The sequence below is a fragment of the Frateuria sp. genome (assembly GCF_035943815.1).
GTDB lineage: Bacteria > Pseudomonadota > Gammaproteobacteria > Xanthomonadales > Rhodanobacteraceae > Frateuria_A.
In genome coordinates this window covers 1-57,671 of sequence record NZ_DASZBU010000017.1, presented here as the reverse complement: position 1 = coordinate 57,671, position 57,671 = coordinate 1, and the positions used below count along the sequence as shown (strand labels likewise).

Below are 57,671 nucleotides of genomic sequence, written 5' to 3'. Positions count from 1 at the left end.
GGCGATGGCAAGGGCAGCTACAAATTGCCGCCGATGGATGCCGTCGGCACCGGCACGCCGCAGGACAAGCAACGCGCCCTGCTGGCCGAGATCATCGAGAAGGTCAACGGACTGTTCGAAGGTCAGCTCACCGAGGGTGATCACCTGCAGTACGTCAACGGCGCACTCAAGGGCAAGATGCTGGAGAACGAGACCCTGATCCAGCAGTCGGCACGCAACAGCAAGGAACAGTTTGGCAATTCGCCCGATCTGCGCGAGGCGCTGACGAACGCCATCATGGATGCGCTGGATGCGCACACCACCATGAGCACGCAGGCGCTGGGCTCGGAGCGCGTGCGTGATGGCTTGTTGCACATCCTGCTTGGGCCTGCGCAGCTATACGAAGCGCTACGGGCGAAAGCAGAAGCAAGGGTCGGGGGTGGCTGAAGGCGCCGAGGCGCCTATGTACAGCCCCCATGACTTCCGGCCGTGTCCCCCCACGGCCCACTCAGGCAACACTCGCGCGGCCCTGTGCCGCTCGTCACCTTTCTGGTGCCGCCCGCACGGCTCGTCGTTCCGTTCACCCCACAAGGACCCCTATGCGCCGTCATCTCTCCACCGCAATCTGCCTGGCTCTGGCCGGGCTTTCCATGGCTCCGCTTGGCGTGGCTTCGGCCGCGGAGGCGCGGCTGGTCACGACGCAGTTGCCGCGGGGGGTGGTGCCTTCGCACTACGACGTGGCGGTGGTGCCGCATGCGGACAAGATGACGTTCGACGGGCAGGTGACGATCACGCTGACGGTGACCAAGCCGACCAGCTCGATCACGCTCAATGCGGCGGACCTCTCCTTCTCCAAGGTGTCGCTGACGCCGGAGAAGCTGAAGATCGCGATCCCCGAGCCGAAGGTGTCGGTCGACGCGAAGGCGCAGACCGCCACGTTCACCTTCGACCACCCGATTCCCGCCGGCACCTACCGCCTGGCGATGACCTACACCGGCAAGATCGGCACGCAGGCCAACGGCATCTTCGCGCTGGACTACGACACCAAGGCCGGCAAGAAGCGCGCGCTGTACACGCAGTTCGAGAACTCCGACGCGCGCCGCTTCATCCCTTCGTGGGACGAGCCCAACTACAAGGCGACCTTCACGCTGACGGCCACGGTGCCCAGCGACGAGATGGCGGTGAGCAACATGCCGATCGCCTCGAAGAAGGATCTGGGCAACGGCCTGACCGAAGTGCACTTCGGGCAGTCGCCGAAGATGTCCACCTACCTGCTGTTCTTCGGCCTGGGCGACTTCGAGCGCGCCACGCTGAAGGCCGAGGGCGGTACCGAGATCGGCGTGATCACGCAGAAGGGCATGGTCGACCAGGCCAAGTTCGCGCTGGATTCCTCCAAGCAGGTGCTGAAGGAATACAACGACTACTTCGGCGTGCCGTATCCGCTGCCCAAGCTGGACAACATCGCCGCGCCGGGCCAGAGCCAGTTCTTCTCGGCGATGGAGAACTGGGGCGCGATCTTCACCTTCGAGTATTCGCTGCTGCTCAACCCGCAGATCTCCACGCAGCTGGACAAGCAGCGCGCGTTCAACGTCGCGGCGCACGAGATGGCGCACCAGTGGTTCGGCGACCTGGTGACCATGAGCTGGTGGGACGACCTGTGGCTCAACGAGGGCTTCGCCTCGTGGATGGCCGCGCGCACCACCCAGAGGCTGCACCCCGAGTGGCACACCGACCTCGACGCCGTCGGCGTGCGCGAAGGCGCCATGTCGCAGGACTCGGTCGTCACCACGCACCCGATCGTGCAGCACGTGGAAACGGTGGAGCAGGCCAGCCAGGCGTTCGACGCGATCACCTACTCCAAGGGCGAGGCGGTGATCCACATGCTGGAAGGCTACGTGGGCGAGGACGCCTGGCGTACCGGCGTGCGCAACTACATCAAGGCGCACGAGCACGGCAACACGGTGTCGGACGACCTGTGGAAGTCGGTGCAGGCCGCGGCCGGCAAACCGATTACTCAGATCGCGCACGACTTCACGCTGCAGCCGGGCATCCCGCTGATCGAGGTGCGCGCGGCCGCCTGCTCCAACGGCAAGACCGAGATCGCGCTGCGCCAGGGCGAGTTCACCCGCGACCGGCCGAACAAGACGCCGCTGCGCTGGCACGTGCCGGTGATCGCCAAGACGGTGGACGGCAAGGAAGTACGCACGGTGGTCGACGGCAAGGCCACGCTGAGCGTGCCGGGCTGCGGCCCCGTGCTGGTCAACGCCGGCCAGACGGGCTACTACCGCACGCTTTACGCACAGAACAACTTCGATGCCCTGAAGGGGCAGTTCGCGAAGCTTGCCCCGATCGACCAGCTCGGCCTGCTGGGCGACACCTGGGCGCTGGGCATGGCCGGCAACGAGCCGGTGTCCAACGTGCTGGCGCTGATCACGGCCACCCCGGCCGACGCTGATCCGCAGGTGTGGGCGGAAGTGGCCGGCTACCTGTCGGCGCTGGACAACTACTACCGCGGCGACCAGGCCCGCCAGCAGCGCCTGCGCACGTTCGCGCTGGCCCAGCTGCACCCGGTGTTCGCCAAGATCGGCTGGGAGGCCAAGGCCGGCGAGAGCGTGCCGACCGCCAACCTGCGCACGCAGCTGATCGGCGTGATGGCCAACCTGGGCGACCAGCAAGTGATCGGCGAGGCCCGCCGCCGCTTCGCCGCGCAGAATACCGATCCGGCCGCCTTGCCGGTGGCGTTGCGCAAGACCGTCACCGCGATCGTCGCCGAGCACGCGGACGAGGCCACCTGGGATCACCTGCACGCGCAGGCCAAGGCCGAGACCACGCCGCTGATCAAGGACCAGCTCTACAGCATGCTCTCGATCCCGGAGAACGATGCGCTGGCCCAGCGCGCACTGGAACTGGCGCTCACCGGCGAGCCGGGTGCGACCAACAGCGCCGGCATGATCCGCGCGGTGGGCTACCACCATCCGGAGATGGCGTTCGACTTCGCCGTGGCGCACAAGGACCAGGTGGACAAGCTGGTCGACGCCCAGTCGGCTACCCGCTACTACCCCGCAATCGGCGCCGGCTCGACCAAGCCGGAGATGATCCAGAAGATCCAGGACTATGCGCAGAAGTACATCGCGCCGACCTCCCGCCGCGTGGCCGACCAGGTCATCGCCAACATCAAGTACCGCATGATGATCCGCCAGGATCGCCTGCCGTCCATCGACGAGTGGCTGGAGAAGCACTCGGGCTGAGGCAGGACGCACGTCGCACGGAACGAGGCCCCGCATCGCGGGGCCTTTTTCTTGGGTGCCGGCAACGGAGCAGGCCGCTGGCGAGATGCGAGCTCGCGCCGGCGGCCTGCCGCCGTGATCGATCAGATCGATCCGGGTGCGACGACAGGCATCGATAGCTTTCATCGAACGGCATGACCTCTGACCCTGGCCGGTAACCGTGCAGGGCATACGCTGGATGCGCCATCTGGTGGATGGCTCTCACCGATCGGATGGCAGGGCGGCGCCGGTGCCTGGTATCAGCCAGGCGCTAGGCAGGCCGTCCAATCCCCATGGGCATCGGGCCAAACCCCTGGCTCTCCATGGTTCCCCCCAACATCGATGAGAAGCAGGTATCCCCATGAACGCATCCTTCTCGACCCACGCGGGCGCACCCCGCCGGGCAGCGTTGCGGAAGCTGGCACTGGTTGCGGCCGTAGTCGCCTGTGGAACGGCGGTCTCCGCCGCGGCCCTGGCCGATGAGCAGACGACCGGCAGGGTGTTCGGCAATGCACCAGCCGGCAGTTCGGTAGTGATCCGGAGCGATTTCGGAATCCGGCGCGAGGTGCCGGTGGACGCTGCCGGCCGCTACATGGCCAATTGGCTGCCGGTAGGCGTCTACACGGTTACGGCGATGGCGAACGGCAAGGCCCTCGTCGAGCACCAGGGCGTCCCGATCCTGGTGGACCGCGGCTCCAGGGTGGACTTCGCCTGCACGCTGGGGCGCTGTTCGGAGATGGCGCAGAGGTAAGTGGTGGCGCGTCCCGTGAGGCAAGCGTCGACGGCTTGCGACGGGGCGGCGCCCGGGTGCGCTCTGTGGTGCTTTGCCCAGAGCTCCCCATCCGCCTGGCGGCACCTTCCCCCGCGTTCGCGGGGGAGGGTGCCCGAAGGGCGGATAGGAAGGCCGTGTGAGGAGACTCACGCCCAAGCGCCTAGCCCGGCATCCGCCGGGGAGTCCACAAGCGCGATGCGGCAACACGCGCTTCATGCAAAGGGTGACTTCTGACCCATCGGCGACTGGCGTGTGTCGGATACGCTATGCAGGGTTCCGGAAGCTCTCCCCAAGCGGCCGGAACCACGGACGGTCCCTCGCCTGGCATTCAACCTGCCGGCTTGCCGGACCTCCCACTGATCCGAGGGCGCAACGCCAAACCCCTGGCGGCCCGCGGCTCTCCCACATCGAACCCAAAGAAGGTAACCCCATGAAGAAGCTCAACTCGATGGTCGCGGCGCTTGCGGTCTGCGGTCTGCTTGGCTCCGCCGCGGCGTACGCACAGGCCACGGCTGGCGATGTTTTCGGCAAGGCGCCGGCGGGCGACACGGTCTTCGCGAAGAACACGAGCAACGCCACCCAGCGCCAGGTGAAGGTCGATGACAAGGGTCGCTACTCGATCCGCTCGCTGCCGGCGGGCGTCTACGACGTCACGTTGATGGAGAACGGCAAGCCGGTCGTCAAGCATGCCAACGTGCCGGTGGTGGTGGGGCGTGGCATCAAGGTCGATCTCAACACTTCGGCTTCTGGCACGGGCCAGCAGTAAGCGCGGCTCCCCAGTTCGGACCGGGTGACGCAAAAAAAGCCCGGCGCCGTTCGGCGCCGGGCTTTTCCTTTGAGAAAGCGCGGGCGGCCCGCGCTCTGGTTCAGAGCGCTTCGAAGATGCCCGCCGCGCCCATGCCGGTGCCGATGCACATGGTCACCATGCCGTACTTCTGCTTGTGCCGGCGCAGGCCGTGCACCAGCGTGGCCACGCGGATGGCGCCGGTGGCGCCGAGCGGGTGGCCGAGCGCGATGGCGCCGCCGAGCGGGTTGACCTTGGCCGGGTCGAGCTCGAGGTCCTTCATCACGGCCAGCGCCTGCGCGGCGAAGGCTTCGTTGAGCTCGATCCAGTCGAGCTGGTCGCGGCTGATACCAGTGCGCTTGAGCGCCAGCGGGATGGCTTCCTTGGGGCCGATGCCCATGATTTCGGGCGGCACGCCGGCGACGGCGTAGCCGACGAAGCGGGCCAGCGGCTGCAGGTTGTATTCCTTCACCGCCTTCTCGCTCGCGATCAGCACGGCGCCGGCGCCGTCGGACATCTGGCTGGAGTTGCCGGCGGTCACGCTGCCGCCGAACTGGCCGTTGCGGAACACAGGCTTCAATTTGGCGAGCACATCCGGCGTGCTGCCCGGACGCGGGCCTTCGTCCTGGCTGATGACGCGGCTGTCGGTGACGACCGTGTCCCTGGCCAGGTCCGGATAGTGGTCGTCGAGCTGGAACGGGGTGATCTCGTCCTTGAACTCGCCGGCGGCCTGCGCGGCCAGGGCGCGCTCGTGGCTGCGCGCGGCGAAGGCGTCCTGTTCCTCGCGGCTGATCTTCCACTGCTTGGCGACGTTCTCGGCGGTGATGCCCATGCCGTAGGCGATGCCGATGTGCTCGTTGTCGAAGATCGCCGGGTTCATCGCGACCTTGTGGCCCATCATCGGCACCATGCTCATGCTTTCGGTCCCGCCGGCGATCATTAGGTCGGCCTCGCCCAGGCGGATCGCGTCGGCGGCGTAGGCCACGGCCTGCAGGCCCGAGGAGCAGAAGCGGTTGATGGTCACGCCCGGCACGGTATGCGGCAGGCCGGCCAGCAGCACGCCGATGCGTGCCACGTTCATGCCTTGCTCGGCCTCGGGCATGGCGCAGCCGATCACCGCGTCGCCGATGCGGTGCGGGTCGATGCCCGGCGCTTGCGCCATCACGGCACGGATCACGTGGGCGAGCATGTCGTCCGGGCGGGTGTTCTTGAAGACGCCACGCGGCGCCTTGCCGACCGGCGTGCGCGTGGCGGCGACGATGTAGGCGTCCTGGATTTGCTTGGTCATCGTTTTGCTCCGTCGCGTCGCGCCTGTCTCAGGCGGCAACGCGTTGTGGTTGCGTTCGTGGGCGTGTCGGCGCAGATGGGCGAGTGCTCAGTTGCGCAGCGGCTTGCCGGTCGTCATGGTGTGGGCGATGCGGGCCTGCGTCTTTTCGGTCTTGGCCAGCTCCACGAAATGCTTGCGCTCGAGCCCGAGCAGCCAGGCCTCGTCGACCAGCGAGCCGCGCTCGATACCGCCGCCGCAAAGGGTGTCGGCGATGCGGCTGGCGATCGCCACGTCGTGCTCCGAGGCGAAGTAGCCGGCCTGCAGGTTGACCAGCGAGGCCTTGAAGGTCGCCGTGCCGGTGTCGCCGGCGACAGGAATCGCGCGGGCGGGCAGGGGCGGGCGCCAGCCGCTCTCGGCAAGCGCCGAGGCGACCTGCTTGGCGACGTAGAGCAGCTCGTATGCATTGAATACCACCACGTCGCTCTCGCGCAGCAGGCCGAGCTGCTTCGCTTCCAGCGCGCTGCCGGACACCTTGGCCATCGCCACCGTCTCGAACACTTTCTTGAGCGATTCGAACGGATCGGCCGGGTTGGCGTTGGCGGCGCGCACGGCCAGTTCCTTCAGGCCGCCGCCGGCCGGCAACAGGCCCACGCCAGCCTCGACCAGGCCGATGTAGCTCTCCAGCGCGGCCACGGTGCGTGCCGAGTGCATCTGGAATTCGCAACCGCCGCCCAGGCACAGGCCGCGCACCGCGGCGACCACCGGCACGAGCGCGTGCTTGATGCGCATGCTGGTGCGCTGGAAGTTGGCGACCATCGCCTCGAAGGCGTCGAACCTGCCGTCCTTCAACAGGCCCAGCGCGCCCTTGAGGTCGGCGCCGGCCGAGAACGGCTCGCCGGTCTGCCAGATCACCATCGCCCTGAGCTTTTCCTCGGCGATGCCGACGGCGTGCCGGATGCCGTCAAGCACCTGGTCGTTGACCGTGTTCATCTTGGTCTTGAACGAAAGGATGCCCACGCCGTCGTCCCCCAGCGTCCACAGACGCACGCCATCGTTCTCCCACACGGTCGTGCCCTGGTCGAACTTCTCGCCCAGGATCGCGTCGGGGAAGAGCTGGCGCGCGTAGACCGCATGCGTGGAGCGCGGCTTGTCGGTGTTGGACGCGGCCGAGTACGAGCCGGCCTTGCCGTGCACGCCGTTGCGTCCGTCGGTGACCCAGGCGGGCAGCGGCGCGGCGCTCATCGCCTTGCCGGCCTGGATGTCCTGTGCGATCCAACCGGCGACCTGCTGCCAGCCGGCGGCCTGCCAGGTCTCGAACGGACCCAGCTTCCAGCCGTAGCCCCAGCGGATGGCGAAGTCGACGTCGCGCGCCGTGTCGGCGATGTCGGCCAGGTGGTAGGCGGCGTAGTGGAACAGGTCGCGGAACATCGCCCACAGGAACTGCGCCTGCGGGTCATTCGAGGCGCGCAGCTTGGCGAACTTATCGGCCGGGTCCTTGATGGCGAGGATCGCGGCCACTTCATCCGAAGCCTGCTGCGATGCAGGCTGGTAGTCGGGCTCTTGTGAGGAGTCCGGCCATGGATGGCCGGGGTTTCGCGCAGGACTGCGCAACACAAGAATGTCCTTGCCCACCTTCTTGTAGAAGCCGGCGCCGGTCTTCTGGCCGAGCGCGCCGGCGTCGATCAGGCCCTGCAGCACGCCGGGCGTCTTGAAGTACTTGTGCCAGGGATCGTCGGCCAACGTGTCGCCCATGGTCTTGATCACGTGCGCCATGGTGTCCAGGCCGACCACGTCAGCGGTGCGGTAGGTGGCGCTCTTGGGCCGGCCGATGGCGGGTCCCGTCAGCGCGTCTACCGTGTCGAAGCCGAGCTTGAACTGCTCGGTGTGGTGCATGGTGGCCAGCATCGAGAACACGCCGATGCGGTTGCCGATGAAATTCGGGGTGTCCTTGGCGATGACCACGCCCTTGCCCACCGTCGTGGCGAGGAAGGCTTCCAGGCCTTCGACCACACTTGCGTCGGTAAGCTTCGTCGGAATCAGCTCGACCAGGTGCATGTAACGCGGCGGATTGAAGAAATGCACGCCGCAGAACCGGTGGCGCATCTCTTCGGGCAGCGCCTCGGCCAGCGTGTTGATCGACAGGCCGGAGGTGTTGGAAGCGATCACCGCGGTCTTCGAGAGATGCGAGGCGATTTTCCGATAGAGATCCAGCTTCCAGTCCATCCGTTCGGCGATCGCCTCGATGACCAGGTCCACTTCCTTCAGGTGATCTAGGTCTTGGTCGTAGTTGGCAGGGATGATCGCCGCAGCCAGGTCCTTGTCCGCCAGCGGGGCGGGCGAGAGCTTCTTCAGGTTCTCGATGGCCTTGAGCGCGATGCCGCTCTTGGGCCCCTCCTTGGCGGGCAGGTCGAACAGCACGGTCTCGACGCCGGCATTGGTCAGGTGCGCGGCGATCTGCGCGCCCATGACGCCGGCGCCGAGAACCGCAGCCTTGCGGATGCGTAGGGCGGGGATGGCGGTCATTGCTCTCTCCAGGTGTACGGGAAGGTGGATAAGGGGCGAGGCGTCATTTGGCGAAAACTGGAATCCGGGCCGTTCCTGTGCCGGGAATGACGTGGAGCGGGAATCGGGATGCGGCGTCGCCAGGCGGGCTCATGGGTGGCTCAGCCCCGCTGCGGCGAAACGCACCAGGTGCGCGATGGTCTGCTCGCGGTGGCTCGACTCGCTCACGCCGCTCTTGCGCTGGATCATGCCGAAGCCGGACATGGCGTGGGTCAGTGCGCCGGTCACCAGGTCGATGCGCCAGTACAGCTCCTCGCGGCTGAGCTTGGGCAGCAAGCGGGCGAACTCGGCGGTGAACTGCCGCATCACGTGGCCGTAGTTCTCGGAGAGGAACTGGCGCAGCGTGTCGTCGTGCTCGGCGAAGGCGCGCGCCAGCACGCGCATGAAGAGCGAGCCGCTGCCGTCGCTGGAGAGCGCCAGGGCAGGGCGGATGAAGGCATCCAGCACGTCCTCCAGAGTGGTCTGCGGCTGGCCCGCGACTTCCGACAGCGCGGCCAGTCGGTGTGTGTTCAGCGTATCCAGGCGTCGGCGGAAGACCTCTTCGACCAGCTTGTCCTTGGAGCCGAAGTGGTAGTTCACGGCCGCCAGGTTGACCCCGGCGGCGGCGGTCAACTGGCGCAACGACGCCCCATCGAAGCCGCGCTGGGCGAACAGCAGCTCGGCGGCGGTAAGGATGCGTTCCTTGGTCGAGGCGGAACTGTTCACGCGTGGGCTCGCTCGTCGGCAGGGAATCAAACGATCGTTTGAGCATACGCGCGGGCGTTCCAGGCCGTCAAACGGGCGTTTGCATTCACGCCCAGCCCGCTTGCGATCAGGTTAGAATCTGTCAAACTTTCGTGAGCTAAATCCTCATTTCGTGTCGGATTTGGCTCTACATTGCTCGGCAAACGTGCCGATAGCCCACTCAGATACCAGTATTCCGGAGCAGACCGAACATGGCGCTGGAGCGCACCCTTTCCATCATCAAGCCCGATGCCGTTGCCAAGAACGTGATCGGCCAGATCTACGCCCGTTTCGAGCAGGCCGGCCTGAAGGTCATCGCAGCCAAGATGAAGCAGCTCTCGCGCAAGGAGGCAGAAGGCTTCTATGCGGTGCACAGAGAGCGCCCGTTCTTCAATGCGCTGGTCGAATTCATGATTTCCGGCCCGGTGATGATCCAGGTGCTGCAGGGCGAGGGCGCCATCGCGAAGAATCGCGAGCTGATGGGCGCGACCAACCCGAAGGACGCCGCGCCGGGCACGATCCGCGCCGATTTCGCTGATTCGATCGACGCCAACGCCGTCCACGGCTCTGACGCCGCCGAGACCGCCAAGGTCGAGATCGCCTACTTCTTCCCGGAAACGGACGTCCTTCCTCGTTGAGATAAGTTGTGAACCAGGTTGTAGCCACTTCTACCGACCCGAAAGCCGCAAGCGACAAGGTCAACCTGCTCGACTTCGATCGCCAGGGCCTGCGTGATTTCTTCGCGCAGCTCGGCGAGAAGCCGTATCGCGCCGAGCAGGTGATGAAGTGGATCTACCACCGCCTGGAAGACGACTTCGGCAAGATGACCGACGTGGGCAAGGCGCTGCGCGCCAAGCTCGAGGCCTCGTGCTACGTCGGTCCGCCCAAGACCTTGTTCGACAAGGCCGCCGCCGACGGCACGCACAAGTGGTTGCTCGGCATGGACGGCGGCAACGCCGTCGAGGCGGTCTACATCCCCGAGCCGACCCGCGGCACGCTGTGCGTGTCCTCGCAGGTCGGCTGTGGCTTGAACTGCCAGTTCTGTTCCACCGCCACGCAGGGTTTCAACCGCAACCTCGCCGCCTCCGAAGTGATCGGCCAGGTGTGGGTGGCCGCCAAGCATCTGGGCAACGTCACGCACCAGAACCGCCGCATCACCAACGTGGTGATGATGGGCATGGGCGAGCCGCTGCTGAACTTCGACAACGTGGTCGCGGCGATGAGCCTGATGCGCGACGACTTGGGCTTCGGCCTGGCGTCCAAGCGCGTGACGCTCTCCACCGCCGGCCTGGTGCCGATGATCGACAAGCTGTCCGAGGCCATCGACGTGTCGCTGGCGGTATCGCTGCACGCGGCCAACGACGAGTTGCGCACCGAGCTGGTGCCGCTCAACAAGCGCTACCCGATCGTCGAGCTGATGGGCGCCTGCCAGCGCTGGATCGAGCGCCGCCCGCGCACCTCGATCACCTTCGAGTACACCTTGATGAAGGGCGTGAACGACCAGCCCGAGCATGCGAAGCAGCTGATCAAGCTGATGCGCAAGCTGCCCACCGGCAGCGCGAAGGTGAATCTGATCCCGTTCAATCCCTTCCCGGGCACGCGCTTCGAGCGCTCGGACGCCGAGACCATCCGTGCGTTCCAGACCCAGCTTCTCAACGCCAACGTGCTGACCATGCTGCGCCGCACGCGTGGCGACGACATCGACGCAGCCTGCGGCCAATTGAAGGGGCAGGTGCTGGACCGTACCCGCCGCCAGGCCGAATTCCGCAAGCGGCTGGACCACGCACGACAGGAACAGGGAGTGGCGCATGCGCCTTGAACGTTGGGCGGGGGCCTTGTTGGCGTTGGCGCTGGCCGGGTGCGTGACCAATACCGACGGCGAGTTCGGCGGCAAGATGCCCCGTACCAGCAAGAGCCAGGAGGCCGAGGACGCCGCGCGCGTCCATACCGAATTGGGCCAGCAATACATGGCCAATGGCGACCTGCAGACCGCCATGGAAAAGCTCACCAAGGCTTTGCAGTTCGACAATGACTACGCGCCCGCGCACACCGTCATGGCCGTGCTGGACGAGCGCATCAACCGGCCCGGGGACGCCGAGCAACACTATCGCCGGGCGGTGCAACTGGAACCGGACAAGGGCGGCCCGAACAACAATCTCGGCGCCTTCCTCTGCCGCATCGGCAAGGGCGGCGAAGCCTTAGGTTTTTTCCAGAAGGCGCTGAAGGATCCGTTCTACAAGACGCCTGATGTGGCGCTGACCAACGAGGGCATCTGCCAGCTGCGCATGAACGACCGCGCCGGCGCCGAGCAGAGCCTGCGCAAGGCGCTGGAGGCCAATCCGCAGAACGGCGAGGCGCTGCTGCATGTCGCCAAGCTGCTTTATCTGAACAACGATGCTTTTCGCGCCCGTGCGTTCATCCAGCGCTTCGACGCGCTGGGCCAGCCCAGCGCGGTGGCGCTCAAGCTCGGTTATGACATTGAAACCCGTCTGGGCAACATGGATGCAGCCCAAACCTATCGCAGGCGACTGCAGGGCCAGTTCCCGGATTCGGAGCAGGCACACGCCATCGACACACCCGCTAGCCCATGACCTCCCAGCAGCCCAATCTCGGCCATCGCGCGATTGATCTGTTCGCCATTGCGGCGATCACGGATGGCCCGTCGAACTCCCTGTCTGCCAGCTTCGGCTCTCGTCTGCGCGCGGCACGCGAAGCGCGCGGCCTGGACATCGAGGCCTGCGCCCACGCTCTGAAGCTTCCTGCGCGCGTGCTGCGCCAGCTGGAAGCCGATCAGCGCGAAGGCATCGACTATGCCGTTTACCTGGCAAGCTACATTACCAAGTACGCCCGCTATCTTGGCCTGGACGAAGACGCCATCCAGGCCCAGCTGGCCGGCATCAAGCGCGTCGCGCCGACATTGGTGGCGACCGGCGGCATGTCGCATTCGCGCTACCTGCTGGAGCGTTACGCCACCGCTGCCACTTACGTGGTGCTTACTGCGGTGATCGTGGTGCCGATGGTGTGGCTGGGTGTGCGCGGCACGCTGGACCGGGACATGAGCCATCTTGCCCCGCTTGACGCCACCCCGGTGGCTCAGCAGGACGCCCCGGTCCGCACCGCCGGTACCACGGCTGCCGCGGTACCGTCCGCCACCCGGCCAGCGACCCCGCCCCAGACCGAGGAGCAGCCGCTGCTGGCATCGATGGCGCCGTTCCCCGGTCTGGAGAGCGGCAACCTGACGGCGACGCGCGCGCCGGCGGCAGCAAGCACGGCCGCATCCGCGGCGCCGGCATCCAACCCTGCGGACGGGCACAGCCTCACTCTCAGCCTGGCGCAGGCGAGCTGGGTCGAGGTGCTGGCCGCCGACGGTTCCCGTCTTGAGTACGGCCTGCTTCCGGCCGGCAGCAGCAAGACCTGGACGAACGCGCAACCGCTGGACGTGCGAATCGGCAACGCTACCGGCGCCCAGGTAACGGTCGACGGCAAGCCGCTGGCCCTGGATGCCTATCGTCGCGCCAACGTCGCGCATTTCCGCGTGCAGGACGGCAAGCCCGTACCCAGCGGCACCTGACCGCCCGGTCGGCTTGCCGCGCACAAGGCCGTCCGCCGGACGCGCGCAAGCGCGGATCCGAAGAAAACCCGTCTCTCAGGTCGAGTCGGGCGCCCGTGGCCGCGGTGCTTCGGTTATGCTTGTCCATTGACCGCCGTCGCGTGCGGTCGTGATGCTTCACCCTTAAACCCATCTGGCGAGCGCCGGTCCGGCCTGGGCCGACGCGCCGCGTGCTTCCGACGGATTACTGCATGGCATTCGACGCATACGACGATTACGAACAGGGCGAACGCGTACAGCAATGGCTGCGCCAGAACGGCCTGTCCATCGCCATCGGCATCGTCATCGGTCTGGTCGCGATCTTCGGCTGGCAGCAGTGGCGCAACCATCAGGCCACGCGCGAGCTGGAGGCTTCCAACCTCTACCAGCAACTGCAGACGGCCGCGGCCGCCGGCAAGGGCGCCCAGGTCGACCAGCTCACCGAGCGCCTGCAGAACGACTACGCGAAGTCGGCCTACGCGATCTTTGCCGCCAGCGACCGTGCGCAACGCCAGGTCGAGGCCAACCAACTGGACAAGGCCCTGGCATCCCTGCAGTGGGCGCGCGGCCATGCCGGCGACACCCCGCTCAAGCCGCTGATCGAACTGCGCATGGCCAAGGTGCAGCTGGCCGCCGGCAAGGCCAGCGATGCGCTGGCTACGCTCGACGCCGGCGCCGCCAAGGGCTACGAGGCGCTGCGCCAGGAACTACGCGGCGATGCGCTGGTCAAGCTTGGTCGCGCGGATGAAGCGCGCAGGGCCTACCAGGCGGCGTTGGCCGCGATGGGCGAAGACGCGCCACAGCGCGCTGCCTTGCAACTCAAACTCGACGATCTGGCCGTGGCCGGGAAGCAGGGCGCATGAAAGTGTTTGGCATGAACCGGGTTGGCATGAAGAAAGCCATGGCGGTGGCCTTGATCGGGCTGGTCGCACTGGCCGGCTGCCACAACGCCAAGAAGGAGAACGTCCAGCCGCCGACGCCGCTGGCGAAGGACTTCAAGCCCACCGTCCAGGTCACCCGGCTGTGGCGCGAGAGCATCGGCGACGGCGCCGGCGACACCGGCGTCCGCCTGCGTCCGACCGTGGTCGATGGCGTGCTCTATGCCGACAGCAACGATGGCAAGCTGGTCGCGCTGGATGCGGCCACCGGCAAGACGATCTGGTCCAAGAGCTCGCGCACCCACGGCTGGTTCGGCTGGGGCGACAAGAAGCGTAAGGACGCCTTTTACGCCGGCGGCCCGGCCGTCAGTGGTGAACTGCTAGCGGTCGGTACGCTGGACGGCCACGTCTACGGCATCAACGCGAAGGACGGCAGCCCGCGCTGGGAAACCATGCTCAAGTCCGAGGTGCTCGCCTCGCCGGTGATCGTGGGCGACCTGGTGGTGGTGCGCACCGGCGATGGCCGCGTCTATGGCCTCGATGCCGCCACGGGCGATCGGCGCTGGGTCTACGACCAGAGCGACGTGCCGCTGCTCAGCCTGCGCGGCAACGGCCCGCTGCTGGTGGCCAACGGCGTGGTCTTCTTCGGCAGCGACGGCGGCAAGCTGGTCGCGCTGCGCCTGGACAATGGCGAGAAGCTGTGGGAACAGAAGCTCGCCAGCGGCGAGGGCCGCACCGAGATCGAGCGTCTGGATGACTCCGACGGTACCGTCCTGCTCGATGGCCGGGTCCTCTACGGCGCGGCCTACCACGGCAATCTGGCAGCCATCGACGGCCCCAGCGGCCGGCCGATGTGGACGCATCCGTTCTCGACGTACACCTCGCTGGCGAGCAGCGGCAATGCGATCTACGGTGCCGACGACAGTTCGCAGGTGTGGGCGTTCGACAAGAGCGCCGGCGCCGAAATGTGGAAGAACGACAAGCTCAAGTACCGTTGGCTGACCGGGCCGGCCGTGCAGGGCAACTACCTGGTGGTCGGCGACATCGAGGGCTACGTGCACTGGCTGCAGACCGGCGACGGCGCGCTGGCCGCTCGCGAGCGCCTGTCAAAGCACGCCATCCGCGCCCAGCCGCTGGTGGTGGGCGATACCGTGTACGTCGAGGACGTGGAGGGCCGCATCGGCGCCTACCGCCTCGGCGGCGCGCACTGATCGCCCGCAAGGAACATGTTGAACCATGCTGCCCGTCGTCGCCCTGGTCGGTCGTCCCAACGTCGGTAAATCGACCCTCTTCAACGCGCTGACGCGCAGCCGTGACGCCCTGGTGGCCGACATGCCGGGCGTCACCCGCGACCGCCACTACGGCGTGTGCCATCTCGGTGCGCGCCCGTTCGTGGTGGTCGATACCGGCGGCCTGTCCGGCCTCGAAGAAGGCCTCGACGCATTGACTGCGCAACAGGTGCGCCTGGCTATCGATGAAGCGCAACTGCTGGTGTTCGTGGTCGATGCCCGCGACGGCCTGCTACCGCAGGATCAGGGCATCCTCGGCGAGCTTCGCCGCAGCGGCAAGCCGATCCTGCTGGCGGTCAACAAGACCGACGGGCTCGACGTAGAGCATGCGCTGGCCGAGTTCGCCCGGCTCGGGCTGGCCGCCACGCTGCCGCTTTCGGCCGCGCACAACCGTGGCACCGAGGACCTGGTGGCCGCGGCGTTGCCCTTGCTGCCGCCCGACGAGGACGAACCCCAGGCGCACGTCGCGGACGACAGCATCCGCGTCGCCATCGTCGGTCGCCCGAATGCCGGCAAGTCCACCCTGATCAACCGCCTGCTCGGCGAGAACCGCTTGATCGTATCGGACGTCGCCGGCACCACGCGCGACCCCATCCGCGTGCCGCTGGAGCGCGACGGCAAGCGCTATACGCTGATCGACACCGCCGGCGTGCGCCGCAAGGCGCGCGTGGAGGAGGGCGTGGAGAAGTTCAGCGTCATCAAGACGCTGCAATCGATGGCCGCGAGCCAGGTCGTGGTGTTGATGATCGACGCGCGCGAGAACCTCGCCGACCAGGACCTGAGCCTGATCGGCCACGCGCTGGACGAGGGGCGGGCGCTGGTCATCGCCGTCAACAAGTGGGACGGCATGGATGCCTACCAGCGCGAACAGTGCCAGCGCACGCTCGAGCGCAAGCTGGTGTTCGTCGACTGGGCCAAGACCGTGTTCATCTCGGCGCTGCATGGTTCGGGCCTGCGCGAGCTGATGCGCGCGGTGGTGCGCGCGCATGCCTCGGCCACCCACGAACTGGCTTCGGCGGACCTCACGCGCACGCTGGAGAAGGCCTACGAGGCCTACCAGCCGCCGCTGGTGCGCGGCCATGCACCCAAGCTGCGCTTTGCCCACCCGGGCGGCTCCAACCCGCCGACCATCGTCATCCACGGCAGCCGCACCAAGCACATCGCGCCGGCCTACCGACGTTACCTCGAGAACTTCTTCCGCAAGCGCTATCGCCTGGAAGGCACGCCGGTCCGCATCGACTTCCGCGATGGCGACAACCCCTTCGCCGGGCGCAAGAACGTTCTCACCGAGGGCCAGCAGCGCAAGCGCCAGCGCATGATCCGCGAGATGAAGCGGCGCAAGAAGTAGGGCGGGCACGCACGGCTGCTCGCGGTTGCTTCTCTGGCCTCCTTCCCGCCTCGGTGGACTTTCTTCCCCGATGGCGGGTTTCGCGTTCGCCGGATAGCCGCAGGCGCGTTTGGCCTGCGTTCCAGGCACGCGCCCGTATGGGCGACCTCCCGGGTTGGGGCTGCCCCGGCGGCTACGATTCCAGGTCCGCCGGCACCAGCGCATACACCGCGCCATCCCTGGCCTCCTCGCGCATCCACAAACGATGCCGTGCGATGCCTTCGAACCGCGCACCCGCCCGCTCGGCCGTGCGGCGGCTGGCGCGGTTGTCCGGCAAGGCAACGATCTCGATGCGGACCAGCCCGAGCGTGTCGAACCCGAAGCGCGCGGCCAGCCTCGTCGCGTGCGAGGCAATGCCCCGGCCCAGCCGCGACTGGCGCACCCAGTAGCCCATGTTGGCGCTGCGATGCACATGGTTGCGCTGGTTCAACCCCGCGCTGCCGAGCAGGGCGCCGGTGTCCTGCTCGAATACGCCGAAGGCGAACTGCTCCTGTGCCACCCAGCGCTCGCGGCAGTGCCGTATCCAGGCCTGCGCCTCGTCCAGGTCGTAGCCGGCGTGGCACCAGGGCAGCCAGCGCCCGATGCCCGCCAGCGACTCGCGCACGGCCTCGTGCAGGGCGGTCGCATCCTCCGTGCGCCAGGCGCGCAGGAGCAGCGCCTCTTCGGCGAGTTCCAGGTCGAGCGGGACGGGCATGGCGGTTCCGTTTGTGCGCATGGGACGGCGCCGGGATAATAAGTGTCTTTGCAGAGCAGGCAGGCATCCATGACCGCACGCATCCTGGACGGCAAGCGCATCGCGCAGGAACTGCTGGAGCGGGTAGGGCGCCGAGTGGCCGAACGCAGGGCGCAGGGCCTGCCGGAGCCGGGCCTGGCGGTGGTGCTGGTGGGCGACGATGCGGCTTCGTCCGTGTACGTGCGCAACAAGCGCAAGGCCTGCCACCAGGTCGGTTTCCGCTCGTTCGACTACGACCTGCCGGCGAGCACCACGCAGGAGGAGCTGTTCGCGCTGATCGACCGGCTCAATGCGGACCCGGCCGTGCACGGCATCCTGGTGCAGTCGCCGCTGCCGCCGCACATCGACGAGGACGCGCTGGTCGACCGCATCGATGCCGGCAAGGACGTCGACGGATTCCAGGCGGTGAATGTGGGCCGGCTGGCGCTGCGCCGGTTCGGCTTGCGCCCGTGCACACCCAAGGGCGTGATGACCCTGCTCGGGCACACCGATCGCCCGGTGCGTGGCCAGCATGCGGTGGTGGTGGGCGTGTCCAACCACGTCGGCCGCCCGCTGGCGCTGGAACTGCTGATCGCCGGCTGCACCACCACCTGCTGCCACCGCTTCACGCGCGGACTGGAGGGCTTCGTGAGGCAGGCCGACATCGTCATCGTCGCGGTCGGCAAGCCCGGCCTGGTGAGGGGCGAGTGGATCAAGCCGGGGGCGGTGGTGATCGACGTGGGTATCAACCGGCTCGATGACGGGCGGCTGGTCGGAGATGTCGAATTTGATCCGGCGGCCGAGCGCGCCAGCTGGATCACGCCGGTGCCCGGCGGGGTGGGGCCGATGACGGTGGCGACGCTGATCGAGAACACGCTGGAGGCGGCGGAGGCGCGTTAGGCTTTTTTTCGGGAAACGGAGATCCGATATCAAGCCCGGCTGTCTGCACCGAAGCGATCGACGAGGCGGGCGGCCTTCCGCGACATTGAGGCCGTGTCCCTGCGCCCTCGCTACCAATCCCCCATTCCCCGCCTCTCGCTCTTCTCGCGCTCCTTCGTCTCCTTGCGTATAATCCCATCTTTGCAGCGAGACCCACCCGCATGCGCATCCTCGCCGAGGCTCTGACCTACGACGACGTGTACCTCGTCCCGGCCCATTCGGCCGTCCTTCCCCGCGACGTCGACACCTCCACCCGGCTCACCCGCAACCTGCGCCTGAACATTCCGATCGTGTCCGCAGCGATGGACACGGTGACCGAGGCGCGGCTGGCCATCACCATGGCCCAGCAAGGAGGCATCGGCATCATCCACAAGAACATGACCGCCGAGCGCCAGGCTGCCGAAGTACGGCTGGTCAAGAAGTTCGAGGCCGGCGTGATCCGCAGCCCGATCAGCGTGGGCCCCAACACCTCGATCCGCGAAGTGCTGCAGCTGACCCGCGCGCACAACATCTCCGGCGTGCCGGTGGTCGATGGCGAGAAGCTGGTCGGCATCGTCACCAGCCGCGACCTGCGCTTCGAGCGCAAGCTGGAAGACCCGGTGCGCAACATCATGACGCGCCAGGACAAGCTGGTGACCGTGCGCGAAGGCGCCAGCCAGGACGAAGTGCTGCAGCTGCTGCACAAGTTCCGCATCGAGAAGGTGCTGGTGGTCAACGACGACTTCCAGCTGCGCGGCCTGATCACCGTCAAGGACATCCAGAAGGCGCGCGACAACCCGCATGCCGCCAAGGACTCGCACGAGCGCCTGCTGGTCGGCGCCGCGGTCGGCGTGGGCGGCGATACCGAGCAGCGCGTCGAGGCGCTGGTCGACGCCGGCGTGGACGTGCTGGTGGTCGATACCGCACATGGCCATTCGCAGGGCGTGATCGAGCGCGCCGGCTGGGTCAAGAAGCGCTACCCGCAGGTGCAGGTGATCGCCGGCAACATCGTCACCGGCGAGGCGGCGCGTGCGCTGCTCGACGCCGGCGTGGACGCGGTCAAGGTCGGTGTGGGTCCAGGTTCGATCTGCACCACCCGCGTGGTCGCCGGCGTCGGCGTGCCGCAGATCACCGCGATCGACCTGGTCGCCACGGCGCTGAAGGACGAGATCCCGCTGATCGCCGACGGCGGCATCCGCTATTCGGGCGACATCCCCAAGGCGCTGGCCGCCGGCGCGTCCGCCGTGATGCTGGGCTCGATGTTCGCCGGCACCGAGGAGTCGCCGGGCGAGGTCGAGCTGTTCCAGGGCCGCTCCTACAAGAGCTACCGCGGCATGGGCTCGCTGGGCGCGATGGCGCTTGGTTCCAAGGACCGCTATTTCCAGGACGAAGCCGACGCCGACAAGCTGGTGCCCGAAGGCATCGAAGGCCGCGTGCCGTACCGCGGTCCCCTGCGCAACATCATCCACCAGCTGATCGGCGGCCTGCGCGCCTCGATGGGCTACCTGGGCGCCGCCACGGTCGAGGACGTGCGCCACAAGGCGCAGTTCGTGAAGGTGACCTCGGCCGGCGTGACCGAGGCGCACCCGCACGACATCCAGATCACCAAGGAAGCGCCGAATTACCGGCTCAACTCCTGATCGTTTGCTTCAAAGCCCTCTCCCTCGGGCGCAGCCCGAGGGAGAGGGTTGGGGGAGGGGGAGGCCTTTCGCTCTGCTTCTGCTTTCCCTCTCCCCTGTCGCCCACTGAAAGCCTCCCCTCTCCCCAGCCCTCTCCCCCGGCTGCGCCGGGGGAGAGGGAGCCAATAAGGCCGAGCCGGCATGACCGACCTGCACAGCGACAAGATCCTCATCCTCGACTTCGGCGCGCAGTACACGCAGCTGATCGCCCGGCGCGTGCGCGAGCTCGGTGTCTACTGCGAGATCTGGGCGTGGGACCACGACCCCGCGCAGATCGCGGGCTTCGGCGCCAAGGGCATCATCCTGTCGGGCGGTCCCGAATCGACCACGCTGCCGGGCGCGCCCAAGGCGCCGCAGGAAGTGTTCGAGTCGGGCCTGCCGATCCTGGGCATCTGCTACGGCCTGCAGACCATGGCCGCGCAGCTGGGCGGCGCCACCGAAGCGGCCGACCAGCGCGAGTTCGGCCATGCGCACGTCGACGTCGGAAGCAACAGCCGCCTGTTCGCGGGCCTGACCGACCACGCCGATGCGCACCGCCTCGACGTCTGGATGAGCCACGGCGACCACGTCAGCAGGGCGCCGCCGGGCTTCACCGTCACCGGCACCACCGATCGCATCCCCGTCGCTGTGATGGAGAACGAGGACAAGCGCTGGTACGGCGTGCAGTTCCATCCGGAGGTCACGCATACCAAGCAGGGTAGCGCGCTGCTCGAGCGCTTCGTGGTGGACATCTGCGGCTGCGCCACGCTGTGGACCGCGGACAACATCATCGACGACCAGATCGCGCGCGTGCGCGAGAGGGTCGGCAGCGACCATGTGCTGCTGGGCCTTTCCGGCGGCGTCGATTCCTCGGTGGTCGCCGCGCTGCTGCACAAGGCGATCGGCGACCAGCTCACCTGCGTGTTCGTCGACACGGGTCTCCTGCGCTTCCAGGAAGGCGACCAGGTGATGGCCACCATGGCCGAGCACATGGGCGTCAAGGTGATCCGCGTCGATGCGGCCGAGCGCTACTTCAGGGCGCTCGAGGGCGCGGCCGATCCGGAGGCCAAGCGCAAGATCATCGGCCGCCTGTTCGTGGAGATCTTCGACGAGGAGTCGGCCAAGGTCACCGCTGCTGGCCACGGCCAGGTGAAGTGGCTGGCGCAGGGAACTATCTACCCTGACGTGATCGAGTCCGCCGGCAGCAAGACCGGCAAGGCCCACGTCATCAAGAGCCACCACAACGTCGGCGGCCTGCCCGAGGACATGAAGCTGGGCTTGGTCGAGCCGCTGCGCGAGCTGTTCAAGGACGAAGTGCGCCGCATCGGCGTGGCGCTGGGCCTGCCTCGCGAGATGGTCTACCGCCATCCCTTCCCGGGCCCGGGCCTGGGCGTGCGCATCCTGGGCGAGGTCAAGCGCGAGTACGCCGAACTGCTGGCCCGCGCCGATGCCATCTTCATCGACGAGTTGCGCAAGGCCGATCTCTACGACCAGACCAGCCAGGCCTTCGCCGTGTTCCTGCCGGTGAAGTCGGTGGGCGTGGTCGGCGACGCGCGCGCCTACGAATGGGTGATCGCGCTGCGCGCGGTCGAGACCATCGACTTCATGACCGCTCACTGGGCTCACCTGCCGTACGAATTCCTGGGCAAGGTGTCCAACCGCATCATCAACGAGTTGCGCGGCGTCTCCCGCGTGGTCTACGACATCAGCGGCAAGCCGCCTGCGACCATCGAGTGGGAGTGAGGCCGGGCGGTGTAGGGGGCTCGTAGGCATCTAGCCTTTGTGCCCTCTGCGCTTCGATGAGGAGGTCTGCGGAATGGTCGGAGCGAGCCCATGCTCCGTGGGCGGGGTGACTGAAAGGCCAATTTGGCCAATTTACCCATTTTGGGTACTATGGGCACGTGACTGATGCGGGAGATCCCATGTCCTTTGCCCTGAAACTCGATGCGATCGGTTCGCTGCACAAGACCCCGGCGTCGGACGTGAAGAAGCTCGGCTGGCGCGGCGTGATGCGCGATGTCCAGAAGAGCGGCCGTGTCGTGGTGACCCATCACGATGCGCCCGAAGCCGTCATCCTGTCGGCGAGCGAGTACGAAGCGATCGTCCAGGCGCTGGAAGAGGCCAAGGGCCGGGACCAGACGACGCTGGAAGCGCTGCGCAAGCGTTTCGACAAACGGCTGGAAGCGCTGAGGGAGCCGGCGGCGGAAGCCAGGCTGCTTGACGCCGCGAGGACGCCCGTGAAGCTGCGCGGCAAGGTCAAGGCAGGTAAGACGTATTGAGCGGGCGCCCCGTTCTCTACGTGTTGGCCGGCGTGAATGGCGCCGGCAAGAGTTCCATCGGCGGACAGCATCTGCTCGACGTGTCCGGGATGCCTTGGTTCAACCCGGATACCTTCGCGCGCGAGTACGCTCGGGCCACTGGATGTGGCCAGGTAGAGGCCAACGCGATCGCCTGGGACGAGGGCATGCGATACCTGGACGACGCTCTCGCGAACGGCGCCAGCCATGCCTTCGAGACCACCCTGGGCGGCCGGACCGTCCCGGCGAAGATCGCAGCGGCAACCGCCACGCATGACGTCGCCCTCTGGTACTGCGGCCTTGCTTCGCCGGAACTGCACATCGCCCGCGTCAAAGCCCGCGTGGCGGCGGGCGGACACGATATTCCCGAAGGCAAGATCCGCGAGCGCTACGAATCCTCCCTCGTGAACCTGATCGCCCTGCTGCCGCGCCTGTCGTCGCTGACGGTGTACGACAACAGCGCGCAGGCCCTGCCTGGTGAACCGATTCCGGACCCCGTGCTGGTGCTCGATCTGCACCAGGGGAGGATCCTTTTCCCGGACACGGCAGAGTCCTTCGCGGCAACGCCCGACTGGGCCAAGCCGCTGGTCGAAGCGGTCTTGAGCGGACGAGACTGAAACGGTCGCCCGCGGGCACAGCGATGCGCGGTCGACGCACCTGCAGCGCTCGGTGCCGCCAGGCCGGCATGGGCCGATCGGCGCCGCCGCGTCTGCATTGTTCCGCCATCGGCACGGACTGTTTCGAGGTGCAGTCTTTAGCCCCCATGTCCCCGCCACCATGGTGAGTGTCGTTCCGCGGTGCTCGCGGGCGAAGGAGGGCGACCATGAAGACCGTCCGACACGCCACGACAATCCGGACCACCGCTGGGTTGGCGACGGGTTTATGGTGCGTTCGCTGTTTCCTGCACGCTCGGCCAACGAGGACAACGATCCAGATGCCTGCCGGCGCTCGGGCTCACTGCTAAGCTGACCCGCTGATCGCCGACCCCACACGCGACAGGGAACGGCCTGACCTGCGGCCGTCCCGACAAAGGAGAGGCCGACATGGCCATCGAACGCATCATCGACAGGCGCACGCACGATCTCGGCGGCGGTTTCGTGGTCGGGCGGGTGCTGCCCTTCCGGGTGCGCCGCATGGTCGGCCCCTTCATCTTCTTCGATCACATGGGGCCGCTCTCGCTGGCGCCCGGCATCCCGCGCGAGCTGGACGTGCGGCCGCATCCGCACATCGGGCTGTCGACCGTGACCTACCTCTACTCCGGGCAGATCACCCACCGGGACAGCATGGGCTTCCATCAGGAAATCCGCCCAGGCGAGGTCAACTGGATGGTGGCCGGCAGCGGCGTCACGCATAGCGAGCGGCTCGAGTACGCCCGCAGCCACGGCGCGCTGATGCACGGTATCCAGGCCTGGGTCGCACTGCCGGAGGCGGACGAGGAGAGCAAGCCGGCCTTCCATCATCACGAAGGCGCGGACCTGCCGGAGTGGCGCGAGGACGGCGTGCACGGCCGGCTGATCGCGGGCGAGGCCGACGGCATGAAGGCCGCGGTGCGCACCCATTCGCCCTTGTTCTACCAGCACTGGGAGATGGACGCCGGCGCGCGCCGCAATGTCGCCGGCGCCTACGCCGAGCGCGCGGTCTATTGCGCGAGCGGCGAAGTCGACGTCGACGGCACCACGTTGCAAGCCGGGCAGATGGCGGTGCTGGCCGGGCGCGGGGCGATCGACGTCACCGCGCGCCAGCCGTCCACGGTGATGGCGCTGGGCGGCGAGCCGATCGGCGAGCGTTTCCTGCTGTGGAATTTCGTATCGTCCTCCAAAGAGCGGCTGGCACAGGCCGCCGAGGATTGGCGGCAGCAGCGCATGAAGCTGCCCGCCGGCGACGATGCCGAATTCATTCCCATGCCTGCCTAGGCCCGCCCGAGTGAAGCCTTTGCGCGCCGCGCAAGGGTTGCAGATCAACCCGCAGGAGAGCAGCCCGGATGAGCGATATCACGATCACCAAGCAGGACGGTCCTCGCCACGGCCGCTATGCCGCCCGGATCGCCGGCATCGATGCCGAGGCCGAGCTGACCTATACCCATCGCGGCCCAGGACTGATCAGCGCCGATCACACCGGCGCGCCCGAAAGCCTGCGCGGCACCGGGGTCGCCGCGGCGCTGGTCGATTATCTGGTTGCCGATGCGCGCAGCAACGGGTTCAGGATCATCCCGCTGTGCTCGTACGTCCGCACCCGCTACCAGAAGCATCCGCAATGGCAGGAGGTAATGACCCTGGCACCAGGCGAGGAGCCGCACGCCGGCTGACCGCGACCGGGCATTGCGCACAAACCTTCGCACCGCCCGGCGCAGGAGTCTTGCGGCGGGCTTGAGCTACGCCAGCACCATGAGGAGACCCAAGCCGATGGCTCGCAAGACACAGGCCAAGGTGGCCGACATCCAGGCCAGCCCGCTCGCCGTGACCATCGAGGTGTCGGGCCATCGACTGATCGGCGACGAACCCGCCTCGCAAGGCGGCGCAGACTTCGGCCCCTCGCCATACGACCTGCTGACGGCGGCGCTGGGCGCGTGTACCGCCATGACCGTGCGCTGGTACGCACTGAAAATGGGCTGGCCCCTCGAGCACGTCAGTGTTGAAGTCGAACACGACAAGCGGATGGAGGCCGGCAGCCCCGAGATGACCGACGCGTTCCGCAAGCGCGTGGCCATCACCGGCTCAGCCCTGTCCGCCGAGCAGAAGCAGAAGCTGTTCGAGGTCGCCGGGAAGTGCCCGGTGCACAAGACGCTGACCGGGGCCATCAGCATCGAGACGGTCGACGATACCGCCCCTTGAGCGTGGCCCGGGGAATCGTCCGGGGATCGGCGGGCGCTCCGTGCAAGCGGCTACAATGCCGGCCCGCCAGCCCTCGCACGTGTCCATGACCGACGCTCTTACGCCCCGTGCCCCCACGTTCTCGTCCGAGGACGAAGCCTGCATGCGCCGCGCCCTGCAGCTGGCGGCGCATGCGCGCGACGCGGAGAACGAGGTGCCGGTCGGCGCCGTGCTCGTGCACGAAGGGCAGATCGTCGGGCTGGGCTGGAACCGCAACATCACGCTGCACGATCCCACGGCGCATGCCGAAATCATGGCCCTGCGCGCGGCGGGCGAGAAGCTCGCCAACCACCGCATCGTCGGCGCCACCCTGTACGTGACGCTGGAGCCTTGTGCGATGTGCGCGATGGCGCTGGTGCATGCGCGCATCGGCCGCGTCGTGTACGCGGCGACCGATCCGAAGACCGGTGCGGCCGGCAGCGTGTTCGACACGCTGATCTCCGAGCGGCACAACCACCGCGTGCTGGTACAGGGTGGCCTGCTGGCCGGCGAATCGGGCGAGATGCTGCGCGAGTTCTTCCGCTCGCGCCGCTGACTCTGCGCGAGGCAGTTCCGGCTATCTGTCCAGCGCCGCCCTGATCCGTGCCGCCAATGCCTGACCGGTGAACGGTTTCGGAAGGAGGTCCATGCCCGCGTCAAGCCGGCCATCGCGAAGAATGGCGTTGCGCGCATAGCCGGATGTAAACAACACCCTCAGGCCGGGTCGGTAGCGCCCGGCTTCCTCGGCCAGCTGGCGACCGTCCACGCCCCCGGGAAGGACCACGTCGGTGAAGAGCAGGTCGATCTCCGGCTCGCGCCGGAGCAGCGCCATGCCCACCTCGGCATTGGGCGCAGCCAGTACGCGATAGCCCAGCTCGCGCAGCACGCTGGCCGAGTAGGCCAGCAGATCGTCGTGGTCTTCCACCAGCAGGACGGTCTCGCTTCCGCGCGGTGCCAGGTTCTCCATTTGCGGGGCCACGGTGTCGACCGAGCGGCTATCCAGACAACGCGGCAGATAGAGCTTGACCGTGGTGCCGTGACCCAACTCGCTGTAGATGCGCACGTGGCCGCCGGACTGGCGGGCGAATCCATACACCTGGCTCAGGCCCAGGCCTGTGCCCTTTCCTACGTCCTTGGTCGTGAAGAACGGTTCGAAAGCCTTCTGCAGGGCGGTCCTGTCCATGCCGTGTCCGGTGTCGCTGACTGCGATGAGCACGTAGTGGCCCGCCGGCAGTGGCTCGGGGACCGAGGCGACGTAGTCCTCGTCAAGGCAGGCGTTGCTCGTTTCGATGGTCAGGCACCCGCCTTCGGGCATGGCATCGCGAGCATTGACGGCCAGGTTCACCAGCGCGTTTTCCAGCTCCCCCGCATCGGCCAGCGCGGTCCACAGACCGGCCCCGGCGATGGTTTCCAGCGCGATGGTCGCCCCCAGCGTGCGCTGCAGAAGATCCGCCAGCCCGGTGACCAGGCGGCTGGCGTCCATGGGCCGGGGCTGCAGCGGCTGACGGCGTGCGAAGGCGAGCAGACGCGCGGTGAGGGTGGCGGCTCGCTGGGCGCCCTGGCGCGCCATCGCGACGGCGCGCCCGATCCTGGCCAGCGGTTCTCTGCCGGGATTCGCCAGTTGCCGCTCGATCGTCTCCAGGCCGCCGAGGATCACGGTCAGCAGGTTGTTGAAGTCGTGCGCGACGCCGCCAGTGAGCTGGCCGATCGCCTCCATTTTCTGTGCCTGACGAAGACGGTTCTCCGCCTCCTGCCGTTGCGCGAGTTCCTCGGCGACGCGGGTTTCGAGTGTGGCGGCCAGCTCGCGCAGTTCGGCCGTGGCCCCGTCGGCACGCCGGCGCGCGTCCAGCAACTCCTGCTCGTAGCGGCGCCGGTCGCGCGCCCGCATCACGGTGATGCGGATGGCCAACGTCCGGCCGCCCGTATCGTGTCGCTCCCGCGCGTTCACGAGGACCGGCATGACCGTGCCGTCACCGCGTCGAAGGTCCAGCGCGACCTCGTCAAAGGCGCCCTGCATGCGCAGCAGGGGAGCGAAATGGGTTTCGTAGTAGATCTTGCCGGCGATTGGCAGCAGCTCGGAGAAGCGGCGTCCGACCAGTTGCCCGGGTTCCATGCCGAGCCAGTCGGTCAGGGTACGGTTGACCCGGTCGATGCGTCCGTCCGGGTCGGCGGTCAGGTAGCCGCAGGGCGCATGCTCGAAGAGATCATGCGGTTCATCGTCGCCAACGCGGGCCGTCGGCCGGGTGGTGTCGGCATCAGAGGAAGGCATTGATTGCGGCCACGGTCTCGGCGGGCGCGCTGAGGTTGGGGCAATGGCCCGTAGCCTGCATCAGGACCAGCTGGCTGTCGGGCAGCCTGGCATGCACGTAGCGGCCCACGCTTTCCGGAGCGATCACGTCATCCGCGCATTGCAGCACCAGCGCGCGCGCCGGCAGGCCGTCGAGGTCATTCCGGTTGTCCGATAGAAAGGTGGTCCGGGCGAAATGGCGGGCGATGTCCGGATCGGTGCGGCAAAAGCTGTTGGTCAGCTCTTCGGCGAGCTCGGGGCGCTCGCCGTTGCCCACGATCACCGGCGCCATGGTCTGCGACCAGCCCATGTGGTTGTTGTCCAGGAAGTCGAGCAGTTCCTCGACCTGTTCGGCCGAGAAGCCACCTATGTAGCCGGTCTCCGGCTCGTCGACGTAGCGGGGCGAAGGGCCGACCAGCACCATGTCGCCGAACAGCTCCGGTGCCTGTCGTGCGGCCAGTACTCCGATCATGGCGCTGACCGAGTGGCCCACGAACACCCCGTCGCGCACGTCCAGCGCACGGCACAGAGCCACCACATCCTGAGCGTAGCCCTCCAGCGAGCCGTGCCGCTCGCGGTCGAACGCCGAGAGGTCCGAGTGGCCCGCGCCGATGTGGTCGAACAGGACCACGCGGAAGCGGTCCTCGAACGCAGGCGCCACCCAGCGCCACATGTTCTGGTCGCAACCGAAGCCGTGGGCAAAGACCATCGTGCGGGCCCCCTGGCCGCTGACGCGTACGTGGTGTCGATCCAGGATGTCTCGCATGATCTCTTCTTGTGCAGGCAGAACATTTCATGCTAACGCGAGGACCCGTTAACGCCCCGTGTCGGGGGCGGCCCGTCAGCCGAGCAGGAAGGCCAGCGCTTCGGCGCAGGGCGCCTCCACCTTGAGATCCAGCAACGGATCGGCGCGCGTGCGCCCCAGGTTCACCGCCGCCAGCGGCTTGCCGGCGCGCGCCGCGGCGTGCGCGAAGCGGTAGCCGGAGAACACCATCAGCGAGGAGCCGACCACCAGCATGGCGTCGGCCTCCTGCAGCGCCTGCATTGCATCGGTCACGCGTTCGCGCGGCACGTTCTCGCCGAAGAACACCACGTCCGGCTTGAGCACGCCAGCGCAATCGGGGCAGGGCGGAATCACGAAGTCGTCGAAGTGCGCCGCTTCCAGGTCGGCGTCGCCGTCGGGAGCCTCGACCGCGTCGAGCACTGCCCAGGCCGGGTTGAGGCGTTGCAGTTCGTGCTGGAACGCGTCGCGTGGAAAACGCCGCTCGCAATCCATGCAGCGCACCTGGTCCAGCCGGCCATGCAGATCGACCACCTGGCGGCTGCCCGCGCGCTGGTGCAGCCGGTCCACGTTCTGGGTGACCAGCAACCCGACGTGTCCCTGCGCCTCCAGCTGCCGCAAGGCGAGATGGGTGCCGTTGGGTATGGCGCGGCCGAAGTGGCGCCAGCCGACCAGGCTGCGCGCCCAGTAGCGCTTGCGTACGCGCTCCTCGCCCATGAAGGCCTGGAACATCACCGGCGGCGTGCGCTTCCAGGCGCCGTCGCCGTCGCGATAGTCGGGAATGCCCGAGTCGGTGCTGCAACCTGCGCCGGTGAGCACGAACAGGCGGCGGTGGCTGTGGATGAAGCGGGCGAGTGGCGCGGCATTCATGGAGCCAAGTATGGCGGCAGCCACCGCGTATTGCGCGCCTCGTCCGCCCCCCCCTGCGCGCACCGTGATCACCATGGTTTACGCCTGTCTCATCTTTCCGTGACAGCACCTTCAACGCACGCACACGAAGATGGCCGCGCTGCCGCAAGCCGCGGCCCCGGGTGAGCCGATGAACCAGTCCGACCGGACCTTGAACACGATCAACGATAGGGATCCGTTCGCCATGCGGTACTGGTCCAAGCAGTTGCGCGTATCCGAGCGCGACCTGCGCGAGGCGATCGCGGCGGTCGGCACCAGCACGCAGGCCGTGCGCCAGTACACCAGCCGGCCACAGGCAAGCCACGCAGGCAAGCCGCGCGGCGCCAGCCGCCGCCACGACGATTGATGGCCCGGCGCAAAGGGACAGCGGACGTGCCTGCAGGCCTCGGCACCGGCGGCAAGCAAAAGAGCCAGCACCATGCGGCGCTGTCGGCTGCCACGTCGAGTTCGGACCAGGGAACGCCCATGCCGACACCCGCGGCGCCCCGTATCCTCGGCCTGCCTGGCGGGCTCGCTGCGATCGGAGGCGCGCGCACGCCCTGGCTTCAGCATGCGGCCGAGCTGGGCTTCAGCCACGTACTGGCGCCCGCTTCGTTGCTGGACGACGGCCCCGGCGCCGTGGGAACGATGGCGGGCCTGTGCCACGACCACGGCCTGGGCCTGTTGCTCGACGTGGACATCGCCCGCATGCTGCCTGCCGGGCTCGACGTACGCACAGAGCATCCCGGCTGGTTCCATGCGCTGCCGGACACCCGCGCCATGCCCGACCCGCGCCAACCAGCGCCGGAGGCTGGCGTGCGGTGGCGTTTCCACGACGAGACGGTGGCGCCCGAAGCGCTGGCCTGGTGGTGCGAGCGCTTGCGTGATGCGCTGCTCTCGGGACTGTCAGGACTGCGGCTTCTTTCGCTGGACGCCGCACCGGCGCTCTGGTGGGAGCACCTGCTCGATGGCCTGCGCGGCAAGGCACCGAAAGCGCTGTTTCTGGGCTGGACGCAAGGCCTGTCCCCCGAGGAACTGGCGCGGCTCACCGGCGTCGGTTTCGACTACGGGTTCTGTTCGGCCGAGTGGTGGGACTTCCGCGCCGGCTGGCTGGCGCGCGAGCTGCGCCGCGTAGCCGAGGTGGCACCACCGCTGGCCTGTGCCGCTGAGCCGTTCGGCGATCCGGGCGCCGACCGCGCGTTTGGCGAGCGCGAACAGGCGGAGCGGCATCGGCGCCGTGCCGCCTGGTTCGCCGCCAGCTGCGCCGGCGGCTGGCTGATGCCTGCGGGCTTTGCCGGCGACGCGACGCAGGCCTTTGACCTGTCCGGCGAGGTCCGTGCCATCAACGCCTGGTTGTCCGGCCTGGGCGAGCAGGCGCGCACCGCCGCCGCCATCCACGTCGACGACGACTGGGTCGGCGTGTTGCGCGGGCAGGGCGAGCGCGCGTGGCTGGCGCTGTTCAATGCGCGACTGGATCGCGACACCACGGTCGACCTGAGCGCCGTCGCCGCCGGCGCGGCCTGCGCCTATGCCGAATGGACCCTGCCCGACGGCGCCGCGCAATCCACTCCGCTCACGCTCGCACCCGGCGAGGCGCGCCTCCTCGAAGGCACCCGCACCCAGCCGGTTGCCGTGCGCGCCACCGCCACCGCGCAGAAGCAGGCGCTGGCCGACGCCACGCAGTCGCCGCGCATCGCCATCGAGGCGGTGACGCCCTCGGTGGACGAGGGCCGCTTCGCGGTCAAGCGCGTGGTAGGCGACACGGTCACCGTGGAAGCGGACGTGTTCATGGATGGTCACGACAAGCTCGCCGTGGCGCTGCGCTGGCGTGCGCTGGACGAAAGACACTGGCACGAGCAGCGCATGCAGCCGCTGGGCAACGACCGCTACCGCGGCCGGTTCGCGCCCACGCGCGTGGGCCGCTACGAATACACCGTGCAGGGCTGGCGCGATGCCTATGCGAGCTACCGTCACGAGATCGTCGCCAAGCACGATGCCGGCGTGCCGATCGCGCTGGAGATGCGCGAAGGCCAGCATCTGGTCGAGCAGACCGCGGCGGGCACGTCGGCGGCCAGGCGCAAGCCCCTGCGTGCCCTGGCCAGCGCGCTGGCCAAGGCCGAGGACGACGAAGTCCGTTATCGCCTGCTGATCGCCGACGACACCGCCAAGGCGATGGCCGAGGGCGACCTGCGCGCGTTCGCGGTGGAGCATCCGCTGCTGCGGCTCGAAGTCGATCGCCGTGCGGCGCAATTCGCCAGCTGGTACGAGCTGTTTCCGCGCTCGATCACCGACAGCCCCGCACGCCACGGCAGCTTTCGCGATGTCGTCGGCCGGCTCCCGGGCATCCAGGCCATGGGCTTCGACGTGCTGTATTTCCCGCCGATCCACCCGATCGGCCGCGCCTTCCGCAAGGGCCGCAACAACACGCTGACGCCGGACGAGCACGATCCGGGCAGCCCCTACGCCATCGGTTCGGCCGAAGGTGGCCATACCGCGATCCATCCCGAGCTCGGCACCATCGAAGACTTCCGCGCCTTGCGCGACGCCGCGCAGGAACACGGACTGGAACTGGCGCTCGACTTTGCGATCCAGTGCTCGCCCGACCACCCGTGGCTCGCCGAGCACCCGGAGTGGTTCGACTGGCGCCCCGACGGCAGCTTGCGCTACGCGGAGAACCCACCGAAGAAATACCAGGACATCGTCAACGTCGACTTCTACGAGGAAGGCGCGATCCCGTCGCTTTGGCAGGCGCTGTGCAAGGTGGTGCTGTACTGGGCGGGCGAGGGCGTGCGCATCTTCCGCGTGGACAACCCGCACACCAAGCCGTTCCCGTTCTGGGAATGGATGATCGCCCGCGTGCGTGGGCAGTATCCGGACGCGCTGTTCCTGTCCGAGGCGTTCACCCACCCCAAGCCGATGTACCGGCTGGCCAAGCTCGGCTTCAGCCAGTCCTACACCTACTTCACCTGGCGGCACACCAAGCAGGAGTTCATCGACTACCTGACCGAACTCACGCGGGGCCCGCCCAAGGATTTCTTCCGGCCCAACTTCTTCGTCAACACGCCCGACATCAACCCCTATTTCCTGCAGCAGTCCGGCCGCAGCGGCTTCCTGATCCGCGCGGCGCTGGCGACCACGCTGTCGGGGCTGTGGGGCATGTATTCGGGTTTCGAGCTCTGCGAGGCGGTGCCGATCCCGGGCAAGGAGGAATACCTCGACTCGGAGAAGTACGAGATCAAGCCGCGCGACTGGGATGCGCCCGGCAACATCATCGCCGAGATCAGCCAGTTGAACGCGATCCGCCGCGAGCAACCGGCGTTGCAGAGTCATTTGGGCGTGCGCTTCCTGCGTGCCGACAACGACCAGGTGTTGTTCTTCGAGAAATCCCTGTCCGGGAGCGACGCAACCGGCAGGCGCGACCGCGTGCTGGTGGTGATCAGCCTGGACCCTCACCACGCACAGGCCGCCGACCTGCACCTGCCCTTGGCCGACTGGGGCGTGGCCGAGCATGCGCCGCTCATCGTCGAGGACCTGCTGCATGGCACCACGCTGACCTGGCACGGCGGCCGCCAGCACGTGTGGCTGGGGCAGGGCAGGCCGTACGCGATCTGGCGAGTGGAGGCCTGAGGCCATGAGCGCGCATGCGAAGTCCGCCGGCAGCCGTCGCAGCTTCACCAGCGATCCGCTCTGGTACAAGGACGCGATCATCTACCAGGTGCACGTCAAGTCGTTCTTCGACGCCAACGACGATGGCGTGGGCGACTTCCAGGGGCTGATCGACAAGCTCGACTACATCGCCGAGCTCGGCGTCAACACGCTCTGGCTGCTGCCGTTCTACCCGAGCCCGAGGCGCGACGACGGCTACGACATTTCCGAGTACAAGGCGGTGCACCCGGACTACGGCAAGCTGGCCGATGCCCGGCGCTTCATCGCGGCCGCGCATGCGCGCGGCTTGCGCGTGATCACCGAACTGGTGATCAACCACACCTCCGACCAGCACCCATGGTTCCAGCGCGCACGCCTGGCCAAACGCGGCTCGGCCGCGCGCAACTTCTACGTGTGGTCCGACACCGACCAGGCCTACGCGGGCACGCGCATCATCTTCCTGGACACGGAGAAGTCGAACTGGACCTGGGACGCGGTCGCCGGCCAGTACTTCTGGCATCGCTTCTTCTCGCACCAGCCGGACCTCAACTTCGACAACCCGGCGGTGATCAAGGCGGTGCTGGGTGTGATGCGCTTCTGGCTGGACATCGGCGTGGACGGCCTGCGGCTGGACGCGGTGCCCTACCTGATCGAGCGCGAGGGCACCAACAACGAGAACCTGCCCGAGACGCACGCGATCCTCAAGCTGATCCGCAAGGAGATCGACGAGCACTATCCCGACCGCATGCTGCTGGCCGAGGCCAACCAGTGGCCGGAGGACACCCAGGACTATTTCGGCAGCGGCGACGAATGCCACATGGCCTTCCACTTCCCGCTGATGCCGCGCATGTACATGGCGATCGCGCGCGAGGACCGCTTCCCGATCACCGACATCATGCGCCAGACGCCGGCGATCCCGGACAACTGCCAGTGGGCGATCTTCCTGCGCAACCACGACGAACTGACGCTGGAGATGGTCACCGACACCGAGCGCGACTATCTCTGGCAGACCTACGCCAGCGACCAGCGCGCGCGCATCAACCTGGGGATACGCCGCCGCCTCTCACCGCTGATGGAGCGCGACCGCCGCCGCATCGAGCTGATGAACTCGCTGCTGGTGACCATGCCCGGCACGCCGGTGCTGTACTACGGCGACGAACTGGGCATGGGCGACAACATCCACCTGGGCGACCGCGACGGCGTGCGCACGCCCATGCAATGGTCGATGGACCGCAACGGCGGGTTCTCGCGCGCCGACCCGGCCCGCCTGGTGCTGCCGCCGATCATGGACCCGCTGTACGGCTACCAGGCGGTCAACGCCGAGGCGCAGGCGCGCGACCCGCATTCGCTGCTCAACTGGACACGCCGCGTGCTGGCCGTGCGCAAGCGCTACAGGGCCTTCGGCCGCGGCACGATCCGCTTCCTCTATCCGGGCAACCGCAAGATCCTCGCCTACCTGCGCGAGTACGAGGACGAGCAGGTGCTGTGCGTGGCCAACATGTCGCGTAGCCTGCAGGCGGTCGAGCTGGATCTCGGCGCCTTCGACGGCCGCGTTCCCGTGGAGATCGTCGGCGGCACCTCGTTCCCGCCGGTCGGACGGCTGCCGTACCTGCTGACCTTGCCGCCGTTCGGCTTCTACGCCTTCCAACTGTGCGCCAACGCCCAGATGCCGCCCTGGCATCAGGTCCCGGCCGAGCCGATGCCGGACTACGAGACCCTGGTGCTGCGCGGGCCGCTGGCCGAAGGCCCGGTGATGGCCCACCACCGGGGCGCGCTGGAGCGCGACGTGCTGCCGGCCTATCTCGGGCGGCGGCGCTGGTTCGGCGCCAAGGACCGCGGCATCGCCTCGCTCAGCATGATGTACAGCCAACCCTGGCCGGACCGCGGCGAGGACCTAGTCGTCTCGGAGATCATCGCCACCTTGAACGACGGCAGCATCGAGCGCTACTGCCTGCCGCTGGGCATCATCTGGGAAGACGAGAACCCGCCCGCACGCGCACAGCAACTGGCGCTGGCGCGCGTGCGCCGCGGCCGTCGCGTGGGCTACCTCACCGACGGCTTCGTGCTGGACGCCTTCGTCTCCGGCCTGCTGCGCGGTCTGCGCCAGCGCACGGAACTGCCGCTCAAGCGCGGCGGCGTGATCCGCTTCGCCGGCACCAGCGCGCTCGATGCCATCGATTTTCCCGACGAGCAGGCGAACCGCTGGCTCTCGGCCGAGCAGTCCAACAGCTCGGTGATCGTGCACGAGCGCGGCATGCTCAAGCTGTACCGGCACATCGCGCACGGCATCAATCCGGAGCTGGAAATGGGGCGGCATCTCACGCGCGTGGGCTATGCCCATACGCCGCCGCTGCTGGGCGAGGTGCTGCACGTGGGCGCCGACGGCATCCCCTCCGCGCTGGCGGTGCTGCAGGGCTTCGTACGCAACCAGGGGGATGCCTGGCGCTGGACGCTGGACTACCTGCTGCGCACCTGGGACGAGTTCAGCCATGCCGCCGACGACGCCTCGCGCGCCGAGATACTGGCCGACTACGACGGATTCGCCGCAGCCGTCGGCACGCGCCTGGGCGAGCTGCACGCGGTACTTTCGCAGCCCAGCGAGGACGATGCCTTCCGTCCGGCCACCGCCGGCGAGGACGATACCTCCGGCTGGGCGGCCGACGCGCGCACGCAACTGCAGCGCGCGATGGACGCGCTGGAAAACCTCGACCCGCAGGCCGGCGACCTGGGTGTGCAGCGTGATCGCCTGTTGGCCCGGCGCGAAGCGCTGTGCCGGCGCATCGACGCGCTGGCCTCGCATGGAGTGGGCGCATTGCGCACGCGCGTGCACGGCGATTTCCACCTGGGCCAGGTGCTGGTGGTGCAGGGCGACGCCTGGCTGATCGATTTCGAAGGCGAACCGGCGCGGCCGCTGGAAGAGCGGCGCATCAAGACCACGCCGCTGCGCGACGTGGCCGGCTTCCTGCGTTCGCTCGATTACGTCGCGGCGGTCGCGCTGCGCGGCGAGGAAGGCGTGGCGCCGATCCAGGATCCGCTGTACGCGCCGTTCCTGGAGCGTTTCCGGCTGCGGGCCTCGGAGGTGTTCCTCGCCGCCTACGTCGCGGTGCTCGAGCGGGCCCCGGTACGCTGGGTCGGCGCCGACGCGCTGGTGCCGCTGCTGCAGTTGTTCCTTTTGGACAAGGCCGCCTACGAGATCGCCTACGAGGCAGCCAACCGTCCCGGCTGGCTGGGCGTACCGCTGCAGGGCCTGCTGCGCCTGACCGACGAGGCCGCGATCGAGGAGCGGGGCGCGTGAATACGCACGTCACCCACTCCGGGGCGATGGACCCGGGCGCGATCGAGGCTTTGCTGCAGGCGCGCCATGGCGACCCGTTCTCGGTGCTCGGGCCGCACGGCGCGGGTGGCGAGCGCATGGTACGCACGCTGCAACCGGGCGCGCAGGCGGTCGAGGCGATCGACGCCCAGGGCCATGTGCTCGCCGCGCTGGCGCCCGTCGCCGATGGGCTCTTCGCGGGTGCGGTGCCCGGCGAGGGCCGCTATCGCCTGCGCGTGCACTGGCCCACGGCGGTACAGGAACTGGACGATGCCTACGCCTTCGGAGCCGTGCTGGCCGAGCACGATCTGGACCTGCTGGCGCAGGGCGAACATCCGCAGGTGTATCGCCAGCTCGGCGCGCATCCGTACGTGATCGACGGCGTGAGCGGCGTGCGCTTTGCCGTGTGGGCACCCAACGCGCGGCGGGTGAGCGTCATCGGCGATTTCAACCGGTGGGACGGACGCCGCCACCCGATGCGACTGCGACTGCCTCAGGGCGTATGGGAATTGTTCGTGCCAGGCCTGTTGCCCGGAGCGCGTTACAAGTACGAGATCCTGGGCGCGGACTTCGCCGTGCGCCAGAAGGCCGACCCGGTCGCGCTCGCCGCCGAGGTTCCCCCGGCGACCGCCTCGGTGGTCGCCTCCGATGCGCCGTTCCCATGGACCGACCACGTCTGGATGGCCGAGCGCGCCGCGCGTCAGCGGCTGGATGCACCGCTGTCGATCTACGAGTTTCACGCCGGCTCGTGGTGGCGCGACGCGCAGGGCCAATCGCCGGGCTGGGACGTGCTGGCCGACCGGCTGATCCCATACCTGGTCGGCATGGGCTTCACCCACCTCGAGCTGCTGCCGATCGCCGAATACCCCTTCGGCGGCTCCTGGGGCTATCAGCCACTGGGCCAGTACGCGCCCACCGCGCGCCTCGGTCCGCCCGAGGCCTTCGCACGCTTCGTCGACCGCTGCCACGAGGCGGGCCTGGGCGTGATCCTCGACTGGGTGCCGGCGCATTTTCCCACCGATGCGCACGGCCTGGCGCACTTCGATGGTACGGCCCTCTACGAGCACGCCGATCCGCGCGAAGGCTTCCACCAGGACTGGAACACGCTGATCTACAACCTAGGGCGCAACGAGGTCTCCGGCTTCCTGATCGGCAGCGCGCTGGCCTGGGCCGAACGCTTCCACGTCGACGGCCTGCGCGTGGACGCGGTCGCCTCGATGCTCTACCGCGACTACAGCCGCAAGCACGGCGAGTGGGTGCCCAACATCCACGGCGGGCGCGAGAACCTCGAGTCGATCGCCTTTCTCAGGCGCTTCAACACCGTGCTGCACCAGCGCCATCCGGGCGTGCTCAGCATCGCCGAGGAATCGACCGCCTGGCCCGGCGTCACCCGTGCGCCGACCGAAGGCGGCCTGGGCTTCGACTACAAATGGAACATGGGCTGGATGCACGACACGCTCCAATACATGTCGCGCGATTCCATCCACCGGCGCTGGCACCACCACGAGATGACCTTCTCGATGGTCTACGCCTATTCGGAGCATTACGTGCTGCCGCTCTCGCACGACGAGGTGGTGCACGGCAAGCGCTCGCTGCTCGGCCGCATGCCCGGCGACGAATGGCAACGCTTCGCCAACCTGCGCGCCTACTACGGCTTCATGTGGGCGCACCCGGGCAAGAAGCTGCTGTTCGCCGGCGCCGAGCTGGCCCAGCCGACCGAGTGGAACCACGACGCGCAATTGCCGTGGGAGCTGCTGGACGACGTCCGCCACCGCGGCGTGCAACGGCTGCTGCGCGACCTCAACCGGGTGCTCGTGGAAGAGCCGGCATTGCACGCGTGGGACGGCGACCCGCGCGGCTTCCGCTGGGCGATCGGCGACGACGCGAACAACAGCGTGTTCGCCTGGCTGCGCTTCGCCGACGGCGCACGCCCGGCGCTGGTGGTAAGCAACCTCACGCCCACGCCGCTGCATGACTACCGCATCGGTGTGCCGCGCGAAGGCCTGTGGCAACTGGCGATCAACACCGACGCGGACGACTACGGCGGGTCCGGGATGGGGCAGGGCGAGGTGCAGGCCGAACCGGCACCGACCCATGGCCAGCCGTATTCGCTGGCGCTCACGCTGCCGCCGCTGGCCACGGTGATCTACCTGGCGGAGTCGGTATGAAGCCTCTGGCTCCGGTGGCTCCCATCCGCCTGCCGGCACCTTCCCCCGCGGAACAGGGGAAAGCTCGCGAATGGACCTCGCGGCAACCGATCCTTTCCCCGCCTGCGGGGAAAGGTGCCCGGAGGGCGGATGGGGGAGACCTTGCCTCGACCTGGCGCCCCCACGCCGATCCGAGGGGGAGCGTCTGATGCCCACGCTCCCCGAACGCATGCAGGCGGGCGCCCCTTATCCGCTGGGCGCCCACTGCGACGGCATCGGCACCAACTTCGCGGTGTTCTCCGCGCACGCCGAGCGCATCGAACTGTGCCTGTTCGATCCCTCGGGCCGGCGCGAGATCGCGCGCTACGAGCTGCCCGAGTGCACCGACGAGATCTGGCACGGCTATCTGCCGCGCCTGCGCGGCGGCCAGCTCTACGGCTATCGCGCCTACGGCCCGTACGAGCCGGAGCAGGGCCACCGCTTCAACCCGAACAAGCTGCTGCTCGATCCCTATGCGCGCCTGCTCGCCGGGCAGCTTCGCTGGTCGGACGTGCTGCACGGCTACCGTGTCTCCTCGCCGCGGGCCGATCTTTCTTTCGACCGCCGCGACAGCGCCGCGGCTTGCCCCAAGGCAGTGGTGGTGGACGAGCCCATGCACTGGGGAGGGCGTGGCCGCCGACCGCACACGCCCTGGTGCAAGACCATCGTCTACGAGGCGCACGTCAGGGGGCTGACGCGCACGCTCAAGCGCGTCCGCCCGCACGAGCGCGGCACCTTCCTGGCGCTGGCCGACCCCTATGTGATCGACCACCTGGTGCACCTGGGCGTCACCGCGATCGAGCTCTTGCCGATCCATGCCTTCGTGCAGGACCGCCGCCTGGCCGAGATGAAGCTGCGCAACTACTGGGGCTACAACACGCTGGCGTTCTTCGCGCCGGAGCCCTCCTACCTGGCCGAGGGCGCGCTCAACGAGATCCGCGCCGCCGTGCAGGCGCTGCACGCGGCCGGCATCGAGGTCATCCTGGACGTGGTCTACAACCACACCGGCGAAGGCAGCGAGCTGGGCCCCACGCTCTCCTTCCGCGGCCTGGACAACGCCAGCTACTACCGGCTGCTGCCGGACGACCCGCGCCATTGCATCAACGACACTGGCACCGGCAACACGCTCAACACCGCGCACCCGCGCGTGCTGCAGCTGGTGATGGACTCGTTGCGCTACTGGGTGAACACCTTCCACATCGACGGCTTCCGCTTCGACCTGGGCGTGACGCTCGGTCGCGAGGCCAACGGCTTCGACCCCAACTGCGGCCTGTTCGACGCCATTCGCCAGGACCCGTTGCTCAACGGCGTCAAGCTGATCTCCGAGCCCTGGGACGTCGGCCCCGGTGGCTACCAGCTGGGCAACCACCCGCCCGGCTTCGCCGAGTGGAACGGCCAGTTCCGCGACGACGTGCGCCGCTTCTGGAAGGGCGGCGCCGGCCTGCGCGGTGCACTGGCCGGACGCCTGCAGGGCTCGGCGGAACTGTTCGACCACCAGCACCGCCGCCCGTGGGCTTCGGTCAATTTCGTCACCGCGCACGACGGCTTCACGCTGCAGGACCTGGTCAGCTACGAACACAAGCACAACGAGGCCAACGGCGAGGACAACCGCGACGGCGCCAACGACAACGAAAGCAGCAACCATGGCGTGGAAGGTCCGACCGAGGATGCCGCCATCCTCGATGCACGCGGCCGCGCCAAGCGCGCCATGCTCGCCACGCTGCTGTTCTCGCACGGCACGCCCATGCTGCTGGGTGGCGACGAGTTCGGCCGCACGCAAGGCGGCAACAACAACGCCTACTGCCAGGACAACGAGATCTCCTGGTTCGACTGGAAACTGGCCCAGTCCGAAGGCGGCCGCACGCTGGCCGAGTACGTGGCACGGCTGATCCGCCTGCGCGAACAGCACCCGACGCTGCGCGCCGCCGGCTTCATGCACGGCGGCGCCGACGTGCTGCCGGGCCTGCCGCCGGTGTCCTGGTTCAACGAGAGCGGCAGCCCCATGCGCCAGAACGACTGGGAATACGCCGAGGGCCGTCTGCTCATGCTGCGCCGCGCCTTGCCCAAGGGACGGCGGCACGTCGACGTGACCTTGCTGCTGATCAACGGCACCGGCGAACCGCACCGTTTCACCCTGCCGGAACCGAAGCTGCCGTGGCGCCTGCGCATCGACAGCGCGCATCCAGAGCTGCCCGAGCGCAACGTGGACGAGGGCGAGCTCGAACTGCTTGGTGCCGGCGTCATGCTGCTGTCCGCCGCGCCGCGGCAGGACGGCGCATGAGCGGTCGCTTTCGCCACGCCATGCCCTACGGGGCCGAGCTCGTTGGCGATGGCCACACGCGCTTCCGGCTGTGGGCACCGGACATCGGTGAGGTGCAACTGGAGCTGGACGACACCAGCGCTCGGCCCATGCGTGCGCTGGACGACGGCTGGCACGAAGGGCTCTGCATGGCACCGCCCGGCACGCGCTACCGCTACCTGTTGCCCAAAGGCCTGCGCGTACCCGATCCGGCATCGCGCCTGCAGCACGCCGGTGACGTGCACGGCGCGAGCGTGGTGGCCGACCCCTGCAGCTATGCCTGGCAACACGCCCGATGGAGCGGCAGGCCCTGGAGCGAGGCGGTGATCTACGAACTGCACGTCGGCGCCTGCGGCGGATTCCGCGGCGTGCAGACGATGCTGCCGCGCCTGCATGCGCTGGGCATCACCGCCGTCGAGCTGATGCCGATCGCGCAGTTCCCCGGCACCCGCAACTGGGGCTACGACGGCGTCCTGCCGTTCGCGCCGGCCGCCGCCTACGGCACGCCGGAGGAGCTGAAGGCGTTGGTCGACGCCGCGCACGGGCTGGGGCTGATGATGATCCTGGATGTGGTCTACAACCATTTCGGCCCGGACGGCAATTATCTGGGCGAGTACGCCTCGCCGTTCTTCCGCACCGACGGTGCGCCCACGCCCTGGGGCGCGGCGATCGACGTGGCACAGCCGCAGGTGGGCGACTTCTTCGTGCACAACGCGCTGTACTGGCTGGAGGAGTTCCGCTTCGACGGCCTGCGCCTGGATGCGGTGCACGCGTTGCACAACCCCGCCTGGCTGCTGTCGCTGGCGGCGCGCGTGCGCGCCGCGGCGGGGCAGAGGCAGGTGCATCTGATTCTGGAGAACGAAGGCAACCAGGCGCACCTGCTGGGCGCACGCTGCTTCGACGCGCAGTGGAACGACGACTTCCACAATGCCCTGCACGTGCTGCTGACCGGCGAACGCGCGGGCTACTACGGTGCCTACGCGGATGACCCGCTGGCCAAGCTGGTGCGCTGCCTGGCCGAGGGCTTCGCCTGGCAGGGCGAGCCGATGCGCGGCAAGCCCCGCGGGGAACCGAGCGCGGCGCTGCTCCCGCTGCGCTTTGTCGACTTCCTGCAGAACCACGACCAGATCGGCAACCGCGCGCTGGGCGAACGGCTGACCACGCTGGCCGATCCGCAGCAGCTCGAGGCCGCTTACGCATTGCTGCTGCTCACGCCGATGGTGCCGCTGCTGTTCATGGGTGAGGAGTGGGGCAGCCGCACGCCGTTCCTGTTCTTTGCCGACTACCCCAGCGAGGAACTGCAGCAGGCGGTGCGCGAAGGCCGTCGCAAGGAATTTGCCGAGTTCGGCGTGGTGGATGGCTTGCCTGATCCGCAGGCCATCCCGACCTTCGAGCGTTCGCGGCCCGATCCGCGCGAGGCGTCCAGCCCGGCCGGCGCCGCGCGTCTGACACTGATCCGCCTGCTGCTGGCGCAACGCAGGCAGTGGCTGGTGCCGCGGCTCGGGCAGGTGCGACCGCTGGGCGCGCAGGCCATAGGCACGCACGCCCTGCGGGCGCGCTGGCAGATGGGCGAGTTGCAACTGCACGTGTGCTGCAATCTGGGCGAGCGTGAGGTTGCCATCGACGCCAAGGCAACACCCGATGCGCGATGGTTGAATGGCGGGGCGCCGGCAATCGCTGCCTTGGCCGAAGGCCGCCTCGCACCCGCCAGCACCCTGGTCTACCTGGAAACTTCGGCATGAGCTTCGCCGCCTCCGGCCGCATGCGACCGGCCGCTCCAGCAGAAGCGCAGCCCACCCGGGGCCCCATGGCCACCGGCTGGGGCAACCCGTGAGCGGCTACGATATCCGCCTGATCGAGCTGGCCGGGCGTGCCGGCGTCGACGTACACTGGCTCGATGCCAGCGACCGCCCGCAGGAAGTGCGCCTCCCCACGCTACGCGCGGTGCTTGCCGCACTGGGCCTGCCGTGCGACAGCGACGGCGACCTCGATGAGAGTTTCGAGCGCCTTCGTCGCGAGCGCGAGGGAACGGCCCTGCCACGCCTGCTCGTCGCGGATGCCGGCAGCTCCTTCGTGTTGCCGCCTGACGCCAGGGCACGGCATTACCGCATCGAGGACGAACATGGCGCGCTGGTGCAGGAGGGCACCCTGCCAGCCGGCGAGCGCTCGTTGCGCTCACCCCAGGCGCCTGGCTATTACCGCCTGCTGCTGGACGAGGCCGAATGCACGCTGGCAGCCGCACCACCGCGCGCCTTCGGCATCGGCGACGTCACCGGCGCGCGCCGGCCCTGGGGCGTGGCGGTGCAGTTGGCCAGCCTTCGCCGGCCGGGCGATGGCGGCATCGGCGATTTCACCGCGCTGGAGCAATGCGCCCGTGCCGCCGCCGCGCGCGGCGCCGATGCCCTGGCGATCAGCCCGGTGCATGCGCTGTTCGCCGCCGCGCCCGAACGCTACAGCCCTTACGCACCCTCCAGCAGGCTATTTCTCAACCCGCTCTATGCCGATCCCGCGCGCGTGGGCGGCGGGGCGGCGCTGCGCACGGTGACCGACGCACACAACCTGCGCCAGGAGCTGGCCGAGCTGGAATGGCTGGACCTGATCGACTGGCCGCGCGCGGCGCGTACACGCATGACGCTCCTGCGCGCGCTGTTCGACTGGTCCTCTGCCGATTCCAAACTGACCCAGGAGCTCTACGCGTTCCGGCAAGCACAGGGCGAGGCGCTGGAACGCCATGCGCGTTTCGAGGCGCTGCAGGTGCATTTTCGCGCGAACGGCACGCCCGGTGGCTGGCAGGCCTGGCCCACCGAGTACCACGATCCGGCCAGTCCCGCGGTCGCCACCTTCGAGCGCGAGCACAGCCGCGACGTCGCCTTCCACGCCTTCCTGCAGTGGCTGGCCATGCGCGGTCTGGCCGACGCACAGCGCACGGCGCGCGAATCAGGCATGGCGATCGGCCTGGTCTCGGATCTGGCGGTCGGCACCGATGCCGGCGGCAGCCAGGCCTGGAGCCACCAGGGCGAGATGCTGCACGGACTGTCGGTGGGTGCGCCGCCGGATCTGCTCAACCGCAACGGGCAGGACTGGGGCCTGACCACCTTTTCGCCGATCGGCCTCAGGCGCGGCGGCTACGCCGGCTACCTTGGGATGCTGCGCGCCGCGCTGGCGCACGCCGGCGGCGTGCGCATCGACCACGTGCTGGGGCTGAAGCGCCTGTGGCTGGTGCCAAACGGCGCAGGCGCCACCGAAGGCGCCTACGTGCGCTATCCGCTCGACGACCTGCTGCGCCTGCTGGCGATCGAATCGCATCGCTGCCGCGCCGTGGTGATCGGCGAGGATTTAGGTACCGTGCCGGCCGACTTCCGCCAGCGCATCGCGGGCACCGGCGTGCTCGGCATCCGCGTGCTGTGGTTCGAGCGCGCGGCCGACCGTGGCTTCATAGCACCCGTGCACTGGTCGCCCGAGGCGATGGCTACCACCTCCACCCACGATGTGCCGACCGTGGCCGGCTGGTGGAGCGGGCGCGATATCGAATGGCGCGCACGCACCGGCCTGGCCGAACCTGGCGTGGACGAGACCGCGGAGCGAGAGGTCGACCGCGGCCGGCTATGGCGCGCGCTGTGCGCTTCCGGCGCGGCTCGCGACGCGGGCGGCTTGCCGGACGAGAACCGCCCGCCCACGCCGGAGGACGTGTTGCCGGTGGCGATAGCCGCCGCTGGCCACGTGGCGCGCGCACCAGCGCCGCTGGTGTTGATTCCGGCCGAGGACCTGCTCGCGCTGCCGGAGCAGCCGAACCTTCCCGGGCCTACCGATGCCTTGCACCCGAACTGGCGCCGCAGGTTGCCCGAAAGCGCAGCGACGCTCTTCGACGGGCCGGTGGCGCAAGCGTGCTGCAACGCCGTCGCCGCCGCTCGGACGACCCCATGAACCGCAAGCTGCCCGGCCCGCCGCCCGACTGTTCGGCCACGCCGAGCGAGGAGGCGAGGGCGTTCCCGCGAGGCCTCCGGCAAGTCCAGCTTCGATGGGACAGGGCTCGCTCCGCGCACAGCGAGGTCGAGCCGGAGGCCGTCTCATGAGCGCCCCATCACCCGCTCCCAACCCGCCACGCGCGCTCGCACGCCTGCAGTTGCATGCCGGCTTCACCCTCGACGATGCGGCCGAGCGGGTGGACTACTACGACAAGCTGGGCGTGAGCCACCTCTATGCCTCGCCGCTGTTCGCCGCGCGCCCGGGTTCCCTCCACGGCTACGATGTAATCGACTACCACCGCATCAGCCCCGAGCTCGGTGGCGAGCCGGCGCTAAGGCGGCTGGTCGAGCGCCTGCGCGCGCACGGCATGGGCCTGGTGCTGGACATCGTGCCCAACCACATGTTCGCCGGACCCGGCAACGCCTGGTGGATGGACGTGCTGCGCCTGGGCCGCGCCAGCCGCTATGCCGCGTATTTCGACATCGACTGGCGCAGCCCCGATCCGCTGGTGCGCGGCCGCGTGCTGCTGCCCATCCTGGGCAAGCCCTACGCCCAGGCGCTGCGCGATGGCGACGTGCGGCTGGTCCACGGCGAGGCGGGTTTCGCGCTGTGCGTGCACGAAGCCGCGCTGCCGCTTTCGCCGGTGAGTACGCAGCCGCTGGAGCGGGCAGGGGAGCGGGCCGCCGTGCTGGCCGCGCACGATGCCACCGCCGCGGCCGGCTTCGATCGGCTGCACGCGCTCATCGATGAGCAGCATTACCGGCTGGCGTTGTGGAAGCTCGCCAACGACATGATCGACTACCGCCGGTTCTTCGACATCAACGAGCTGGCCGGTTTGCGCATGGACCGCACCCGCGTTTTCGAGGACAGCCACGCGCTGGTGTTCAGGCTGTACGCCGAAGGACTGATCGACGGCGTGCGCATCGACCATGTCGACGGCCTGGCCGACCCGCACCGCTATTGCCGCCAGCTACGCCATCGCCTGCGCAGCCTGCAGCGCCAGCGTCCCACCGGCACGCCGCCGGGCCCGGCCTACGTGGTGGTGGAGAAAATCCTGGCCGAGGGCGAGCGCTTGCGTGGCACCTGGCGCACGGACGGAACCACCGGCTACGAGTTCATGGACCAGGTCGGCGCGCTGCTGCACGACCCCGCGGGCGAGGGCATGCTCACGGAACTCTGGCAGGCGATGAGCGGCGAGCGGGCCGACTTCGCGGCGGTGGCGCGCACGGCGCGGCGGCAGATACTGGTCGACAGCTTCGAGGCCGAGCTCGATCGCACGGCACGCGCCCTGTTCGACGCGGCGCGCGCCGACCTATCCACCCGCGACGTGAGCCTGCCGGCGATCCGCCGCGTGCTGGTGGAGCTGCTGGTGCATTTCCCGGTCTATCGCACCTATGCCGGAGGGCTGGGCCGCGATGCCGCCGACGAGTCGGTATTCCAGCAGGCGTACGGCCGTGCGCGACGCAACGTGCGCATCGAGGACCGGGAGCTGCTGGCCGAGGTGTCGGCCTGGCTGGGCGGGCAGTCGCCGCGCGGCCTGCCGCCCGGCCGCATGCGGCGTGCGCGCGAGCGGGCCATGACGATCTTCCAGCAGGCGACCTCGCCGATGGCCGCCAAGGCGGTGGAGGACACCGCCTGCTACCGCTACGGCCGGCTGCTGTCGCGCAACGAGGTGGGCGCCGATCCCGGTCGCCTGGCGCTGGACATCCCCGGCTTCCATGCGCTGTGCGCCGAACGCGCGCACGACTTTCCGCACAACCTGCTCGCCACCGCCACCCACGACCACAAGCGCGGCGAAGACGCGCGCGCCCGCCTGGCGGTGCTCTCGCAGGCAGGCGTGGTCAGCGCATGGGCCGGCACCGTGGCGCGCTGGCGCGAGCGCAACGCACGCCTGCGTCCGCTCATCGACGAGGCGCCTGCGCCGTCCCCGGCCGACGAATACATGCTCTACCAGACCCTGGTCGGCGCCTGGCCGCTGGAACTGGCGCCGAACCAGCCCGACGGCGTGCGGGACTTCGCCGACCGGATCGCGCAGTGGCAACTCAAGGCGCTGCGCGAAGCCAAGCGCCGCTCGCGCTGGACGCAGCCGAACGAACCCTACGAAGAAGCCTGCGGGAGCTTCCTCACACGGCTACTGGACCCCGCCCACGGCTTCACGGCCCAATTGCATGCCTTCGTGGGGCGCATCGCGGCCGCCGGCGCGGCCAACAGCCTGCTCCAGACCGTGCTGCGCCTGACCACGCCGGGCGTACCGGACATCTACCAGGGCACCGAGTTCTGGGACTTCAGCCTGGTCGACCCGGACAACCGGCGACCCGTCGACTTCGCCCGTCGAGAGGCGGCAGTGAACGAGACGGCTTCGTGGGACGAGCTTCTGCAGGACTGGCGCGACGGCCGCCTCAAGCAGCGCGTGATCCGCCAGCTGCTGCAGCTGCGTTCCCGCGACGCACCGACGTTCGCGCAGGGCGACTACCGGGCGCTTGCCGTCGCTTCACCGGACGGCCAGGCCGGTGACCGGCTGCTGGCGTTCCAGCGCACGCTCGATGGCCACGCCATCATCGTGCTGGCCCTGCGGCACACCGCCGATGTACTGCTCGACGCCGCCACGCCGCACTGGGATGCCGCCTCGTCGGCCGCCCTGCTGCCGGACGGCACGCGCGTGCGTGGCGTAAGGCCTGGCCGTTACCGCAACGTTCTTGGGGAGGGCGAGGACGTGGTGGATACCGGGCTGGACCCGTCAAGCTGGCTTGCGCCCCTGCCGGTGGCCGTGCTCGCGCCGACGGCGTCCTGAGCCGTGGCCGGTGGTGTTCGCCCGCTGGGCCGGCCATGCCCACATCGTTTACGTCGGCAACGCAAGAATCAGCGGCGACCACGTCGGCCGCCGCTGCGTCGAACCAGCGGGAGGGAAGGGCGTTCGCGCCTCAGATCAGCCAGCAGGTAGCCGGCTGCTTGGTCGAGATATAGGGGAAGTCGTCTTCCACCTCGGGCACCGGCACGCGGGGCGCACGACGGTCGTCCACCGGCCATTCGATGTCGCGGTGCCGACGCTGGGCCGGCGGCTGCTTGTCGGAAGGCCAGCGGGGCGTTTGCTCCGGACCCACCGCCGGACCGTTGATCGTCCAGTCGCGATCGCGGATGAAGCCGGGGTGGTGGCGGACGACGGAGGAGTTGCGGGCGTTCATGGGCATGGCGAAAGGCGTTCTGAAACAACTGGATGAAGTATCTTTTCCCGGCCGTCTACGGAGCGCGAAGGAGTCGCCGCCCCGCGTCTGGCGAGGCTCGCCCTAGCGCCCCCGTGTCCGTCAAAGATCCAGTACGCGGTCCAGCCCGCGGTGCAGCCCGACCAGCGAGGACACCTTGCGCACCGCCAGCAGCGCGCCGTCCACATAGGGCCGCGCGCTGGCGCCCGCATCGTGGCGCAAGGTCAGCTTCTGGTCCGGCATGCCGAAGATCACCTCCGCGCTGATCACAAAACCGGGCAGCCGCAGAGAGTGCACCTGCGTACCGGCCAGCGTCGCGCCGCGTGCCTCGCGCAGTCCGGCGGTCTGGTCCAGCGGCACCGTCGGCTGCGGCGCGCGCACGGCAGCCAGCCGGCTGGCCAGTTCCCGCGCGGTGCCGCTGGGCGCGTCGCGCTTGCCGTCGTTCGCGTAATCGATGATCTCCCACTGCGGGATGTACCTGGCCGCCATTTCGGCGAACTTCTGCAGCAGCACCACCGTCAGCGCGAAGTTGCCGCAGGCGAGCACGCCCAGGCCTTTCGCGCGTGCGACCGCGTCGATCTGCGCATAGTCCTCGTCCGATAGCCCGGATGAACCGATCACCACGTGCGCGCCGTGATCGAGCGCGGCGAGGACGCTCGCCTTGGCGCTGGCCACGCCGGTGTATTCGACGAACACCTCGCAGGGCCGTTCAAGCGCCTCCTGCGCCGTGGCAAACACCGGACAGGCGGGCAGGTTGCCGCCCAGCGCCGCGCGCAGGTCCTGTCCGGCGTAGCTTCGCGACACCGCAGCCACCAGGCCCAGGTCGGGCGCCTGCGCGATGGCGCGCGCCAGTTCGGAACCGGCCCAGCCGGTGGCTCCCGCCAGGCATACGCCCAAGGTCATCGTCTTCTCCAGGCAAGGGTTGTCCGGCGACTTTGGGCCGATCGAGGATCGCCGGCAAGGTGTGCCGCTGGTTGATGATCCTGCGATTGCACGTGCAAGATCCCAAGGGTGGGCCCCGCCGCCGGAGGCCTTCGCATGACGGCCCCGTTGCACTCGCAGATGCAGGGAACTATACCGGCGCAAGCGACTCTACCGAGCCGCTTGCGCCTAACCTGGGCAAGACCCTTTCCTGCCGCAGAGCTGCCGACATGGACCATTCGATCATCTCGCTGGTGCGCGAAAAGCGGTACCCGATGATCGTCAGGTACGGGGCCGGGCTTCTTTTCGTCGCGGTGGCATTCGCGATCGTGTTGACGTGGCAAGGCCAGTTGCAGCGCTACCCGTTTCCCATCTTCATCCCGGCCATCTTCTTTGCTGCGCTCCTGTTCGAGCGCGGTTCGGGCGTGCTCGCGACGTTCGCGGCGGCCGCACTGGCGACCTATTTTTTCCTTCGGCCCGTCCACAGCTTCGCCATGGCCGAAACCGACACGGTGAGCGTCGCGGCGTTCCTGCTGGTCGGAATCGTGATCTCGACGGTCACGGACCGGATGCGCCGCACGGTGGAAGGCCTGCGCCGATCCGAGGCGGAAAAGACCCTGATGCTGGAAGAGGCCGGCCACCGGGTTCGCAACGACCTGATGATGGTGACCTCGGTGCTTTCCCTGCAGGCGCGCGGTCAGACCGATCCCGCCGTTCGCGCGGCACTGGAATCAGCAGTGGCGCGCGTGGCAGTGATCGCCAACGCACAGGACCGCATACGCGCATCGGGCGACGGCCAGGGCAAGGTCGACTTGTCGCGACTGGCGCCCCGGGGAGACGGCCGAGGCACTAACCACTTTGCTGCTCCGAAAAGATTCTATCAAGCTTCACGGTGGCCCATTCTCAGCTCTTTGGGTATGCGTGTTCACCGACGAGTTCACGCTAACCGCGGAGCGTGTAGCGCAGGAGTTAGCCGCAACGACATTTGGGCCATTCAACCAGATAAGCAAGGCGTTCGTGCTTTTCTCCTATCAGCCTGGCAAGGCCACTTATCCAGTTGTGCCGCTGCAGCTCAGCGGATAACTATTCGTTCGCGCGCGGCTTAACTCAAGCGTTGGATGTCGGCTTATGGCCGGAAGCGGACTTCCAGGGTAAATGAGCCAGCACGCCAAGCGCGATCGACGAGATAGGCGGTTCCCGGTAAGACGGAGTATGAGCCTACGGTCGTCCGCATTGCGGACTCCGTAGCAGTTAGGCAAAGTCTCGACTTGTGACCGTGGGACGTGGCGATGGAGTGGGGTGACGTACGCATTTTCCTCGCCTTGGCGCGAGCCGGATCCATCGGTGGCGCCGCACGTCGACTTGGGCTGAGTCACCCAACTGTGGGCCGACGTCTGCGCGCGCTGCAGGACGACACTGGCCAGGTGCTGCTGCAGCGCGGTCCGCAAGGCCTCCTATTGACCGAAGCCGGCCGCGCGATCCTGCAGCAGGCCGAAATCATGGAGTTACAGGCACTGGCTATCGAGCGCCGGCTTGCCGGCGAGGACAGCCAGCCCACCGGCATCCTGCGCATCTCTGCATCAGACTGGTTCGGAAGCCTGGTGCTGGCCCCGGTGATCGCTGAACTCACGCGCCGCTTCCCGCGGCTGGTGCCGGAGTTGATTAGTGAACCGAGGCTGTTCGACCTGTCCCGGCGCGAGGCCGATATCGTCTTCCGCAATGTGCCGTTCGACGATGTGGATATCGTGCAGCGCCGCCTCATGGTTCTGGAGCACGGCGTCTACACTGCACGGGACCAACCGGATCCCACCGCCGATGGCGCCGGCGCAGCATTGATCCTGGTGGATACCGAACAGGGTTTCTATCCGGACACAGTTTGGCTGCAGCAGAAGCTGCCCGCAGCGAACATCGCGTTCCGAAGCAATAGTCGAAGCGCGCAGGCACGAATGTGTGCGCAGGGCGTGGGCCTAGCCGTGCTGCCGTGCGTGCTGGCCGAGCATACGTCCGGTCTGCGCCGGGTCGACTTCGATGAGCCGCCGCCTGCAAGAACGATGTGGATGGGCTATCACAGTGATCTGCGCCGCATGGACCGCCTGCGGGCGTTGACCGACCTCGCCGTCGAGATGCTGGCGCCGACCGCCGAACATTCCTGAAAGCGGACCGTTCATTCCTGTCAGTGTCGCCCGACAGAAGGCGAAGTCATGCTTGAACTCCCCCCTATGGAGTTCGTGTTATGAGGCACCGTCCATTGTTCGTGCGCTTCGTATCTGTGGCCGCCGTCGCCTTGCTAGCTCTGGCTGGAACGGCAGTCGCCGCCACTCGGTCAGTGACCGCGGAGCCGCGTTTCCAGCGCATGCGTCTGGGCGCCTTCCACGTAATCGCCTTGTCCGATGGGCGCCTGATGTTGCCGTCCGCCGAGCTGCTCGTTGACGATGAGCCCGGCGTTTCGCACGCCCTGCTCACACAGGCACATGCACCCGACCGCGTTCCTACCTCAGTCAACGCATTCTTGGTCGATACCGGGCACAAGCGCTTTCTGGTGGATACCGGCGCGGGAGACCTGTTCGGTGCCGAGTCGGGCAAGCTCCTGGCGAGCCTACGCGAGGCTGGCTACACGCCGGCACAGATCGACGAGGTGCTGCTGACGCACCTGCACCCCGACCACGACGGCGGTTTGGTCACGCACGGCCAACCCACCTTCCCCCACGCAGTGGTCCGCCTGGATGCCCGGGAGGCTGCGTTTTGGCTCCATCCTGACAATGCAAGCAAGGTCGGAGTGCGGCTGCAGGAGGTGTTCAAGGAAGCGGCGGAGGAACTTGCCCCATACAAACGAGAAGGTCGACTGAAGACTTTCAGCGCCGGCGCGACACTGGCCGCCGGCGTGCGTGCTGTACCCGTGTATGGCCATACTGCAGGCCATACCGGCTATCGCTTCGCGAGTCGCGGGCAGGTGTTGCTGGCATGGGGTGACGTCGTACATTTTCCGCTGGTGCAGTTTACCGACCCGCGGGTGACGATCCGTTTTGACAGCAACCGCTCGGAGGCGGAGACGACGCGCGAGCGTTTTTTGTCACGGGTTGCCGCCCACCACACATGGGTCGCCGGTGCACACTTGGTCTTTCCCGGCATCGGACATGTGCGCCGTCTGGGCGAAGGCTATGTTTGGGAGCCGCTCGCGCCCTAGCGAGCAGGGCGACTCTTCTATGCCGGAGCATTACCCGTGCTGCTCGGCTGAGGCGAGGCCGTTCGAGAAACACCGCCCGGAAGCGGATCCGGCTCCCTCCAAAGCTCGGGAAAAAAAACCCGCAGGGGCCTGCGGGGTCTTATGGCAAGGTCGTTCGCGCTACTTCTTCTTCGCTGGCTTCTTGGCGGGAGCCTTCTTGGTGGCCTTAGGAGCAACCTTCTTAGCAGGCGCGGACTTCGTCGCGGCACCGCCAATGAGCATACTGTCTGCCGTTACTCCCTTCTTCTTCAGGGCCTCCGAGAACCACAGCGGGCGCTTGCCCCGTCCCGACCACGTTTGGGCTGGGCTCTCCGGGTTGCGGTACTTCGGCGCAACCGCAGCCTTCGGCCCTTTGCTGCCTTGCCCACCGCGACGGGGGTAAACCTCGTCGATGGTCAGGCCTGCGCTGTTGAGAAGCCCCTCAATCTTGGTCCGGACCTCTTGGATGTGGTTCTTGCGGGCAGAATGCATTTGCGCTTCTGCGCTCTTGATCAGAGCCTGAAGCTCAGCGGGGGAGAGTGAATCGAGATTGATAGCCATAGTCGTCCTAGGGATTGGGTCGTCCCCATTAGACACGAAACATTAGAGGCAAATGTCAAGCCAATACCTTTGAACGTTGTGAAAGGTGAGTTTCCTCAGGGACTTCGGCCTAGTTCACGCTCTCGGCTCGCCAGCAGTTTTGTCACGCCTGTTTGCTCGGCCAATTCAAGCGCGTCCTCTACCTCAGTTCCCAAATACCTGACGGTGCTCTCGAGCTTTGTATGTCCTAGGAGCAGCTGTACCGCTTGAAGGTTCTTGCTTTGCCGATAGATGAGCGTCGCTTGGTCCGGCGCGTAAGCTGAGCGGTTTGGCGCGACTGCTGGACGAAGGTCCTCGCAGCAATCCTTGAAGCCGGGCGAAAGGCACCATGCCACCTGCGTAGATGCACCCCGATGCCGCCGCCACAAACTGCCGGCAAGTTCCTTGCGGACGGTGGTCTACGCGACGATGCTCAGCGTGTGCTATCCAGCAACTCGTGCTTCATGTTGCTCATCAGGGCGATGAGAACATCCGCTACCAGGCGGACTCGTGGCGATCGTTTGACGTCCGGATGTATCACAAGCCAGAGCGGTCGTGGATCGGGGTAGGCCGCGGTCGGCAGAGGGGTCAGCGCGTCGTCGCCCGCCGCCAGGAAATGGGGGAGCGCAGCAATACCCAACCCCACCCGCGCTGAATGCAGCAGGGTCGCCAGGTCATTGCTTCGCAACACGAAACGCCTGTTGCCAGCGATCTGTTCGATCCAATGCTGTTGTGGCACATGCCGGAGGCTGTCGTCGTACCCAAGGAACTCCCACTCCTCGCTGGGGCGATGAGTGTAGCCATGCGCCGCGTATGCGCCGTAGCCCAGCTCGCCGATACGGCGGGCAGTCAGGCCTGGTGCCGTCGGTCGTGCAAGGCGTATGGCCAGGTCGGCCTCGCCCCGAACCAAATTGGCGTCCCGCGATTCACCAATGACCTGCAGATCGATGTTCCGCCATTGCGATCGGACCGCGGCCAGCCTGGGCACGAGGAAATGGCTCGCCAGCACGGGGGGTGCGGAAAGCCGCACGGTGCCATGCTGGGACGAGGCCCCTAGCACCGCACGGGAGAATGCCTGCGCCTCGTCGTCGATGCGTTGGGCCTGGACGGTCAGGAGCTCGCCTTCCCGCGTGAGCGACCAGCCCTTGGCCAGACGGTCGAACAGCCGCAGTCCGAGGGACTGCTCTAGCGATTGGATTCGCCTGGCAACAGTCGAATGTTCCACGCCGAGCGCCTTCGCCGCGGCCGACAGGCTTCCCAGTCGCGCTAGCTCCAAGAAATGGCGGACGTCGTCCCACTGCAGGTGGTGTCCCCCCAAAGAATTTCGACTTGTGCGTTTTTGCACAACGAGTGCTCGTGGTAAGGGGTGGTGGTATGGGTGCGACTGGCGCAATCTCGCCGCGCAATTTCCCTGGGCAAAAGAGCGGCAGGATCATGAGCTCCATTCATCAGGCTAGCAAGGTCGCCGCGACCGAGGTAGTGGTCGGGCAATATGGCAACGTTTCAGAATTAAAGGTTCGGGAAGTCCTGCTTCCCGCGCTAGGCGATGCAGAAGTCCGGGTGCGCCACACTGCGATCGGCGTCAACTTTGTCGATGTCTATCATCGGACCGGCATCTATGCTCTGCCGAACTTCCCCTCCGTGCTCGGCGTGGAAGCGGTCGGCATCGTCGAGGCCATCGGCGCGGCGGTCCGTGGGATCGAACCGGGTCAGCGTGTCACCTACGCGGGGCCACCGGTAGGCGGCTACGCCAGCGTGCGCAATATTCCGGCAGCACGGCTGCTGCACGTGCCAGATGGCCTCGATGATGACGATGTTGCGGCGCTTCTGTTGCGCGGGATCACAACGCACATGTTATTGACGCATGTGTACCCAGTGAAGCGCGGCGACACGGTCCTGGTCCATGCAGCTGCGGGTGGACTGGGCTTGGTGCTGCTGCAATGGGCGAAAAGGCTTGGGGCGTGCGGATTCCGGTCGCCGCTGACCACGCATCCGGCTTGGGTTGCGCACACTGCTGGTGTTGAGCATCAGGCTGGTTCTGCGCAGGCAAGCCTGCTCGGCGGGAGGCACGGCGCGTGCTCTGTGCTAGCGACCAACCCCGGGTAGGAGAGTATTAAGAATGGGTCGGACCGCCGATCAGCCCTGCTGGATCGCTATTTGCCGTGCTCGGCTTTGTAGCGTGTCACGCGTTCCAAGTATTCCTTGTCGCCGGCATCGGTGGGCGGAGCCCAACCCATCGCTTTCACCCGTTTAATGAGGCGGTCGTTGGCGTCGTAGAGCGCGTTGAAATCTGTTCGCTGCGCCGGTGGCAACACTTCGGGGGTCAGGTGGTGCACTAGGTAGCGGTGAGCGAGGGTCAGGAAATAGGCTTCGCCTCACTCACGTATTCGTTCGCATTCTTTGGATCGAGCCGCTGCTCCAACTTCGCCAAGCCGAGCAGGTAGCCCGGTGGACGTGTGTGGGCGTAGATGCTTTCCAGCGGTCCGAGCATCGCTGCGACGGTTTCACGTGGCGTAGTCGTTCGCATGTAGATTCCGCTCTGCATCGATAGCGACGTGACGTGCAGTTCGTTGATGTATTTCGAGTCAGGTGGGGAGCCAGGACTGGTGGCCTCGATATTGAACCATCGTCCGTTTACATCCTGGAGACGCGCAAATTCGTGCTGTGGTGCCTGGCTCAGCGTCATGTTCAAACCGAGCTTCTGCCCCAAAATAATCAGTAGCGTGGGCATCGACACACAGTTGCCCTTGCGCGTGTGTAGATAGGTCGATACCAGCTTGTTCTGATATTTCGCGCCGAGCGGGTCGTCTAGGTCATAGGAGAACGGATGGTCATCGTTCCAAGGGCCGGACGTGTAGATCACTTGCCCCAGCGCCGTCATCACTTCCGTGGGTGGGGCGCCCTTCGGCACTCGTGCTCTGACTAGAATTGCCAAGCGATCCAGCTCCGCGTTGAAGGCCGACGCGTCGAAGCTGGAATTGACCGCTCTCTCAATGGCGGTCTGAACCTTCGCGTAGTCCACGCGATCCGGCGCATCCGCCAGTTGCTCAAGGGCTTTTACGTTCGGGTCATCGGGGATCGGAATTGCACCAGGCATCTGGGCCCAAGACCAAGGGCTTATCGCCATGAAGCAGACCACTAGCGACCACCGCATGACCCTATGCACTGGGTATCCGATTCGGACGTGCGATCAGCCAGAAAACCCAGGCGGCTAGTGCACCGAGCAGCGCAGCGATGATCAAAATGCCTGCGAACGGTCCCAAAGACTTGTTGGGGTCAAGCGCTGGGCTGAAATTGTGAATCGCTGTACTGTAAAAGAGTACCACCGCTACAGTCGCCCCGATCAGAACCCCCGCCATGGAGTAACTCCAACCGCTGGTCCAGTGGCGCGTGGTCAACAGCATGTGCGCTGGCACACCTAAGACCAGCATGGCGGGATAGCTAACTAGGGCTAAGAATTTTAAAGCCCAAAGACCTTCACCGGGATTGCCGACCAGCGAAAGCAGCCAGAACAGCAAACCGGGAGCCAAGGGCGCCAGCAAGAAACCCACTAAAAGGCGCATCGGCGGCTTAATGGTTGCAGACATTGTTCATTGGTCCCGCAGCTGCGCTACAGCCAGTGGGGTTGGGCGGTGACGGTGGACCCTCTTGCTTCCACACGTTGTCGATGTCCTTGCCGAAGAGAGAGCCGGACGCCTGCAGTGAGGATGTTCCCTCACCCCAACTCTGAATAGAGGTAGTGCCGTCGCTCGACTGCGTGGCTTGGCGCACTACGATGCCAGACTGCAATGGATGACCGGGCTCGGTGACATTTACGACCACCGGCTGGCCATTCACCTGATTCGTGAGCTGGAAGGACATGACCGGGCTGATAGAAATCGGAATCATGTTTCCGATGACGGGCGTGGCGTCATTGGGGGTGCCCTGGGGAGAGGCCCCGTGCGAGAGACCAGGGGTTGGATTCCTTACCAAATAGTTTTGGTTTTGGGCCACCGTCATGCCAGGGGTTGCCACCGGGACACTGTAAAAATGGTAGTTGGGGGAGCTGCTTGTGAAATCCTTGAACCCGGGTTGAGCGGGGAAAGACACGCGATAGACCGCAGTAAAGCAGGTGGTCACCCGATCTGATGTGGTGCAGTCCCGACCATCGGGGTCCACATTTCTGACCGGATTGTTGTTCGCGTAGGCGTAGCGGTTGAATCCGAATAGGTCGCCTGCTTTTGGCGGTTTCGGGTCTGCACCTAAGAAATGTGCTTGCGAGACTTGACTGCCGCCGATGATCACGGCCATGAAGAGGCCAATCCGTGCTCCCTTCCCCATACTCGGATCTCCTTGTATCCCCGCCCGAGTCTACACGTACGTGAGGGCAGCGCAATGGGCGGTTCGATCTACGGACGCGTAGGGGCAAGTAGGCACAAGCGGCTGCGTCCGGTACCACCACGGTTCCTTCCCTGCCGGGCCAGTAGCTAGCTAATCACCCATTCCGGGCCAGCAGGCATCGGTACTCATGTAGGCAATCCAATCGTCCATGAACGACCGTTTGGCCCAATCTGGCTTAGTGATGTAGTCGAGCGCCTTCCATCGCGCGTACTCGTCTTTCTGGAAGGTTCCGTACCGCTCTGGATCGCGTCGAAGCTCTTCTGTGGGTTCGGTGGGCATTCGACGTCCCCCCGCCTTTGAGTAGCGCATCGGTTTGGAGTCCAATCCCCCACCCGAAGGAGATTGGACGTGAAGAAGCGCTTTTCCGAAGAGCAGATCATCGGCTTCCTGCGTGAGGCAGAAGCCGGCACGGCGGTGAAGGACCTGTGCCGCAAGCACGGCTTCAGCGAAGCCTCCTACTACCTCTGGCGCAGCAAGTTCGGCGGCATGAGCGTGCCCGACGCCAAGCGGCTGAAGGAGCTGGAGACCGAGAACGGCCGCCTGAAAAAGCTCCTGGCCGAGCAGGTCCTCGAGAACGAGGTCATCAAGGACGCCCTGCGAAAAAAGTGGTGACCGCACCGGCCCGTCGCGGGCTGGTGCGGCACATGATCGATCGGGGCTTAAGCGAGCGGCGCTCTCTGGCCGTCATGCGCATGAGTGCCAGCGCCTTGCGCTATGCGCCTCGCCCGGACCGCAACGTCGAGTTGCGCGAGCGCATCCTGGCGCTGGCGCACCGGCACAAGCGCTACGGCGTCGGAATGATCTACCTCAAGCTCAGGCAGGAAGGATTGCTCGTGAACTACAAGCGAGTCGAACGGCTGTACCAGGAAGCGAAGCTGCAGGTGCGGCAGCGCAAGCGCAAGAAGGTGCCGATGGGCGAACGTCAGCCGCTGCTGCGACCGATGGCGGCCAATGAGGTCTGGTCCATGGACTTCGTCTTCGACCGCACGGCCGAAGGGCGGGTGATCAAGTGCCTGACGATCGTCGACGACGCCACGCACGAGGCGGTGGCGATCGAGGTCGAGCGAGCCATCTCGGGCCATATGCTCACGCGG

The 57,671-nt window shown here is 67.4% G+C and carries 48 protein-coding genes and 1 pseudogene (1 of these 49 running past the window's edge); 33 read left to right on the top strand and 16 right to left on the bottom strand.

Translation table 11 applies throughout. The annotated features are described in order from the left end of the window. The 4 genes from VGU65_RS13125 to VGU65_RS13110 all read left to right on the top strand — a co-directional run. On the top strand, window positions 1–426 hold the end of the coding sequence (locus VGU65_RS13125; protein WP_327476420.1) for a type I restriction endonuclease subunit R. 2,685 nt of this gene lie to the left of the window's left edge; the window shows 426 of its 3,111 coding nt (coding positions 2,686–3,111); its start codon lies off the left edge, out of view; the stop codon is at window positions 424–426. A 152-nt stretch (window positions 427–578) separates the two neighbouring features. Next, window positions 579–3,227 carry a M1 family metallopeptidase gene (locus VGU65_RS13120; protein WP_327476418.1) on the top strand — a complete coding sequence of 883 codons (2,649 nt, stop codon included), beginning with the start codon at window positions 579–581 and terminating at the stop codon, window positions 3,225–3,227. Window positions 3,228–3,606: 379 nt separating this feature from the next. Then, entirely contained in the window at window positions 3,607–3,996 is a 390-nt protein-coding gene (locus tag VGU65_RS13115) for a carboxypeptidase-like regulatory domain-containing protein (protein WP_327476417.1), read from the top strand. Between the two features lie 451 nt (window positions 3,997–4,447). Then, window positions 4,448–4,783: a carboxypeptidase-like regulatory domain-containing protein gene (locus VGU65_RS13110; RefSeq protein ID WP_327476415.1), complete on the top strand. Its 336-nt coding sequence runs from the start codon at window positions 4,448–4,450 to the stop codon at window positions 4,781–4,783. Between the two features lie 100 nt (window positions 4,784–4,883). On the opposite strand, the gene VGU65_RS13105 is transcribed toward VGU65_RS13110, so the two are convergent. The 3 genes from VGU65_RS13105 to VGU65_RS13095 all read right to left on the bottom strand — a co-directional run bounded on the left by VGU65_RS13105 (window position 4,884) and on the right by VGU65_RS13095 (window position 9,335). Further along, window positions 4,884–6,089, bottom strand: coding sequence for an acetyl-CoA C-acyltransferase (locus tag VGU65_RS13105; RefSeq protein ID WP_327476414.1), 1,206 nt, complete (start codon window positions 6,087–6,089; stop codon window positions 4,884–4,886). 87 nt (window positions 6,090–6,176) lie between these two features. After that, window positions 6,177–8,591 carry a 3-hydroxyacyl-CoA dehydrogenase/enoyl-CoA hydratase family protein gene (locus VGU65_RS13100; RefSeq protein ID WP_327476413.1) on the bottom strand — a complete coding sequence of 805 codons (2,415 nt, stop codon included), beginning with the start codon at window positions 8,589–8,591 and terminating at the stop codon, window positions 6,177–6,179. 129 nt (window positions 8,592–8,720) lie between these two features. After that, complete coding sequence (locus VGU65_RS13095) at window positions 8,721–9,335, bottom strand: TetR/AcrR family transcriptional regulator (protein WP_327476412.1); 615 nt, start codon at window positions 9,333–9,335, stop codon at window positions 8,721–8,723. Window positions 9,336–9,565: 230 nt separating this feature from the next. Between VGU65_RS13095 and ndk the strand changes: the two genes are divergently transcribed. The 7 genes from ndk (at window position 9,566) to der (ending at window position 16,457) form a co-directional block, all read left to right on the top strand. Further along, window positions 9,566–9,991 carry a nucleoside-diphosphate kinase gene (gene ndk / locus VGU65_RS13090; protein WP_327476411.1) on the top strand — a complete coding sequence of 142 codons (426 nt, stop codon included), beginning with the start codon at window positions 9,566–9,568 and terminating at the stop codon, window positions 9,989–9,991. 8 nt (window positions 9,992–9,999) lie between these two features. Continuing rightward, window positions 10,000–11,172 (top strand): dual-specificity RNA methyltransferase RlmN, encoded by a 1,173-nt coding sequence (rlmN, locus tag VGU65_RS13085; protein WP_327476410.1) that lies wholly within the window; start codon window positions 10,000–10,002, stop codon window positions 11,170–11,172. Continuing rightward, window positions 11,162–11,944, top strand: coding sequence for a type IV pilus biogenesis/stability protein PilW (pilW, locus tag VGU65_RS13080; protein WP_327476409.1), 783 nt, complete (start codon window positions 11,162–11,164; stop codon window positions 11,942–11,944). The genes rlmN and pilW overlap by 11 nt, the downstream gene beginning before the upstream one ends. After that, window positions 11,941–12,924, top strand: coding sequence for a helix-turn-helix domain-containing protein (locus tag VGU65_RS13075; protein ID WP_327476408.1), 984 nt, complete (start codon window positions 11,941–11,943; stop codon window positions 12,922–12,924). Before pilW ends, VGU65_RS13075 begins: the two co-directional genes overlap by 4 nt. 230 nt (window positions 12,925–13,154) lie before the next feature. Then, a complete protein-coding gene (locus VGU65_RS13070; protein ID WP_327476407.1) occupies window positions 13,155–13,805 on the top strand; it encodes a YfgM family protein in 651 nt (216 codons plus the stop codon). Beyond that, a complete protein-coding gene (gene bamB / locus VGU65_RS13065) occupies window positions 13,802–15,031 on the top strand; it encodes an outer membrane protein assembly factor BamB (protein ID WP_327476406.1) in 1,230 nt (409 codons plus the stop codon). The genes VGU65_RS13070 and bamB overlap by 4 nt, the downstream gene beginning before the upstream one ends. Before the next feature lie 25 nt (window positions 15,032–15,056). Beyond that, window positions 15,057–16,457 carry a ribosome biogenesis GTPase Der gene (der, locus tag VGU65_RS13060; protein WP_327476404.1) on the top strand — a complete coding sequence of 467 codons (1,401 nt, stop codon included), beginning with the start codon at window positions 15,057–15,059 and terminating at the stop codon, window positions 16,455–16,457. A 172-nt stretch (window positions 16,458–16,629) separates the two neighbouring features. On the opposite strand, the gene VGU65_RS13055 is transcribed toward der, so the two are convergent. After that, the gene (locus VGU65_RS13055; RefSeq protein WP_327476403.1) at window positions 16,630–17,190 is read right to left on the bottom strand and encodes a GNAT family N-acetyltransferase; all 561 of its coding nucleotides are present in this window, start codon (window positions 17,188–17,190) and stop codon (window positions 16,630–16,632) included. Between the two features lie 69 nt (window positions 17,191–17,259). Between VGU65_RS13055 and folD the strand changes: the two genes are divergently transcribed. The 9 genes from folD (at window position 17,260) to tadA (ending at window position 25,486) form a co-directional block, all read left to right on the top strand. Further along, window positions 17,260–18,108, top strand: coding sequence for a bifunctional methylenetetrahydrofolate dehydrogenase/methenyltetrahydrofolate cyclohydrolase FolD (folD, locus tag VGU65_RS13050; RefSeq protein WP_327476401.1), 849 nt, complete (start codon window positions 17,260–17,262; stop codon window positions 18,106–18,108). Window positions 18,109–18,308: 200 nt separating this feature from the next. Next, the gene (gene guaB, locus VGU65_RS13045; protein ID WP_327476400.1) at window positions 18,309–19,766 is read left to right on the top strand and encodes an IMP dehydrogenase; all 1,458 of its coding nucleotides are present in this window, start codon (window positions 18,309–18,311) and stop codon (window positions 19,764–19,766) included. Window positions 19,767–19,946: 180 nt separating this feature from the next. Then, window positions 19,947–21,527, top strand: coding sequence for a glutamine-hydrolyzing GMP synthase (gene guaA, locus VGU65_RS13040; RefSeq protein WP_327476399.1), 1,581 nt, complete (start codon window positions 19,947–19,949; stop codon window positions 21,525–21,527). Window positions 21,528–21,706: 179 nt separating this feature from the next. Beyond that, on the top strand, window positions 21,707–22,063 hold the full coding sequence (locus VGU65_RS13035) for a type II toxin-antitoxin system prevent-host-death family antitoxin (protein ID WP_327476398.1): 357 nt from the start codon (window positions 21,707–21,709) through the stop codon (window positions 22,061–22,063). Next, window positions 22,060–22,698, top strand: coding sequence for an ATPase (locus VGU65_RS13030; protein WP_327476397.1), 639 nt, complete (start codon window positions 22,060–22,062; stop codon window positions 22,696–22,698). Before VGU65_RS13035 ends, VGU65_RS13030 begins: the two co-directional genes overlap by 4 nt. Before the next feature lie 426 nt (window positions 22,699–23,124). Further along, window positions 23,125–23,994, top strand: a complete 870-nt coding sequence (locus VGU65_RS13025) for a pirin family protein (RefSeq protein WP_327476395.1) — start codon at window positions 23,125–23,127, stop codon at window positions 23,992–23,994. A gap of 68 nt (window positions 23,995–24,062) precedes the next feature. After that, window positions 24,063–24,386, top strand: coding sequence for a GNAT family N-acetyltransferase (locus VGU65_RS13020; RefSeq protein WP_327476393.1), 324 nt, complete (start codon window positions 24,063–24,065; stop codon window positions 24,384–24,386). A 97-nt stretch (window positions 24,387–24,483) separates the two neighbouring features. Next, window positions 24,484–24,912: an OsmC family protein gene (locus tag VGU65_RS13015; protein WP_327476391.1), complete on the top strand. Its 429-nt coding sequence runs from the start codon at window positions 24,484–24,486 to the stop codon at window positions 24,910–24,912. An 85-nt stretch (window positions 24,913–24,997) separates the two neighbouring features. Further along, window positions 24,998–25,486 (top strand): tRNA adenosine(34) deaminase TadA, encoded by a 489-nt coding sequence (tadA, locus tag VGU65_RS13010; protein WP_327476390.1) that lies wholly within the window; start codon window positions 24,998–25,000, stop codon window positions 25,484–25,486. A 21-nt stretch (window positions 25,487–25,507) separates the two neighbouring features. Here the strand turns inward: tadA and VGU65_RS13005 are convergent, their stop codons facing one another. The 3 genes from VGU65_RS13005 to VGU65_RS12995 form a co-directional block, all read right to left on the bottom strand. Then, window positions 25,508–27,199, bottom strand: a complete 1,692-nt coding sequence (locus VGU65_RS13005) for a PAS domain-containing hybrid sensor histidine kinase/response regulator (RefSeq protein ID WP_327476388.1) — start codon at window positions 27,197–27,199, stop codon at window positions 25,508–25,510. Continuing rightward, entirely contained in the window at window positions 27,186–27,983 is a 798-nt protein-coding gene (locus tag VGU65_RS13000; RefSeq protein ID WP_327476386.1) for an alpha/beta fold hydrolase, read from the bottom strand. Before VGU65_RS13000 ends, VGU65_RS13005 begins: the two co-directional genes overlap by 14 nt. Window positions 27,984–28,058: 75 nt before the next feature. Continuing rightward, window positions 28,059–28,868 (bottom strand): NAD-dependent protein deacetylase, encoded by an 810-nt coding sequence (locus tag VGU65_RS12995; protein WP_327476384.1) that lies wholly within the window; start codon window positions 28,866–28,868, stop codon window positions 28,059–28,061. A 169-nt stretch (window positions 28,869–29,037) separates the two neighbouring features. Here VGU65_RS12995 and VGU65_RS12990 point away from each other — a divergent pair, with 169 nt between their 5' ends. The 8 genes from VGU65_RS12990 (at window position 29,038) to treY (ending at window position 47,086) form a co-directional block, all read left to right on the top strand. Then, the gene (locus VGU65_RS12990; protein WP_327476382.1) at window positions 29,038–29,253 is read left to right on the top strand and encodes a DUF3606 domain-containing protein; all 216 of its coding nucleotides are present in this window, start codon (window positions 29,038–29,040) and stop codon (window positions 29,251–29,253) included. 26 nt (window positions 29,254–29,279) lie between these two features. Then, window positions 29,280–32,513 (top strand): maltotransferase domain-containing protein, encoded by a 3,234-nt coding sequence (locus tag VGU65_RS12985; RefSeq protein WP_327476379.1) that lies wholly within the window; start codon window positions 29,280–29,282, stop codon window positions 32,511–32,513. 4 nt (window positions 32,514–32,517) lie between these two features. Further along, the gene (gene treS, locus VGU65_RS12980) at window positions 32,518–35,826 is read left to right on the top strand and encodes a maltose alpha-D-glucosyltransferase (RefSeq protein ID WP_327476377.1); all 3,309 of its coding nucleotides are present in this window, start codon (window positions 32,518–32,520) and stop codon (window positions 35,824–35,826) included. Window positions 35,827–35,852: 26 nt separating this feature from the next. Next, complete coding sequence (glgB, locus tag VGU65_RS12975; protein WP_327476480.1) at window positions 35,853–38,012, top strand: 1,4-alpha-glucan branching protein GlgB; 2,160 nt, start codon at window positions 35,853–35,855, stop codon at window positions 38,010–38,012. A gap of 187 nt (window positions 38,013–38,199) precedes the next feature. Next, window positions 38,200–40,311 (top strand): glycogen debranching protein GlgX, encoded by a 2,112-nt coding sequence (gene glgX, locus VGU65_RS12970; protein WP_327476375.1) that lies wholly within the window; start codon window positions 38,200–38,202, stop codon window positions 40,309–40,311. Continuing rightward, the gene (treZ, locus tag VGU65_RS12965) at window positions 40,308–42,071 is read left to right on the top strand and encodes a malto-oligosyltrehalose trehalohydrolase (protein WP_327476373.1); all 1,764 of its coding nucleotides are present in this window, start codon (window positions 40,308–40,310) and stop codon (window positions 42,069–42,071) included. The genes glgX and treZ overlap by 4 nt, the downstream gene beginning before the upstream one ends. An 88-nt stretch (window positions 42,072–42,159) precedes the next feature. Then, complete coding sequence (gene malQ / locus VGU65_RS12960) at window positions 42,160–44,253, top strand: 4-alpha-glucanotransferase (protein ID WP_327476372.1); 2,094 nt, start codon at window positions 42,160–42,162, stop codon at window positions 44,251–44,253. Between the two features lie 145 nt (window positions 44,254–44,398). Continuing rightward, a complete protein-coding gene (treY, locus tag VGU65_RS12955) occupies window positions 44,399–47,086 on the top strand; it encodes a malto-oligosyltrehalose synthase (protein WP_327476370.1) in 2,688 nt (895 codons plus the stop codon). Between the two features lie 130 nt (window positions 47,087–47,216). Here treY and VGU65_RS12950 read toward each other — a convergent pair whose 3' ends face one another. Together VGU65_RS12950 and dapB are read right to left on the bottom strand one after the other, a co-directional pair. Continuing rightward, the gene (locus tag VGU65_RS12950) at window positions 47,217–47,483 is read right to left on the bottom strand and encodes a hypothetical protein (protein ID WP_327476368.1); all 267 of its coding nucleotides are present in this window, start codon (window positions 47,481–47,483) and stop codon (window positions 47,217–47,219) included. Between the two features lie 114 nt (window positions 47,484–47,597). After that, a complete protein-coding gene (gene dapB, locus VGU65_RS12945) occupies window positions 47,598–48,398 on the bottom strand; it encodes a 4-hydroxy-tetrahydrodipicolinate reductase (protein ID WP_327476366.1) in 801 nt (266 codons plus the stop codon). A gap of 248 nt (window positions 48,399–48,646) precedes the next feature. Here dapB and VGU65_RS12940 point away from each other — a divergent pair, with 248 nt between their 5' ends. The 3 genes from VGU65_RS12940 to VGU65_RS12930 all read left to right on the top strand — a co-directional run bounded on the left by VGU65_RS12940 (window position 48,647) and on the right by VGU65_RS12930 (window position 51,600). Next, a complete protein-coding gene (locus VGU65_RS12940; protein ID WP_327476364.1) occupies window positions 48,647–49,522 on the top strand; it encodes a DUF4118 domain-containing protein in 876 nt (291 codons plus the stop codon). A 183-nt stretch (window positions 49,523–49,705) separates the two neighbouring features. Then, window positions 49,706–50,569, top strand: coding sequence for a LysR family transcriptional regulator (locus tag VGU65_RS12935; RefSeq protein WP_327476363.1), 864 nt, complete (start codon window positions 49,706–49,708; stop codon window positions 50,567–50,569). Between the two features lie 200 nt (window positions 50,570–50,769). Continuing rightward, the gene (locus VGU65_RS12930) at window positions 50,770–51,600 is read left to right on the top strand and encodes an MBL fold metallo-hydrolase (RefSeq protein ID WP_327476361.1); all 831 of its coding nucleotides are present in this window, start codon (window positions 50,770–50,772) and stop codon (window positions 51,598–51,600) included. A gap of 159 nt (window positions 51,601–51,759) precedes the next feature. On the opposite strand, the gene VGU65_RS12925 is transcribed toward VGU65_RS12930, so the two are convergent. Both VGU65_RS12925 and VGU65_RS12915 read right to left on the bottom strand, forming a co-directional pair. Continuing rightward, on the bottom strand, window positions 51,760–52,179 hold the full coding sequence (locus VGU65_RS12925) for an H-NS histone family protein (RefSeq protein WP_327476359.1): 420 nt from the start codon (window positions 52,177–52,179) through the stop codon (window positions 51,760–51,762). Between the two features lie 451 nt (window positions 52,180–52,630). Next, window positions 52,631–53,542: a LysR family transcriptional regulator gene (locus tag VGU65_RS12915; protein ID WP_327476357.1), complete on the bottom strand. Its 912-nt coding sequence runs from the start codon at window positions 53,540–53,542 to the stop codon at window positions 52,631–52,633. An 89-nt stretch (window positions 53,543–53,631) separates the two neighbouring features. Here VGU65_RS12915 and VGU65_RS12910 point away from each other — a divergent pair, with 89 nt between their 5' ends. After that, window positions 53,632–54,303 carry an alcohol dehydrogenase catalytic domain-containing protein gene (locus tag VGU65_RS12910; protein WP_327476355.1) on the top strand — a complete coding sequence of 224 codons (672 nt, stop codon included), beginning with the start codon at window positions 53,632–53,634 and terminating at the stop codon, window positions 54,301–54,303. 47 nt (window positions 54,304–54,350) lie between these two features. On the opposite strand, the gene VGU65_RS12905 is transcribed toward VGU65_RS12910, so the two are convergent. From VGU65_RS12905 to VGU65_RS12885, 5 genes are all read right to left on the bottom strand, one after another. Further along, window positions 54,351–54,533 carry a hypothetical protein gene (locus tag VGU65_RS12905; RefSeq protein ID WP_327476353.1) on the bottom strand — a complete coding sequence of 61 codons (183 nt, stop codon included), beginning with the start codon at window positions 54,531–54,533 and terminating at the stop codon, window positions 54,351–54,353. 20 nt (window positions 54,534–54,553) lie between these two features. Next, window positions 54,554–55,324 carry a transglutaminase family protein gene (locus VGU65_RS12900; RefSeq protein WP_327476351.1) on the bottom strand — a complete coding sequence of 257 codons (771 nt, stop codon included), beginning with the start codon at window positions 55,322–55,324 and terminating at the stop codon, window positions 54,554–54,556. Between the two features lie 31 nt (window positions 55,325–55,355). Continuing rightward, the gene (locus VGU65_RS12895) at window positions 55,356–55,784 is read right to left on the bottom strand and encodes a hypothetical protein (protein WP_327476350.1); all 429 of its coding nucleotides are present in this window, start codon (window positions 55,782–55,784) and stop codon (window positions 55,356–55,358) included. Further along, window positions 55,768–56,487, bottom strand: coding sequence for an RHS repeat-associated core domain-containing protein (locus tag VGU65_RS12890; protein ID WP_327476349.1), 720 nt, complete (start codon window positions 56,485–56,487; stop codon window positions 55,768–55,770). Before VGU65_RS12890 ends, VGU65_RS12895 begins: the two co-directional genes overlap by 17 nt. A gap of 180 nt (window positions 56,488–56,667) precedes the next feature. Continuing rightward, window positions 56,668–56,856 carry a hypothetical protein gene (locus VGU65_RS12885; RefSeq protein ID WP_327476348.1) on the bottom strand — a complete coding sequence of 63 codons (189 nt, stop codon included), beginning with the start codon at window positions 56,854–56,856 and terminating at the stop codon, window positions 56,668–56,670. Window positions 56,857–56,925: 69 nt separating this feature from the next. Between VGU65_RS12885 and VGU65_RS12880 the strand changes: the two are divergent. Continuing rightward, a pseudogene (locus VGU65_RS12880) lies at window positions 56,926–57,671 on the top strand (IS3 family transposase); the annotation flags it as partial.

Bases quoted from the DNA above. Each gene is read 5' to 3' on its own strand.
- VGU65_RS12900 (WP_327476351.1), bottom strand. From the start codon at position 55,324: ATGGCGATAAGCCCTTGGTCTTGGGCCCAGATGCCTGGTGCAATTCCG.
- VGU65_RS13075 (WP_327476408.1), top strand. From the start codon at position 11,941: ATGACCTCCCAGCAGCCCAATCTCGGCCATCGCGCGATTGATCTGTTC.
- VGU65_RS13025 (WP_327476395.1), top strand. From the start codon at position 23,125: ATGGCCATCGAACGCATCATCGACAGGCGCACGCACGATCTCGGCGGC.
- treZ (WP_327476373.1), top strand. From the start codon at position 40,308: ATGAGCGGTCGCTTTCGCCACGCCATGCCCTACGGGGCCGAGCTCGTT.
- VGU65_RS12940 (WP_327476364.1), top strand. From the start codon at position 48,647: ATGGACCATTCGATCATCTCGCTGGTGCGCGAAAAGCGGTACCCGATG.
- VGU65_RS13005 (WP_327476388.1), bottom strand. From the start codon at position 27,199: ATGCCTTCCTCTGATGCCGACACCACCCGGCCGACGGCCCGCGTTGGC.
- VGU65_RS13035 (WP_327476398.1), top strand. From the start codon at position 21,707: ATGTCCTTTGCCCTGAAACTCGATGCGATCGGTTCGCTGCACAAGACC.
- tadA (WP_327476390.1), top strand. From the start codon at position 24,998: ATGACCGACGCTCTTACGCCCCGTGCCCCCACGTTCTCGTCCGAGGAC.
- treS (WP_327476377.1), top strand. From the start codon at position 32,518: ATGAGCGCGCATGCGAAGTCCGCCGGCAGCCGTCGCAGCTTCACCAGC.
- VGU65_RS12925 (WP_327476359.1), bottom strand. From the start codon at position 52,179: ATGGCTATCAATCTCGATTCACTCTCCCCCGCTGAGCTTCAGGCTCTG.
- VGU65_RS13015 (WP_327476391.1), top strand. From the start codon at position 24,484: ATGGCTCGCAAGACACAGGCCAAGGTGGCCGACATCCAGGCCAGCCCG.
- VGU65_RS13000 (WP_327476386.1), bottom strand. From the start codon at position 27,983: ATGCGAGACATCCTGGATCGACACCACGTACGCGTCAGCGGCCAGGGG.
- VGU65_RS13070 (WP_327476407.1), top strand. From the start codon at position 13,155: ATGGCATTCGACGCATACGACGATTACGAACAGGGCGAACGCGTACAG.
- VGU65_RS12950 (WP_327476368.1), bottom strand. From the start codon at position 47,483: ATGCCCATGAACGCCCGCAACTCCTCCGTCGTCCGCCACCACCCCGGC.
- pilW (WP_327476409.1), top strand. From the start codon at position 11,162: ATGCGCCTTGAACGTTGGGCGGGGGCCTTGTTGGCGTTGGCGCTGGCC.
- VGU65_RS12995 (WP_327476384.1), bottom strand. From the start codon at position 28,868: ATGAATGCCGCGCCACTCGCCCGCTTCATCCACAGCCACCGCCGCCTG.
- ndk (WP_327476411.1), top strand. From the start codon at position 9,566: ATGGCGCTGGAGCGCACCCTTTCCATCATCAAGCCCGATGCCGTTGCC.
- VGU65_RS12890 (WP_327476349.1), bottom strand. From the start codon at position 56,487: ATGGCCGTGATCATCGGCGGCAGTCAAGTCTCGCAAGCACATTTCTTA.
- treY (WP_327476370.1), top strand. From the start codon at position 44,399: ATGAGCGCCCCATCACCCGCTCCCAACCCGCCACGCGCGCTCGCACGC.
- guaA (WP_327476399.1), top strand. From the start codon at position 19,947: ATGACCGACCTGCACAGCGACAAGATCCTCATCCTCGACTTCGGCGCG.
- glgX (WP_327476375.1), top strand. From the start codon at position 38,200: ATGCCCACGCTCCCCGAACGCATGCAGGCGGGCGCCCCTTATCCGCTG.
- VGU65_RS12930 (WP_327476361.1), top strand. From the start codon at position 50,770: ATGCGTCTGGGCGCCTTCCACGTAATCGCCTTGTCCGATGGGCGCCTG.
- VGU65_RS12990 (WP_327476382.1), top strand. From the start codon at position 29,038: ATGAACCAGTCCGACCGGACCTTGAACACGATCAACGATAGGGATCCG.
- VGU65_RS13120 (WP_327476418.1), top strand. From the start codon at position 579: ATGCGCCGTCATCTCTCCACCGCAATCTGCCTGGCTCTGGCCGGGCTT.
- VGU65_RS13115 (WP_327476417.1), top strand. From the start codon at position 3,607: ATGAACGCATCCTTCTCGACCCACGCGGGCGCACCCCGCCGGGCAGCG.
- VGU65_RS12910 (WP_327476355.1), top strand. From the start codon at position 53,632: ATGAGCTCCATTCATCAGGCTAGCAAGGTCGCCGCGACCGAGGTAGTG.
- VGU65_RS13100 (WP_327476413.1), bottom strand. From the start codon at position 8,591: ATGACCGCCATCCCCGCCCTACGCATCCGCAAGGCTGCGGTTCTCGGC.
- VGU65_RS13110 (WP_327476415.1), top strand. From the start codon at position 4,448: ATGAAGAAGCTCAACTCGATGGTCGCGGCGCTTGCGGTCTGCGGTCTG.
- der (WP_327476404.1), top strand. From the start codon at position 15,057: ATGCTGCCCGTCGTCGCCCTGGTCGGTCGTCCCAACGTCGGTAAATCG.
- VGU65_RS12895 (WP_327476350.1), bottom strand. From the start codon at position 55,784: ATGTCTGCAACCATTAAGCCGCCGATGCGCCTTTTAGTGGGTTTCTTG.
- VGU65_RS13020 (WP_327476393.1), top strand. From the start codon at position 24,063: ATGAGCGATATCACGATCACCAAGCAGGACGGTCCTCGCCACGGCCGC.
- bamB (WP_327476406.1), top strand. From the start codon at position 13,802: ATGAAAGTGTTTGGCATGAACCGGGTTGGCATGAAGAAAGCCATGGCG.
- VGU65_RS13055 (WP_327476403.1), bottom strand. From the start codon at position 17,190: ATGCCCGTCCCGCTCGACCTGGAACTCGCCGAAGAGGCGCTGCTCCTG.
- VGU65_RS12885 (WP_327476348.1), bottom strand. From the start codon at position 56,856: ATGCCCACCGAACCCACAGAAGAGCTTCGACGCGATCCAGAGCGGTAC.
- VGU65_RS12935 (WP_327476363.1), top strand. From the start codon at position 49,706: ATGGAGTGGGGTGACGTACGCATTTTCCTCGCCTTGGCGCGAGCCGGA.
- glgB (WP_327476480.1), top strand. From the start codon at position 35,853: ATGGACCCGGGCGCGATCGAGGCTTTGCTGCAGGCGCGCCATGGCGAC.
- folD (WP_327476401.1), top strand. From the start codon at position 17,260: ATGACCGCACGCATCCTGGACGGCAAGCGCATCGCGCAGGAACTGCTG.
- dapB (WP_327476366.1), bottom strand. From the start codon at position 48,398: ATGACCTTGGGCGTATGCCTGGCGGGAGCCACCGGCTGGGCCGGTTCC.
- guaB (WP_327476400.1), top strand. From the start codon at position 18,309: ATGCGCATCCTCGCCGAGGCTCTGACCTACGACGACGTGTACCTCGTC.
- VGU65_RS13105 (WP_327476414.1), bottom strand. From the start codon at position 6,089: ATGACCAAGCAAATCCAGGACGCCTACATCGTCGCCGCCACGCGCACG.